The organism is Cecembia rubra (assembly GCF_003014575.1).
GTDB classification, from domain to species: Bacteria; Bacteroidota; Bacteroidia; order Cytophagales; family Cyclobacteriaceae; genus Cecembia_A; species Cecembia_A rubra.
On the sequence record NZ_PYGF01000010.1, the window covers coordinates 1 to 57671 of the forward strand.

37 protein-coding genes and 3 pseudogenes (1 of these 40 running past the window's edge) are annotated in these 57671 nt (G+C 38.4%); 20 read left to right on the top strand and 20 right to left on the bottom strand.

The window, feature by feature from the left end; all coding sequences use genetic code 11:
• Nucleotides 1–367: 367 nt before the first annotated feature.
• The 4 genes from CLV48_RS15700 to CLV48_RS15715 all read left to right on the top strand — a co-directional run bounded on the left by CLV48_RS15700 (nucleotide 368) and on the right by CLV48_RS15715 (nucleotide 7217).
• Nucleotides 368–2764, top strand: a complete 2397-nt coding sequence (locus CLV48_RS15700; protein WP_106568252.1) for a penicillin acylase family protein — start codon at nucleotides 368–370, stop codon at nucleotides 2762–2764.
• A gap of 230 nt (nucleotides 2765–2994) precedes the next feature.
• Nucleotides 2995–3363, top strand: a complete 369-nt coding sequence (locus tag CLV48_RS15705; RefSeq protein ID WP_106568355.1) for a four helix bundle protein — start codon at nucleotides 2995–2997, stop codon at nucleotides 3361–3363.
• Nucleotides 3364–3489: 126 nt separating this feature from the next.
• Nucleotides 3490–3909 (top strand): peptide-methionine (R)-S-oxide reductase MsrB, encoded by a 420-nt coding sequence (gene msrB, locus CLV48_RS15710; protein WP_106568253.1) that lies wholly within the window; start codon nucleotides 3490–3492, stop codon nucleotides 3907–3909.
• 74 nt (nucleotides 3910–3983) lie between these two features.
• Nucleotides 3984–7217 carry a S41 family peptidase gene (locus CLV48_RS15715; RefSeq protein WP_106568254.1) on the top strand — a complete coding sequence of 1078 codons (3234 nt, stop codon included), beginning with the start codon at nucleotides 3984–3986 and terminating at the stop codon, nucleotides 7215–7217.
• 395 nt (nucleotides 7218–7612) lie between these two features.
• Here the strand turns inward: CLV48_RS15715 and CLV48_RS15720 are convergent, their stop codons facing one another.
• A complete protein-coding gene (locus tag CLV48_RS15720; RefSeq protein WP_106568255.1) occupies nucleotides 7613–9091 on the bottom strand; it encodes a M20/M25/M40 family metallo-hydrolase in 1479 nt (492 codons plus the stop codon).
• Between the two features lie 483 nt (nucleotides 9092–9574).
• Here CLV48_RS15720 and CLV48_RS15725 point away from each other — a divergent pair, with 483 nt between their 5' ends.
• A complete protein-coding gene (locus CLV48_RS15725) occupies nucleotides 9575–11938 on the top strand; it encodes an ABC transporter permease (protein ID WP_170069038.1) in 2364 nt (787 codons plus the stop codon).
• Nucleotides 11939–12138: 200 nt separating this feature from the next.
• On the opposite strand, the gene CLV48_RS15730 is transcribed toward CLV48_RS15725, so the two are convergent.
• Nucleotides 12139–12348, bottom strand: a complete 210-nt coding sequence (locus tag CLV48_RS15730; protein ID WP_106568257.1) for a hypothetical protein — start codon at nucleotides 12346–12348, stop codon at nucleotides 12139–12141.
• 6 nt (nucleotides 12349–12354) lie between these two features.
• Nucleotides 12355–13329: a hypothetical protein gene (locus CLV48_RS15735; protein WP_170069039.1), complete on the bottom strand. Its 975-nt coding sequence runs from the start codon at nucleotides 13327–13329 to the stop codon at nucleotides 12355–12357.
• 2394 nt (nucleotides 13330–15723) lie between these two features.
• On the opposite strand from CLV48_RS15735, the gene CLV48_RS15740 reads away from it, so the two are divergent.
• A complete protein-coding gene (locus CLV48_RS15740; RefSeq protein ID WP_106568259.1) occupies nucleotides 15724–16146 on the top strand; it encodes a hypothetical protein in 423 nt (140 codons plus the stop codon).
• Nucleotides 16147–16416: 270 nt separating this feature from the next.
• Here CLV48_RS15740 and rhuM read toward each other — a convergent pair whose 3' ends face one another.
• Complete coding sequence (gene rhuM, locus CLV48_RS15745) at nucleotides 16417–17106, bottom strand: RhuM family protein (protein ID WP_211299955.1); 690 nt, start codon at nucleotides 17104–17106, stop codon at nucleotides 16417–16419.
• 9 nt (nucleotides 17107–17115) lie between these two features.
• The gene (locus tag CLV48_RS20660; RefSeq protein ID WP_211299956.1) at nucleotides 17116–17283 is read right to left on the bottom strand and encodes a virulence RhuM family protein; all 168 of its coding nucleotides are present in this window, start codon (nucleotides 17281–17283) and stop codon (nucleotides 17116–17118) included.
• A 149-nt stretch (nucleotides 17284–17432) separates the two neighbouring features.
• Here CLV48_RS20660 and CLV48_RS15750 point away from each other — a divergent pair, with 149 nt between their 5' ends.
• The 11 genes from CLV48_RS15750 (at nucleotide 17433) to CLV48_RS15800 (ending at nucleotide 38447) form a co-directional block, all read left to right on the top strand.
• A complete protein-coding gene (locus CLV48_RS15750; protein WP_106568260.1) occupies nucleotides 17433–17612 on the top strand; it encodes a hypothetical protein in 180 nt (59 codons plus the stop codon).
• A gap of 291 nt (nucleotides 17613–17903) precedes the next feature.
• Nucleotides 17904–23126 (top strand): DEAD/DEAH box helicase, encoded by a 5223-nt coding sequence (locus CLV48_RS15755; protein WP_106568261.1) that lies wholly within the window; start codon nucleotides 17904–17906, stop codon nucleotides 23124–23126.
• Complete coding sequence (locus tag CLV48_RS15760) at nucleotides 23123–25951, top strand: helicase-related protein (RefSeq protein WP_106568262.1); 2829 nt, start codon at nucleotides 23123–23125, stop codon at nucleotides 25949–25951. The genes CLV48_RS15755 and CLV48_RS15760 overlap by 4 nt, the downstream gene beginning before the upstream one ends.
• A gap of 1 nt (nucleotide 25952) precedes the next feature.
• The gene (locus tag CLV48_RS15765) at nucleotides 25953–27485 is read left to right on the top strand and encodes an RNA-binding domain-containing protein (RefSeq protein WP_106568263.1); all 1533 of its coding nucleotides are present in this window, start codon (nucleotides 25953–25955) and stop codon (nucleotides 27483–27485) included.
• A 251-nt stretch (nucleotides 27486–27736) separates the two neighbouring features.
• The gene (locus tag CLV48_RS15770) at nucleotides 27737–32335 is read left to right on the top strand and encodes an Eco57I restriction-modification methylase domain-containing protein (RefSeq protein WP_211299957.1); all 4599 of its coding nucleotides are present in this window, start codon (nucleotides 27737–27739) and stop codon (nucleotides 32333–32335) included.
• Nucleotides 32332–32733: a hypothetical protein gene (locus tag CLV48_RS15775; protein ID WP_106568264.1), complete on the top strand. Its 402-nt coding sequence runs from the start codon at nucleotides 32332–32334 to the stop codon at nucleotides 32731–32733. The genes CLV48_RS15770 and CLV48_RS15775 overlap by 4 nt, the downstream gene beginning before the upstream one ends.
• Before the next feature lie 12 nt (nucleotides 32734–32745).
• Nucleotides 32746–33711 carry a hypothetical protein gene (locus CLV48_RS15780; protein WP_106568265.1) on the top strand — a complete coding sequence of 322 codons (966 nt, stop codon included), beginning with the start codon at nucleotides 32746–32748 and terminating at the stop codon, nucleotides 33709–33711.
• A 4-nt stretch (nucleotides 33712–33715) separates the two neighbouring features.
• Complete coding sequence (locus CLV48_RS15785; protein ID WP_106568266.1) at nucleotides 33716–34447, top strand: hypothetical protein; 732 nt, start codon at nucleotides 33716–33718, stop codon at nucleotides 34445–34447.
• A 348-nt stretch (nucleotides 34448–34795) separates the two neighbouring features.
• On the top strand, nucleotides 34796–35191 hold the full coding sequence (locus CLV48_RS15790) for a hypothetical protein (RefSeq protein ID WP_170069040.1): 396 nt from the start codon (nucleotides 34796–34798) through the stop codon (nucleotides 35189–35191).
• Between the two features lie 5 nt (nucleotides 35192–35196).
• Nucleotides 35197–37110: an AAA family ATPase gene (locus CLV48_RS15795; protein WP_211299958.1), complete on the top strand. Its 1914-nt coding sequence runs from the start codon at nucleotides 35197–35199 to the stop codon at nucleotides 37108–37110.
• On the top strand, nucleotides 37110–38447 hold the full coding sequence (locus CLV48_RS15800) for a 5-methylcytosine restriction system specificity protein McrC (RefSeq protein WP_106568268.1): 1338 nt from the start codon (nucleotides 37110–37112) through the stop codon (nucleotides 38445–38447). The genes CLV48_RS15795 and CLV48_RS15800 overlap by 1 nt, the downstream gene beginning before the upstream one ends.
• A gap of 31 nt (nucleotides 38448–38478) precedes the next feature.
• On the opposite strand, the pseudogene CLV48_RS15805 reads toward CLV48_RS15800, so the two are convergent.
• The 3 genes and pseudogenes from CLV48_RS15805 to tnpA form a co-directional block, all read right to left on the bottom strand.
• Nucleotides 38479–38761 (bottom strand): annotated as a pseudogene (locus CLV48_RS15805) (IS66 family transposase); the annotation flags it as partial.
• Nucleotides 38762–38776: 15 nt separating this feature from the next.
• A pseudogene (gene tnpB / locus CLV48_RS20870) lies at nucleotides 38777–38923 on the bottom strand (IS66 family insertion sequence element accessory protein TnpB); the annotation flags it as partial.
• Nucleotides 38924–39024: 101 nt separating this feature from the next.
• Entirely contained in the window at nucleotides 39025–39216 is a 192-nt protein-coding gene (gene tnpA / locus CLV48_RS15810; RefSeq protein WP_106568269.1) for an IS66 family insertion sequence element accessory protein TnpA, read from the bottom strand.
• Between the two features lie 75 nt (nucleotides 39217–39291).
• Between tnpA and CLV48_RS20925 the strand changes: the two are divergent.
• Together CLV48_RS20925 and CLV48_RS20930 are read left to right on the top strand one after the other, a co-directional pair.
• Nucleotides 39292–39819 (top strand): annotated as a pseudogene (locus tag CLV48_RS20925) (IS1634 family transposase); the annotation flags it as partial.
• A gap of 142 nt (nucleotides 39820–39961) precedes the next feature.
• A complete protein-coding gene (locus tag CLV48_RS20930) occupies nucleotides 39962–40060 on the top strand; it encodes a JAB domain-containing protein (RefSeq protein WP_106568270.1) in 99 nt (32 codons plus the stop codon).
• 38 nt (nucleotides 40061–40098) lie between these two features.
• Here CLV48_RS20930 and CLV48_RS15820 read toward each other — a convergent pair whose 3' ends face one another.
• Together CLV48_RS15820 and CLV48_RS20935 are read right to left on the bottom strand one after the other, a co-directional pair.
• Complete coding sequence (locus CLV48_RS15820; RefSeq protein ID WP_106568271.1) at nucleotides 40099–40512, bottom strand: hypothetical protein; 414 nt, start codon at nucleotides 40510–40512, stop codon at nucleotides 40099–40101.
• Nucleotides 40513–40663: 151 nt separating this feature from the next.
• Nucleotides 40664–40780, bottom strand: a complete 117-nt coding sequence (locus CLV48_RS20935; RefSeq protein ID WP_106568272.1) for a T9SS type A sorting domain-containing protein — start codon at nucleotides 40778–40780, stop codon at nucleotides 40664–40666.
• Between the two features lie 133 nt (nucleotides 40781–40913).
• Between CLV48_RS20935 and CLV48_RS20670 the strand changes: the two genes are divergently transcribed.
• Nucleotides 40914–41204, top strand: coding sequence for a hypothetical protein (locus tag CLV48_RS20670; RefSeq protein WP_211299959.1), 291 nt, complete (start codon nucleotides 40914–40916; stop codon nucleotides 41202–41204).
• Between the two features lie 274 nt (nucleotides 41205–41478).
• Here the strand turns inward: CLV48_RS20670 and CLV48_RS15835 are convergent, their stop codons facing one another.
• From CLV48_RS15835 to CLV48_RS15880, 10 genes are all read right to left on the bottom strand, one after another.
• A complete protein-coding gene (locus CLV48_RS15835) occupies nucleotides 41479–42192 on the bottom strand; it encodes a hypothetical protein (protein WP_106568273.1) in 714 nt (237 codons plus the stop codon).
• Nucleotides 42182–42499 (bottom strand): hypothetical protein, encoded by a 318-nt coding sequence (locus CLV48_RS15840; protein WP_106568274.1) that lies wholly within the window; start codon nucleotides 42497–42499, stop codon nucleotides 42182–42184. Before CLV48_RS15840 ends, CLV48_RS15835 begins: the two co-directional genes overlap by 11 nt.
• 785 nt (nucleotides 42500–43284) lie before the next feature.
• Complete coding sequence (locus CLV48_RS15850; protein WP_106568276.1) at nucleotides 43285–44382, bottom strand: MBL fold metallo-hydrolase; 1098 nt, start codon at nucleotides 44380–44382, stop codon at nucleotides 43285–43287.
• Nucleotides 44369–49120: an AVAST type 2 anti-phage system protein Avs2 gene (gene avs2, locus CLV48_RS15855; protein ID WP_106568277.1), complete on the bottom strand. Its 4752-nt coding sequence runs from the start codon at nucleotides 49118–49120 to the stop codon at nucleotides 44369–44371. Before avs2 ends, CLV48_RS15850 begins: the two co-directional genes overlap by 14 nt.
• A gap of 22 nt (nucleotides 49121–49142) precedes the next feature.
• A complete protein-coding gene (locus CLV48_RS20580; protein WP_170069037.1) occupies nucleotides 49143–49586 on the bottom strand; it encodes a hypothetical protein in 444 nt (147 codons plus the stop codon).
• Nucleotides 49564–50664, bottom strand: a complete 1101-nt coding sequence (locus tag CLV48_RS15860; protein ID WP_106568278.1) for a Card1-like endonuclease domain-containing protein — start codon at nucleotides 50662–50664, stop codon at nucleotides 49564–49566. Before CLV48_RS15860 ends, CLV48_RS20580 begins: the two co-directional genes overlap by 23 nt.
• Nucleotides 50661–51239, bottom strand: coding sequence for a hypothetical protein (locus tag CLV48_RS15865; protein WP_106568279.1), 579 nt, complete (start codon nucleotides 51237–51239; stop codon nucleotides 50661–50663). Before CLV48_RS15865 ends, CLV48_RS15860 begins: the two co-directional genes overlap by 4 nt.
• Nucleotides 51236–52684 (bottom strand): phospholipase D-like domain-containing protein, encoded by a 1449-nt coding sequence (locus CLV48_RS15870; RefSeq protein WP_106568280.1) that lies wholly within the window; start codon nucleotides 52682–52684, stop codon nucleotides 51236–51238. The genes CLV48_RS15865 and CLV48_RS15870 overlap by 4 nt, the downstream gene beginning before the upstream one ends.
• On the bottom strand, nucleotides 52684–54057 hold the full coding sequence (locus CLV48_RS15875; protein ID WP_106568281.1) for a hypothetical protein: 1374 nt from the start codon (nucleotides 54055–54057) through the stop codon (nucleotides 52684–52686). The genes CLV48_RS15870 and CLV48_RS15875 overlap by 1 nt, the downstream gene beginning before the upstream one ends.
• Nucleotides 54058–57671, bottom strand: the 3' portion of a protein-coding gene (locus CLV48_RS15880) for an AAA domain-containing protein (protein WP_106568282.1). Its footprint extends 250 nt past the window's final position; 3614 of the gene's 3864 nt are visible here — the last part of the coding sequence; the start codon falls outside the window, past its right edge — the gene reads right to left on this strand; the stop codon is at nucleotides 54058–54060.

Sequence of the window (57671 nt, forward strand, 5' to 3'; positions counted from 1 at the left end):
CTTTTTTCATTTTTGCAATCTGTGTGTTAAAGGTAAGAAATTGTCTGCAAACAGATCGGGTATTCGCCTACCGCGGGTTCCTCAAATTCCCCGTGCGATTTCTTCTAAATCACACAGAGAATTTCGAGGTATAACTTTAACTTCGTAAGTAGTGAAACCAACTTACACAGTTTTTGTCATAGTCCCGGTTTACGAGTCATGTAAGGTAAGTCTATTGTCTTGCTTCTTGTGTCTTGTGTCTTGTGTCTTGTGTCTTGCTACTTGTGTCTTATGTCTAACCCTCTCGCTTCTCGTCTCCCCATACTTGCTACTCTCCCCACAATCCCCTAATTTTCAGCTTACATTTATATGACCCAAATACCAATCCATGAAAAAATTAATCCTTATCCTGATCATTCTCTTTTTTGCAGCAATTGCAGGTTATCAGATTGTTAAATACCAACATGCTCCAAATTACAATGGTACTATTGAAATGGCCGGCTTGGAATCAGAAGCTGAAGTTTATTTCGATGAATTTGGAGTTCCCCATATTTATGCAGCCAATGAAACAGATGCCTATATGGCCCTGGGATATATCCATGCACAGGATCGTCTTTTCCAAATGGAAATGATGCGCAGGGTGGGCACTGGCACGCTTGCCGAACTCCTGGGTGAAGACCTGTTAGAAGTGGACAAGTTTTTCAGAACACTCGGTATTCCCAAGCATGCAGATTGGAGTACTGTAGAATGGTTGGCAGAGGGTAAGACGCCCTGGAAAACAGCCACAGAGGCTTATATCAAAGGGGTAAATCATTTTATCCAATCCGGAAAACTCCCCATCGAATACACCATCCTTGGCCACAAACCTAGAGAATTCACTATCACAGACGTTCATGGTATCGTTGGCTATATGTCTTTCACTTTTGCTATGGCTATGAAAACAGACCCTTTGGTAACCAAAATGGCAAGAAATCTCCATCCGGATTACCTTAAGGTTCTTTCAGTCCATACACTCCCCGAACATCATATCATACCAAACAACTATCCAAAAAGGGACTCTGATACAAAAGAAATATTACTTGGAAGCAATATCCATGCTTTGCTTGAAAAATTACCTGCCCCGCTACTGGAAGGCAGCAATTCCTGGGTAATTGCACCCTCAAGAACTGCTTCAGGTGAAGTACTATTTCTTAATGATACGCACATTGGCTTTGCCCAACCTTCAGTTTGGTATGAAGCCCATATAGAATATCCTGGATTCTCCTATTATGGCAACCACCTTGCAGGAATGCCTTTTGGTCTTGTAGGACACAGCCGTAAGCACAGTATCGGCCTGACCATGTTCGAAAATGATGACCAGGATTTCTTTGAGGAGCAAATCAATCCCAATAACCCCAACCAGACAGTATATGGGGATGAATTTAGGCCAATGTATAAAAGGACCGAAAAAATTCCCGTCAAAGGGAAAGAGGCAATAGACTTTGAAATTGTGGAATCAATCCATGGCCCTATAATGAATGAAGTGCTCCCTGATATCGGTAAACTCACTTCCAATCCTGTCGCTTCCTGGTGGGTTTATGTACTTGAGCCTACCAAAGCACTTGAGGCTACGTGGAAAATGGCCCATGCCAGCAGCATCCAGGAAATAGAAGATGCTGTCCGTCTGATTCACGCCCCTGGCCTCAATGTGATGTATGGGGACAAAGAAGGAAATATCGCCTGGTGGGCTACTGCCAAACTACCCATACGGCCAGCTCATGTAAACAGCAAAATCTTCCTGGATGGAAGCAACCCTGCCGATGAACCTTTGGGATGGATTCCCTTTGAAGAAAACCCCATGAGCATCAATCCCCCTTCAGGTTTTGTTGCATCAGCAAATAATCAGCCCGATACCTTGGCCAACGGAATCTTCTTCCCAGGTTACTACTACCCTGGCGACCGCTGGAATAGGATTGCAAAAACAGTTACAGCCAGAAATGACTGGACTCAGCAAAATATAAAAGAACTACAACTTGAAGCCATCAATGAAAACCATCCTATCAATGCCCGCAGTATGATGATGGACATTGATCCGGGAATATTTAGAGGCTATGAACCAGTCAGGGCCGCCTTGGAAAAATGGGACGGAAACCATGACCTGAATTCTATTGCTCCAACCCTCTATTACAAATGGTTGTATCATACACTTCATGACATGATGGCTGATGAGTTGGGGGAAGATGATTTCGAGAATTTCATCAAAACTTTCCTTTATATACGTAGTGTTCCTAAACTGATCAGAACAAACGATTCTCCTTGGTGGGACAATGTGAACACTCCCCAAAAAGAAACCAAAAAAGATATTTTGGAAAAAGCTTTGAAAAAATCTCTGGAAGAACTTAAAGACCAAATGGGAAGGGACAGTCATAACTGGGAATGGCAAAAATGTATTGTTTTGGAACACCCCCACCCATTAGGTGCCAAAAAGCCTTTGGACAAAATCTTCAATGTAAAAGCTCCACCTGTTACTGCTAATGAAGAATCTGTCAACAAATTGCCATTTACATTGAATCCAAATGGTATTTACAGGGTAAATTCAGGACCTGCCATGCGCATCATCATCGACTTTGCCAATGTGGAAGCGGCAGAGTCTATATTGCCTACTGGTCAGAGCGGTAATCTATTCAGTTCTTGGTACTCCGATCAGGCTGAAATGTTTGCCAAAGGCCTTTACCGCCCCATGCTGATGAACGAATCCATGATCAAGAATGCAGCGAAGGGGAAGGTCGTCTTCATGAAAAAATAGAAGTCTAAGGAGATTTGTGGATTCAGTTTCTCTTTGAAGCTAAGAGTTGTAATTGTTGTAATTGTTGTAATTGTTATTTGATTAGTTGTTGATTAAATGAATGGAAAATGTTTTGGTAATTTGGAAAAACAGCAATAATTCAGGGCATTTGAGTCAGGAGCTATTTTGAAACTAAGAGTTAAAATAAGCGTATCGTTTTTTAACGTTTAACCTCATAAAATTTTATGATTATGAAAAGCTATAAAGACTTGGACATCTACAACATTTCCATCGAGCTGTTCTTCGAAACAAATGCTTTCAGTCTTAAACTCCCGACTTTCGAAACATATGAATTGGGCAGTCAGCTAAGAAGATCCTCAGACTCTATTAATTCCAATATTGTGGAAGGATATGGAAGAAAATCTTACAAACAGGACTTCATTAAGTTTATTACTTATGCCCATGCCAGTAATTTAGAATGCCATAACCATCTCTATAAAATATCCAGGCTTTACCCCGAATTGAAGGAAGAAGGAGAAAAGCTGATGGAAGAATATCACAAACTGGGAGTCAAAATCCACAACTTCTTAGACTATGTTAAATCCAGTTGGAAAACCTAAACAACCATTACAACCATTACAACAACTAAAAAAACTTCAACCTGACAACTACGACAACCCGACAACAATTTCAACCACTACAACCAATCTCAACTACTGAAACAACAATAGTCAAACCGACAAGTCATGAAAAAGAAACCAACTCCAACCTTCCCGGTCCAAAAACCTGAATCAGAATGGCAAAAGGAACTTGATCCTATCAGTTATCATGTACTGAGGGAAAAAGGAACGGAAAGGCCTTTTACAGGACAATATTACCTCAACAAGGACACCGGAATCTATGAATGCAAAGCCTGTGGCAACGAAATTTTTCACTCTTCTGCTAAATATGACAGCGGTTGCGGCTGGCCTTCCTTCACCGAACCTGTAAGCCCTGATGCCATCGTAGTACAGATGGACTATTCCCACTTTATGATCCGGGAAGAAATCCTCTGCGCCAAATGCGGTGGCCACCTGGGACACAGATTCCCCGATGGCCCCAAAGACCGTGGAGGTATCCGCTACTGTATCAATTCAGTCAGCTTGGATTTCAAAAAAGAGGAATAGGATTATACCAACGGCTAAAAATCCTTGGCCCAATACCTTAAATTGCATTTCTATCAATCAACCCTTTATAACGTATGAGAAAATTGCTTTTCTTAGGACTTAGCTTTTTACTTCTTGAAGGCCTCTTCGCCCAGGGAAGCATGTTGCTAAGAGAACCGACCATCAGCAAAGACTATATTGTCTTTGTCCATGCCAATGATCTCTGGAGAGTTTCCAAAAACGGAGGAGATGCCATCCGCCTCACATCCAATGAAGGCGCAGAAAATCTGCCTCACTTCTCCCCAGATGGTAAACACATCGCTTTCTCTGCCCAATATGATGGCAATACAGATGTATATGTCATTCCTGTGGATGGAGGAGAACCAAAGCGGCTGACATGGCATCCCGGTCCGGATATGGTAACAGGCTGGACACCTGATGGGAAATTTGTACTTTTCACTTCTGCAAGGGAAAATGTCCCTACCAAGGAATCTAAATTTTTCAAAATACCTTTGACTGGAGGTATGGAAGAGGTACTTCCCATCCCAAGAGCAGTAAATGGTAGAATGTCCACAGATGGCAAACACATCGCTTATCAGCAAATAGCTTTCTGGGATCCGGAATGGAGAAACTACCGGGGCGGACAGGCAAAACCTATCTGGGTGGTCAACATGGAAACCTTCGAACTGAAAATGACGCCACAAACAGATATGGAAAGACATACCCAACCCATCTGGCATGGAAATCGGGTGTTTTTTCTCTCTGAAAGGGATTTTGCCAATAACATCTGGTCTTATGATCCTGCAACTGGAAACCTAAAACAGGAAACCTTCCACAAGGATTTTGATGTGAAAAACCTTGACTCCAATGGCAGCGAGATCGTTTATGAACAGGGCGGTTACCTGCACTTGTTGAACCCTGCCATTGGTCAGACCCAACAATTGGAAATTAATATCAAAGGTGATTTCCACTGGGCCAGGGAAAGGTGGCATGAGGTCAACCAAAGAGGTTTACTCAATGCCAGCCTATCACCGACAGGACAAAGGGCCCTATTTGAATACCGAGGGGAAATCATCACTGTCCCCAAGGAAAAAGGTGATGCCAGAAACCTCACCAATACTTCCCGTGTGGCAGAAAGAGCGCCGGTTTGGTCTCCTGATGGGCAGCAGATCGCCTGGTTTTCTGATGCCAACGGAGAATACCAACTGATGATAGGAGACCAAGAAGGGCTAAAACCTGCCAAAACCATCACCTTGCCCAAAAGTACTTTCTTCTTCAAGCCAGATTGGTCTCCAGATGGAAAGCACATTGCCTTTACGGATACGGATTATAACCTTTGGATAGTGAATGTGGCCACCGGAGCCGCCAAGATAGCCGACACCGACCGCTTTGCCCATCCCAACAGAAGCCTCAACCCTATTTGGTCTCCGGATAGTAAATGGGTGGCCTATGCACGCCTTTTGGACAACCAGTTCAAAGCCATATTTACTTACAATGTGGAAACAGGAAAGAAAATCCAGATCACAGATGGAATGGCTGATGCCATTACTCCTGTTTGGGACCAAAATGGCGCATACCTGTATTTTCTGGCCTCCACCAATTTTGGACCTAATACAGGTTGGCTCGACATGAGCAGCTACGACAGACCGGTTACAAGAAGTCTATACCTGGCCGTACTCAGCAAAACCGGTAAGTCTCCTCTGCTACCGGAAAGCAATGAAGAGTTGCCCAAAACAGAAAATGGAGAGAAAAAGGACAATAACAAAAGTGTTAGTGTGACTATAGATGAGGAAGGATTGTCCCAGCGCATCGTTGCTGTGGATATTCCTGACAGGAATTATACAGGATTGATTGCTGGTCCGGATAACCATGTTTTTTATTTGGAAAGCATTCCCAATCAGACCGGGCAAACCTTACACCGATACAATTTTAAAGATAGAAAATCAGAGGCCTACCTTACTGGGGTCAATACAGCTACGGTGTCTTTTGACCGTAAATCCTTGCTTTATCAAGCCAACGGCAATTGGGGAATAGTGGAGACTACCGGAGGGCCAAAAAAACCTGGAGATGGTGCCTTGAAAGCACTTTCAGGTTTCAAAATCAAAGTCACTCCCAAAGAAGAATGGGAGCAGATTTACCGTGAGGGCTGGAGATATCAGCGTGATTTCCTTTATGTGGACAATGTACACGGCGCCCCTTGGGACGAAATCTACGAATGGTACAAGCCCTGGGTAGCCCATGTCAAGCACCGCTCTGATATGAATTATATCATTGACATCCTGGGTGGTGAAGTGGCTGTTGGCCATAGCTATACCTCTGGTGGAGATTTCCCAACAGTGAAAACAGTGGATATTGGCTTACTCGGTGCAGACTTTGCCATTGAAAATGGAAAGTACCGCATCAAAAAAATCTACAATGGAGAAAATTGGAACCCTACATTGCAGGCTCCATTATCCGTTCCAGGAATTGACGTCAAAGTAGGTGACTACATCCTAGAGGTAAATGGAAATCTACTGGACATTCAGGACAATTTCTTTAAGTACTTTGAAAATACCGCAGGCAAACAGATCAAAATCAAAGTCAGTGATCAGGCTTCCGGTGCCAATTCCCGTTTGATTACTGTGGTGCCAGTGACCAATGATAGCCAATTACGCATGATGGACTGGGTGGAAGGAAACCGACGTATGGTAGACCGACTTTCAGGAGGTAAACTGGCCTATGTTTATGTTCCTAATACAGGACAGGGCGGCTACACTTACTTCAACCGTTATTATTTTGCCCAGCAGGACAAAAAGGGAGCTGTGATCGATGAGAGGAATAATGGTGGTGGCTCAGCTGCAGACTATATGGTGGACATCATGGCCAGGGAACTCCATGGCTATTTCAACAGCCGCGCCAATGACAGGAGACCATTTACCACCCCTATGTCCGGAATATGGGGTCCTAAAGTGATGTTGATCAACGAAAGAGCAGGCTCGGGAGGAGACCTTCTCCCCTACCTGTTCAGTAAAATGAAAATCGGACCTTTGATCGGAACCCAGACTTGGGGAGGATTAGTAGGTACTTGGGATACCCCACCCTTTATTGATGGGGGCAGGATGGTGGCTCCAAGAGGGGGTTTCTTTGATGTGGATGGAGAATGGGCTGTTGAGGGTGTTGGAGTGAAGCCGGATATTCCTGTAGAACAGACGCCAAAAGATGTGATCGAGGGAAGGGATCCACAGTTGGAAAGGGCCGTTCAGGAAGCCTTGAAGCTGTTGGAAACCGAGGGTATAGAACTCAAACCCGAGCCCAAAGCCCCTATCCGCTACTTCAGACCTAAGGATTAAACCCGAAATATGCATTAGAACTTCTATTACGAGGCCAAAACACTTCATAATCAAACGCTTTGCTGCATTTAGCTCACTCACCATAGAGATGACTATGCTTCCTTCGCAAAATGCTTGATTCTTTTGTGTTTTGGCCTATCACTACGAAACCTAATGCATAATTCGGGTTAAACCATTGATTTTCCATTTCAAAAAAAGACCTTTGGGGTTTCCATACCCCAAAGGTCTTTTTTCTAATCCCGATTCTTCAAACGAATAATTGTTAAGCGTTAACTGTTAACCGTTAACCCTATTTTGTTCAAACGTTCAGATGTCCATGGTTTTACGAATCTTGTAAGGTAACCCTGAACTCCTGAACCTTTCCCTTTTCTCCTTTAACCTTTAACCTTAAATCCCTAAAACTCATAAGCAATCCCCACCCTAAAATTCCTGTTGTAATAATCCGTGTCACCTGGAAGCTTAAATGGCTGTGTCAATGCTGAGCGCCACTCTGTGGTCACCGTAATCTTCGAAACCTGAAAACCAAATTGAAGACTTATTCCCCATTCCTGATCCGGCAGTTCTAGCGATGTACCTAAAACCTCTTGTGCTCCTTCTGACAAACGCTGCCTCACATGCTGCCTGAAATATGGGCCAACACCGCTGAAAAACCTAAACAAACCATCTTCCGAGTAAAATGAATTTGCCCTGATAAGAGCTGGAACTGTGATGGAATGTCTTCTGAACCTTTCTCCTTCTACCAAACTGCCGTTAAGGTCATAAAGTGTACTCACGGCCAACTCAAAGGTGCGGCTTATCCTCCACCTGCTGTAAAAACCTGCTTCAACAGCCCCTAAGCCAAATTCTCGGTATGAAGAGGTCTCATTGATATTACGCGAACTCCCAATCCCAAATTGGGCACCAAACTTCAGAGCCTTACCATATATGGCCACAGTAGCATTGAAATTTCTGGCCGGCTCCAGAGTTTCTGCATTTGCCATTTCCAAGGTTAGCCCTGCCATAAATGTACTGATCTTGGCCATGCCCTCATAGTCCAGTAAATCTGCTTTATCTTCGGGCTTATGGTACGGAGATTTCAATCCTGTATTGACATAAATGGAAGGTATCCCAATACCTCCAAATGGCCAGGTATCTGTCCTCCTTTCGATCAATGGGGCTGTTCCTTTGATAGGAATAGGATTCCTTTCCTGCGCCAAAGCCAAGAGTTCTTCGGCACCCGCCAAAGTCCGCCATCCTTTCAATTCTAAGGATTTGACCGTACTCAACATCCCGATCATATCCAAACTGAACATGGCCTTGATGGCTTCATTGGGGAATGGTTTCTCCGAATTCACAAAATACTCTGCCCCTATAAGCCCACTTTCCTCCGCATCAAAAGCAATAAAGACCAGACTGCGTTTGGATTGCTTGCCGGATGCTGAAATCAATCTGGCCATTTCCAAAATGCCTGCTACGCCTGAAGCATTGTCGTCCGCACCCGGAAAAATAGTTTTGCTTCCATCTGCAGCCTTGTTATAACCTAAATGATCAAAATGGGCTCCAATGACGATATACTCTTCTTTAAGTTTGGGATCAGTCCCGGGAATCATGCCCACCACATTTGTACCTTGCAGATTGACCAAGCCCACTTTGAAATCAAAGTGATGGAAATAAGAGTCTCCCTGAAAAGGTTGTAGACCCATTTCCCTCATTTCATTTTCAATATAGCGGATGGCTTTTTCTCGGCCTTCTGTTCCAAGTCCCCTGCCCTCCAGGGAATCCGAGGCCAATATTTGGACATGATTTTCCAGCCTTTGCTGAAGGTTTTGCTGGGCTATAACATTATAAATGAACGTGAAAATGAAAAATGCAAATAATGTAATCCTTCTAACCATAACGAAGAGTAATGAAATTTATAGTGAACTAAAGTACAAATTACCAACGCCATTCAAAACATTAAGATTTCAGTTTTATGGAAAATTTGTGGTTTTTTTTATACTAAGCCCGCATTTGGATAAAATATTATTCACATTCGGTACGGGCAGTGCTATTGGTTTCATATTATTTAAGTCCTCTAATGAAACCAAGTATTGCGTTCAAATGGCTTCAGAAAAATCAGAAATAGAAACTTTGATCCATTAGAATCATAATGCTTTAATAACTACATGAGGTTAGCTCTCATCAATTCTATAGGTGAACAAAAATTTGTTCTCTACCGCACAATTTTGCTCGAATAAGAACACAGTTTAATCTAATATATGGCCAATTTCCCCATTTGTCCAGTTTTCTCATGGCACCTATTTTGAAGAATAAGAATGAGCACATGCTTAACGACCTTTCAAATGCTGAAAAATTACATTCTTGTTGCCTTGAGAAATATGAAAAGGCAAAAAATTTACTTCTTCATCAATACTTTCGGACTTTCCATTGGAATTGCCTTTTGTTTGCTAATTATACTTTTTATCAAGGATGAGTATAGTTATGACAAATTCCACCCTGAGCATGAAAAGATTTTTAGGATATCTATGGTGGAAAATTATCCGGATGGAAGGGAGTATTTCAATATTTCAACCGCGCAAATTCTTGGCCCTACAATGCAGGAAAATTTCCCTCAAATTAATGATATCATTAGGACTGGTGCCCAAAGTAGTATGGTTAAAAGCAAAGAAGAAAATTTTCAGGAAACCATCCTTACCGCTGACCCTGATTTTTTCAGCAAGTTCAATTTTCCTTTAGTCTCAGGCGAACCTTCCATGGTTTTGGATAAAATCAACAACCTGGTCATTACAGAAAACTATGCATTAAAGTATTTCGATAATCAAGACCCTATTGGAAAAAGCCTAACCTTGAAATTTGGAGATATTGAGGAAGATTTTGTCATATCAGGTGTGACCAAAGACCCTCCTACAAATTCAAGTATCCAATTTAATATGGTTATCCCTTTTGAAAATACAGTCAGAAACACGGCAGAAAAAGCAAGAACCAATTTTTTCTATGTCAATGTTTATACTTATGCTTTTTTGGATGAGCCTTCAAAATCACAACAAGTAGAGGCAGGTTTTAATGGTCTATTCAAAAAATTATTTCCTGATTTCCAAGGAGAAGTATCAGTAAAACTTCAGCCTATTGCTTCAATCAGATTGGACACGTCCTATCCACAAGCAGCCAGTGATCCCCTTTACTCTTATATTTTAAGTGGTCTGGCATTATTGGTTATTTTGATCGCCATTATCAATTTTGTCACCCTTTCGGTGGGTAAATCAATTGACAGAGCAAAGGAAGTTGGAATCAGAAAAGTGCTGGGAGCCATAAGAAAGCAATTGATTGGACAATTTTGGGGAGAAGCCATCATCATTAGCTTTTTTTCACTTTGCCTGGCATTGCTCATGGCTGAGCTGGCTTTACCGAAGTTCAATAACCTTTCAGGTAAATCCATCCCAAATGTACTTACAATAGACATAATGTATATTTCACTTTTCATTGCCACCCTGGTGGGCTTCTTGGCTGGTTTTTACCCTTCTGTTTTTCTATCCAAATTCAAACCTGTAGAGGTACTGAAAGGCAAGTTAAAAGTGGAAGACGCAGGACTGATGCGCAAGTCATTGGTTGTTTTTCAATTTGTGATTTCTGTCTCATTGATTGTTTGTGCCTTGGCCATGAACAAGCAAATGAAATTTATTCAGACAAAAAACCTTGGGTTTTATAAAGAACAAGTGATAGCAATCCCTACTGGATTGAATGAGGCCAACAGTTTGGCTCTGGCTGATAGGCTTAAAAATAAAATAGGCAATAGAAATGATGTAGTTGATGTAGGCACTTCATTTTTTGCCATCAGTCAAGAATGGGGCAATGGTTCCTTTATAGATGCTGACGGCATTTATAGATCCATGGCATTTAATGTGATTGATGCCGATTTCTTAAATACAATGGGAATTGGAATGGCATATGGCAGAAATTTCTACCAAAATAATGACAGCGATCTAAATCAAAGTCTAATTGTAAATGAAGCTTTAGTAAGGGATTTTGGTTGGGAAGATCCCATCGGTAAAAGCCTACCTGGAAAAGATTTTCCAGCACATCAAATTGTGGGTGTAGTCAAAGATTTCCATTATTCATCTCTGAAAGATGAAATCAAACCATTGATTTTGACAATGTCAGGAAGCCTGCTAAATGGTTTTGAGGATATCATGTTTTCCACTTCCCCTGCCAGGAAAATAACAGTAAGAGCCAAGTCAGAAGACTTGATGGAATTTATCGCATCACTTGAGGCTGCTTGGAAGGAAGTGGCTCCAGGTCAAGAATTCAGTTATTTCTTTTTAGACCAATCACTGGCCAATCAATATCAGTCAGAAACAAGGATCGGAAATATTATGGATTATTCTTCATTCTTTGCCCTGTTAATAGCTTGTCTTGGACTCTTTAGTCTGGCTACTTTGATTATCAAGAAGAGGGTAAAAGAAATTGGTATCAGAAAAGTTTTGGGCGCTTCAGAATTAACTATCGTACAAATGTTTTCTTTTGAGTTTTTAAAACTTATACTGGTTTCCATTCTTATCTCTGTTCCGCTTACGCTTTTTTTAATCGGAAAATGGATGCAGAGTTTTGCTTACAAAACTGAAATTGGCGCGGATATTTATTTAATAGCCGGAATTTCTTCAGTGATAATAGCGATGTTGACAGTTGGGTATCATGCAATAAAAGCATCATTGATGGATCCGGTAAACAGTCTAAGGAGTAATTAGCACAGGTTAAAATTGTTTACCAATTTTCCAAAATTCAAAAAAGGAAGGTACTATTCAATTGGAACGGAAATTTAGCACCCAAAGTAAGTGCAGTTGTGGACAAGGTCAGATTAAACTAACTGACATTTCTCACTTTTTTTTAAAAAAACAAATTGGACTTGCAAGGATTAGGTTTGCTTTTGAATAATGTGAACAGCAATTCATTCTTCAAATGTAAGACTCATTGTCTGTTCGGTTAAAATTCTAATGATATGTGTCTCATTTCCGGCTTTTTGCCGATGAACTCTTGCATCTTGATAAGCCTCTTCCAAGTGGCTACGCCAAGGGCCTTTAAATGAATCATCTTCACAAATTGCCCTATAGCGAATTGAAAATGAGGCCATTTTATTGGAAATCATGCTCTTTGCCATAATTAATTATTTTGTGTCCAAATTGAAGTTAATTGGAAATGTAAAACGCAACCCATAGGAACTTCTTGAAAGCAGATTGATTTCAGAATTTCTATTATCAGCTATATCGAACAAGTTTGCATATACTTCAGCATTGATTATATTTTTTAAATTCGATTGGTCTTTAAACGTAAGAAGGAACCCAAATCCTAAATTTGTAATTGGTTCAATTCCTTTAGCAATTCTCTGTTCAGGAAAAAAATGGATTGCTGCTTTGTTATCTTCAAACAAAAAGTAATAAAAGTCTCCGTTAATTGATGCTGTAAGCAAATTGCTCTGATAAAGACCCTGGAAAACATTGTATTTACTCGTTGACACTCTATCGTTTGGATTGATGCCGTAATTTCTTGAATCGCTTAACTCAATCCTTCTCAAACTAGGCAAATTATCATCTAATGAAATACCTGCACCAATTGAGATAAAGTAGGATTCATATGGAGCCGGCGTCAACCTAAAAATATTATAATTCAGTTTAAAAACATGACCAACAAAGTTGCTTCTTGTAACTTGACTTTCTAAGGGGAGTGAGGGATCGAAAAGTCTAAAACTATTATTTGATATTCCATATCCGATTGAGAACCACGCCAATTTGAATCCGTATATCTTTAGTTCTGATTCAGCATTTCTCAGCTCTTTTGCTCTCCAATTGTCTAATTCAAATAATTGAGCCTCTTTGGAAGGTAAATTTAAAAGTTGGTTTTTTTTATAATTTAATTCGGTTTCTTGTTTACTCAATTCCATCTGTATTTTCTTCCTTTGAAAATTTAGACTATCCCTATTTAGCCCCTCATTTGAATTGATGAGCTTGATAAGAACCTCCATTGAATTTTCTTTCTTTTTTATCTCACTTTCAATTCTGTTAATCTCAATATTCAGCTCATTTTCTAAGTTTCCATGCTCAATTTCAATTGCTTTTAAAGCATGATCCTGTGTGATTTTCAACTTTTTCTTTTGAAGCCTTGTAAAATCTTCATTAAAGTATTGGATAGACTTCTTTCTAAAATCCAGAAAATTGTATTGCAGGTCCAAACCAAATTTTGAATTGAGCTCCGAGTTTGAAAAAATGGGCAATAAACCATCCAAAACCCCACCTTTTGCTTTTAGACCAAGGATAGAGCCATTTTTAAACAGGATATTGCCTGCAAAATTTACTTCTGCTTCTTTAAGGTCAATTGAAGCAAAGTTCCCAATTATGGTGTTCGATTGTGGATTAACTAAATTCGCAAATTTTTGATTGATCAAACGCTTAACTTGTGTCCTTTCTAAGCCGACCTGAGTTGAATCTTGTCCAAAACTAAACTGAACAAGTAATAACAGAATTAGAATAGTGCTAAAATATTTCATAACCCTGAATTTTAAATTGCCTATCAAGGGCATATTCCCGCCTTTGGGGACAATTATTGAAATAAATTTCTCCTATTTTTTCTTGTTTATTCCATAATCATATGAAATTTAGTGATTTTAGCTGAGGTTCTTTTAAAAAAGCCATTGTTTATCTATATGTAACCTACAAGAAACAAATAAATCCCATCCAATATTTTCCGGTTTACATCTTTGCAAACAAATGAAGGAGACCCATTACTTCTTCACCATAATTTAAATCCGCAGAAGCTTATTTCAGAGGAAATCAGCTCAATCCGCCTTATCTTAGTTCTATCCAAAGTTTCCGTTTCATATCGACGGCGATTTCCCTTGCGTTTTTTCAGGCGATTCCAGCGCCGCCTCTGGGAACGTGGTGGGCACTTTTTACCCGGTGTGTCGTTCCTAACCTCAGGCTATTACATGTAAGGCTTTCAGCCTTGTTCTTTTACATAAAAGAAATCTCATTAAAAGAGGGCTAGAATATATGTATAGATCGGAATTCGTGAAAATCTGAAAGCTTAGCGCTAATTCTATTTATCATGTATGGTTTGATCTGGGAATGGCCTTCAAGCCCCCTACTCACAGTCAAAGTAGGAGATTTGTGAAAATCCGTGTAATTCCTACCTGCAGCAGGCAGGAGTGGACAGCCATTTGCTGATTGAAAATCCGTTTTATCGCTTCACGAAATTGCAAATTTCGAGAAGCTTTTTTCCGCAATGAAAGCAAGGAAAAAGAAGCAATTTGGTGGATGTAGCCATTATTAACTGCCTTTGCAGCCATTTATTTCTTAGCGAAACCTTTGCGCACATTGCGGTTTTTCCCAAAAGCGAAGCTTTTCATCAGTGTTTATCCTCATTTATCAGCGGTTTAATTTCTAAAAGCGCAGATTTCTATGTGTTCTACTGTGGCTATCCCGCATGCGGGACAAGTTATGGTTTTTAAAATTTTTTAAACCGCCAAGGACGCAAGGGAAAAAACGCAATTTGGTTGATAAAACCATTATTGGCTGCCTTTCCGGCCTTTTATTTCTTAGCGAAACCTTGGCGCCCATTGCGGTTTTTTTCCAAAAGCGACGCTTTTCATCAGTGTTTATCCTCATTTATCAGCGGTTTAATTTCTAAAAGCGCAGATTTCTTTGTGTTCTACTGTGGCTTTGTGGTTTTTAATAACAGAGACTTTTTATCCCAGCCTGCATCTGGCAGGCGTATTCATCCTCATTCATCAGTGGTTAATATCCCTATTTTGTGGATTGGAAATCCACTTTATCGCTTCACGAAATTGCAAATTTCGAGAAGCTTTTTATCCGCAATGACCGCAAAGCCCTCCGCAAAGAAAGCGCAAAGCCTTAGAATCCTTTCCTTCTAATTTTGCTATCCAAAAAGCGTAGCTTTTCATCAGTGTTTATCTATTTTCATCAGCGGTTTAATTTCTAAAAGCGCAGCTTTCTATGTGTTCTACTTTGGCTATCACGCATGCGGGACAAGTTATGGTTTTTAAAATTTTTTAAACCGCCAAGGACGCAAGGAAAAAGACGCAATTTGGTGGATATAGCCATTATTGGCTGCCTTTGCGGCCTTTTATTTCTTTGCGAAACCTTTGCGCCCATTGCGGTTTTTTCCAAAAGCGAAGCTTTCCTATGTGATCTTCTGTGGCTTTGTGGTTTATATTAACAGAAACTTTTCATCCCAGCCTGCATCTGGCAGGCGTATTCATCCTAATTCATCAGTGGTTAGTATCCCTATTTTGCGGATTGAAAATCCGCTTAATCGCTTCACGAAATTGCAAATTTCGAGAAGCTTTTTATCCGCAATGAACGCAAAGTCCTCCGCAAAGAAAGCGCAAAGCCTTAGAATCCTTTCCTTCTAATTTTGCTATCCAAAAAGCGAAGCTTTTCATCAGTGTTTATCTATTTTCATCAGCGGTTTAATTTCTAAAAGCGAAGCTTTTCTATGTGTTCTACAGTGGCTATCCCACATGCGGGAAAAGTTGTGGTTTATAAAATTTTTTAAACCGCCAAGGACGCAAGGGAAAAAACGCAATTTGGTTGATACAACCATTATTGGCTGCCTTTGCGGCCTTTTATTTCTCAGCGAAATCTTGGCGCCCATTGCGGTTTTTACCAAAAGCGACGCTTTTCATCAGTGTTTATCCTCATTTATCAGCGGTTTAATTTCTAAAAGCGCAGATTTCTATGTGTTCTACTGTGGCTTTGTGGTTTTTAATAACAGAGACTTTTTATCCCAGCCTGCATCTGGAAGGTATATTCATCCTCATTCATCAGTGGTTAATATCCCTATTTTGCGGATTGAAAATCCGCTTAATCGCTTCACGAAATTGCAAATTTCGAGAAGCTTTTTATCCGCCAAGGACGCAAGGGAAAAAACGCAATTTGGTTGATACAACCATTATTGGCTGCCTTTCCGGCCTTTTATTTCTCAGCGAAATCTTGGCGCCCATTGCGGTTTTTACCAAAAGCGAAGCATTCCTATGTGTTCTACTGTGGCTTTGTGGTTTATTTTAACAAAAGCTTTCTATCCCAGCCTACATCTGGCAGGCGTTTTTATAATCATTCATCAGTGGTTAATATCCCTATTTTGCGGATTGAAAATCCGCTTTATCGCTTCACGAAATTGCAAATTTCGAGAAGCACAGATGGGTCATTTTTACTCATATCGCCACCTCTTTTTTGATTTGTTTCAGCATCATTTCTAAGATATTCCCATCCAACTTCGAAAAAGCAAACCACCTCTTGCCTGAATCCTTCAATGAAGCCCCTATATGGTAAAGCTCTTTGCGATCGATAATCAGAAACCGGTCATGGCTTCTGCTTAGTTCTTTTATTTCAAAATCCCCAAACTGTTCATTGGCTTTTTTTACATCCAAAGCCAAGGTCTTGGGGATGCTTTTACTAAGGAGCAATACCTTAGCATTCTTCGATTTTTTGGATAAATGCGTAAGGGTGCTTTCATCAATATAATTATCAATCAATTTGATTTCGTTTTTTGCTTTCTTGATCAGATTTGAAATAAATACATAAGCATCAAAAATTTGCCCATCGAAGAAAATGCCTTGGTTGGGAAATTCCTGTGTTTTAAGTTGAAGGGAAATTTCCTTCACCTCTTTGCTAAGGGTTTCGTAGTTGTTTTCTATTCGGTCTATACGCTGATTCAGCGCGTAACCTTTCAATAAATAATCCCTAAACACATTAGTAGCCCATATTCGAAATTGTGTGCCTTGTTTGGATTTTACACGGTAGCCTACTGAAATGATGACATCGAGATTGTAGTATTCAATGCGCCTCTTTACTTTTCTATTGCCTTCCTGCTGAACTATCAAGTAATCCTTGACTGTTGCCAATTTAACTAATTAACCTTCTTTGAAACAGTTATTGATATGTAAGCTGACATTTTGTTTGGTTTGACCAAAAAGCATTGCCATCTGATTTTGATTCAGCCAAACCGTATCTTCATCAAGCCTAACCTCGATGTGTTCGGTCAGTTCTCCAGATTGATATAGTATGATTTCGTTCTTCATAGACCAAAGACATAAAATTAAGATGACCTATTAAGCTAATCATTAGTTTGATTAAAAACTTAACCCTGCTATCTAAAAATCTACTCCAAGACTCCGTCAGGAGTACAATACCGAAGGTCATTGGCCCCGAATTTCAAATCGGGGTGAAAATGATGGTATTAATTTCGGTCCGCCTAAACCGGCAGAAGTTCAATAAGCTTCAGGATTTTCTTGTACTTTTGAAGAAGAAGAACATTAGTGGAAATCTGCAAGCCTGCGCTATTCAAGTTTTCCATGATGCCGTTGATCTAATTTACCCATTTGAGATCCATGACAAGCATCAAACCTGAAAAATTTATGTAAATCCGTGTAATTCCTGCCCCAGGCTAAAGAAGTTTTTGGAAAAGAAATTAGACCAGAAGATCTGGTCATGGAGGATTGGGGTATTTATTTATATCTATTTTCTAGTTAAAGACAAGTTTATCTCTTAAATCCTTCCCTAAGTAGTAAGAAACAGGTTTTGCAACAGGAGAGATGACAGGAATTGCGAACTGTTTTTCCTTCTGTGGCATTTTTATAAACTAAGTATTTGAATATATTTATAAATCATTTTATAAAACCAGTTTTTTTAATCGATTACAATGCAGGCATTTGAAGTACATAATCAGATAGTTAAAGACTACAAAGATTATCTGAAAAGCTTTAATATCATTAGGGACACAAGGATCAACAAAGAGGTTGACAAGGCATTCAAAGAAAAAGAATACATTCCTGAACCTTTGATCCAATTCAACCCTTCTTTCAAAAAGGCAGCCACATTAGAAGGTCTTGTTGATGAAGGTGTATTGCATCCAGAAATGAACAGGGTTTTCAAGGGGTACAGACTTTTTACACATCAGGAACAAGCTATTCGCTTAGGTTCATCAGGATCTTCCTTCATTGTTACCTCTGGGACAGGATCAGGAAAATCGCTGACCTTTTTGGCCAATATATTTAACCATCTGTTCAATAATCCTGGCAAAACTGGCATCAAGGCAATATTGGTTTATCCTATGAATGCCCTGATCAATTCCCAGGAAGATGAGATCAAAAAATTCAAAGAAAATTACGGGGATGATTTCCCTATAACATTTAGAAAATACACCGGTCAGGAGTCTGATGAAAAAAGGAAAGAAGTAGAAGCCGAGATGCCGGATATCCTGATGACCAACTATATGATGTTGGAACTTCTTTTGACAAGAGGGAAAGAGAAAGCCATTAGGGATTCCATTTCAAAGAATCTCCAGTTTCTTGTATTTGATGAACTCCATACCTATCGTGGTAGACAAGGTGCTGATGTGGCCATGCTGATCAGAAGGTTAAAGGCGCTTTGTCAAAATAAACTGATAACCATCGGGACCTCCGCGACCATGGCCTCAGGAGGTGAAAAACTGGACGAAAAACAAGTCGTTGCTGATGTCGCCACTGAAGTTTTTGGAGAGGAATTTACTAAAGATCAGATTATCGGAGAAACGCTTGAGACAGTAACAAATCCTTCCTCAAAGCTTCCGGGGCATTTTGAGCTTCAGGAGGTGATGACCCAAAAGATCGATATTGATGGTTCAGAGGAAAGTTTCAGAAACCATCCCTTGGCCATTTGGCTGGAAAGGGAAATAGCTTTGACTACAGATCAAACTGGGAATATCAAAAGAGCAAAACCATTGGCTCTAAGTAAAATTGTAGAAAGGTTAAATTATGTTTCCAAGATAGATGATCCGGAAAAATGTGAGGAATATCTCATGCGTTTCTTTGAGTGGTCAGAAAAGTTAAACATTAAAAATGCTTCCAAAAGAGAATCGTTTCTCCCGTTCAAAATCCATCAATTTATTTCCCAGACAGGAAATGTATATGTGACTTTGGATGAAAGAAACAAGAGGAAGATTACCCTTGAGGACGGAAGGTACCTAAAAGAATCTGGGGAAGAACGCTTTATTTTCCCTGTTCTTTTCAGCAGGTATTCAGGCTACGATTTCATATGTGTCAAAAAGAATTTTAAGGATAGTAAGCTTGAGCCAAGGGAACCCGATGATCTACCTAACAAAATCACAAAAGATGAGCTGAAAGGCAGCAAAGAAGAAAACAGGAGTAAAAGAAAGCTTACTGATCAGGACTTTGAAGCCGGATACATACTTCTGGAAGAGGAAGGAGAAGAGCTCTGGAATGATGACATGATCGATTCACTTCCCGATACCTGGTGGAAAGAAAAAAAGGGAGAATTCGTCATTGATAACTTTTATGAGTTCAGAATCCCAAGAAAAATCTATTTCAACCAATTAGGGAAATTCTCGGATGAACCTCAGCCAGGCCTGAACCTTACTGGATGGTTTATTTCTGCCCCACTTTTCTATGATCCTACCTGTGGGGTCATCTACGACCCAAGAACTCGGGAAAGCACCAAACTCATGAAGGTGGGTAATGTAGGAAGGAGTACTGCCACAACCATTGCCACATTCAGTATTCTTAAAGCACAGTTTGACCAAAAAGTAAAGTACGCGGACCAAAAGGTCATGAGCTTTACGGATAACAGACAGGATGCAGCGCTTCAGACAGGACACTTCAATGATTTCCTGATGATCGGAAGACTGAGGTCTGCCATTTATAGGGCATTGAAGGCTGCTCCTGAAAAAAAACTTACCATTGAAAATATTTCAGATGAAGTGTTTAAGGCACTTTCACTGAAAGAGGCTGAATATGCAAAAAACCCAGGTGATCCAGATTGGCCAGATGAGGACAATGAGAAAGCCTTGAAAGACTATCTCAAAGTAATTATCCTTTATGACTTGAGAAGAGGCTGGAGATATAATACTCCAAACCTGGAGCAGTGTGCTCTTTTGGATATTGATTACAACCGCTTGGATGAGTTTGCAGCAAAGGACACCTTTTTTGAAAAGGATGAACTGCTGAGTAAGTTTGATATTGAAACAAGACAAAGGGTTTTGCTCCATATCCTGAATTATTTCAGGACTGCATTTGCCTTTGATTATTACCTGTTTGAAGAAGGTAACAAGACAAATCTGGAGGAAAGACTAAAACAGCGATTGGACCCAGATAAAGAATGGTCTCTTCAGTCTGATGAAAGATTGGACCATACTCCTTTCCTTGTATATGACCGACCAGGGAAAACAAAGAAGAGAATGTATCTTGAAAGTATTAGCGCCACAAGCAACCTTGGCAAATACATTAAGAGGTTATTCCTGAAATACAAACTTGACCCGATAAAGGGCAAGGCTCTAAATGAATACATAAGCGGGATTTGCTTATTGCTAAAGAAAGGAAATTTCCTGTCAGAGAAATCCATTGAAGGTGATAAAGCAGTTGTCAGTGGTTTTAGACTAAGAGTAGAAAAAGTCATCTGGAAACTGGGAGATGGTGAAAACATACTTCCTGATGAAGTTAGGATCAATACTACAACGGACGGACTTCAGATAAAGCCAAATGCCTATTTCAAAAGGTTCTATCAGCAGGACTTTACCGCTTTTGATAAATTCTTTATCGCAAGTGAGCATACAGGGCAGGTCCCATCAGCCCAAAGAATTGACCGGGAAATTGCTTTCAGAAAAGGGGACATTGCAGCACTTTATTGCTCTCCTACCATGGAGCTCGGTATCGATATTGCAAACCTGAATATCGTACACATGAGGAACGTACCTCCCAATCCTGCGAACTATGCCCAAAGAAGTGGCCGTGCAGGAAGAAGTGGTCAGACAGCATTGGTTTTCGCTTACTGCTCCAGTACATCTCCACACGATAGGCACTATTTCAGGAATTCCATTGATATGGTTGCAGGAGTAGTCAAGGCTCCCAAGATAGACCTTGTAAATGAAGAACTCATGGCCTCTCATTTCAATGCCTTCATCTTCATGAACCTTGGCTTGACCAGTATTCAAACATCAGTAAAGGAGTTTATAGATGTAGAAAATCTAAAAGACTTACCGCTATTCAAAAAACTAACCGATTTCATTGAGGACCAACAGAACAGTTACAAAACCTATTGGATAGAAGGGTTCAAAAAAGTAGTCATTGACAAATACTCATATCTAAAAGATTCTGACTGGTTCACTGAGGAATGGTTACAAGTGAAAGCCACCAACTTCCTGTATCATTTGGACAGAAGTTTTGACAGGTGGAGAACACTTTTCAGAAATGCCGCGAATTTGATTGAACGAGGTACCGCCATTATTAAGGACCCAACTTATGCTGCTGATAGCAGTCAGGCCAAAGAAGCCAAACGAATGGTCTCCATAGGTCAACGACAAAGAGACCTGTTGTTAAACGCGTCAAAAAGAGACGGTACTAACGAGTCCGAGTTTTATGTCTACAGGTATCTTGCTGCCGAAGGCTTCCTTCCGGGCTATAACTTCACGCGACTTCCGGTAAGGGCATTTATCGGAAAAAGAAGTCAGGACGAAGGCACTTTTATTTCAAGGCCAAGATTTATTGCACTCAGGGAATTTGGCCCTGGCAATCTGATTTACCATAGTGGCGGTAAATTCAGGATCACAAGGATGCAGCTTTCGGATGCTGATGCCAAAACAGAATCGATCAAAATCTCCCAGAAAACTGGGTATGCCTGGCTTGGGGATGATGGTAAAGCAGCCAATAATGATCCAATCACACAGGAAGCTCTAAAGGGTCAATCCAATGCCATGGTTTACAAGAATATCATGGAGTTGGTGGAATCGGATACCTGGCCTCAGGAAAGGATTTCTTCCGAGGAAGAAGAACGCATGTCTTCCGGATATGAGGTAGAGCAATATTTCAACTATCCCAAAGGAATAGACTTTACCAAAAAAGCAATCATTAAAGCTTCCGGGCATCCGCTGATGAACCTGATCTTTTGTCCTGCCACAAGACTGATACAGGTCAATAAAAAGTGGAGATCATCTAAAGGAGACGATGCAGGTTTCATTATTGGGAAAGTTTCAGGAAAATGGTTAAAGCAGGCTGAAAAGGATAATCAGGACCGTGAAAATGACCCCGCCATGACCGTTCACCTGTACACAACTGATACGGCTGACAGCCTTTACTTACAGCCCGTCAAAGCCTTGGAGCTGGATGAAGACGGGGTTGTTTCGCTGACTTACGCACTGAAAAGGGCCATAGAACAGGTTTTCCAGATTGAGGAGTCAGAAGTAGGTGTTTGGTTCATGGGACCGGAGGAGTCAAGGAATATTCTCATTTATGAGTCTGCAGAAGGTAGCCTGGGAATTCTTTCCCAATTAGTAAAAAATCCTGATAGACTCAGGGATGTTTTTGAAGAAGCCTATAGACTGATGCACTTCGACCCTTTGACACAGGAAGATCTTTCTCCTGATAAACCAAAGGCAAGTTATGATGACCTGCTTTCCTATTACAATCAGAGGTATCATGATAAGCTGGACCGGTTCAAGATCAAAAAAGCACTTGAGCTACTGATGATATGTGATGTAGATATAACCGCATCAGGAAATAGTGGTCATTCAGACAGGTTCAGTCATTATCAGGAGCTGCTCAAAAACTATGATGAGAATTCAGTCATGGAAAAAAAACTGATTGACTATTGCTATAATCAGGGTCTGGTTCTTCCTGACAGGACACAGGTCAACCTAAGCAAGATGGTAGGCTTCTATGTCAGTGCCGATTTTGTATTCCTGAATGAAGACAAGTCCATCAAGGCTGTGATTTTCTGTGACGGATCTGTCCATGACAAAAAAGAGGTAAGAGAGGATGATTCACACAAGCGGGGCATTCTTAGAGCAAACGGCATGGATGTGATAGAGTGGTATTATAAAGAGTCTATAGAAGAATTGGTTAATAGAAGAAAAGATATTTTTAGAAAAGCATGATAACCAAAGAAAAACCATCTCCGGGCAAACTGATTTCCCTGAGGGGAAGAGAATGGGTAGTACTGCCCTCTGATGATGTAGATATATTGAAAGTGAAACCCTTGGGTGGTTCGGATGATGAAGCCACAGGCATTTATCTGCCCTTGCAGATCAAGGAAGATGAATGGAAGGAAGCCAAGTTTCCTGAACCCAAAAGAAATGATCTGGGGGATTTCGAAACAGCTAAGCTTCTTTTCGAGGCTTCACGTCTTTCTTTTAGGAATGCATCTGGTCCCTTTAGGGCTATGGGTAAGCTGTCGTTTAGACCTCGATCCTATCAGATTGTCCCGTTAGTAATGGCCCTGAAGCAAGATGTTGTACGGCTCTTGATAGCGGATGATGTTGGGATTGGTAAAACTGTGGAAGCTTTGATCATTTTAAGGGAAATGATCGAACGGGCAGAAGTTAAACGATTTGCTGTGATTTGCCAGCCTCACCTTTGTGAACAGTGGCAAAAAGAACTCAAGGACAAACTGGATATCGATGCAGAAATCATTCGAAGCAGTACAGTTTCTTCCTTGGAAAGAAAGATAACTGGCTCTGAGAGTATCTTCAAAGCCTTTCCTTACCAGGTCATATCCATCGACTATATCAAAAACGACCGTAGGAAACCCATCTTTCTCAACGACTGCCCCGAATTTGTCATCGTAGATGAAGCGCATACGGCAACGATGCCAGCTGGTGCAAGTTCCCCCTCCCAACAGCAACGTTATCACCTTCTACATGATCTTTCCAAAGTGGAAAGCAGACATTTGTTGTTATTGACAGCTACACCACACAGCGGAAAAGACGAGGAATTTCAATCCTTGCTTGGTTTACTCAAACCTGAATTCGGAAAGCTGAATATGGAATCCTTGGATCAAAAAAACAGGGAGGCCATGGCCAAGCATTTTATCCAAAGAAAGCGGGAGAATATTCGAAAGTGGTTATCAGAAGAAACACTTTTTCCAGAAAGGGATACCAAAGAAGTTGCTTACAAACTTTCAACAGATTACCGTGAACTTTTCACCGATGCACAGGCATTTGCCAGAGGATTGACACAGGGAGCGGAGCAGCATAAAGGTCTCAAAGGAAAATATTGGGCAGCATTGGCCTTGCTCAGGGGAATCATGTCCTCTCCTGCTGCTGGTCTTGAAATGCTGAAAGGAAGGATCCAGCGAACCCAGGAAGAAACCGAAGCTGTTGCATACGAAGAGAATCCTGTCATCGAGCGGATTGAAGAAGATACAGATTCCACACAAATGGAATTATTGGATCAAGCAGGGCTGGAAGATTCCGAATTGAGCGCTTTATTTATGCTGGCTGAAAAATTAGAAGATCTTTCAGGAATCAAGCAAGATTACAAAGCCAACGAAGCAGCTAAAATCATCAAACAATGGTTAAAGGAAGGCTATCAGCCCATCATCTTTTGTAAATACATCGCTACAGCCAAATACCTTGCTGACATCCTTCGGGAAGAATTGCCAAAATCAATCGAAGTACAGGCCATTACTTCGGAACTCCCTGATGAACAGCGAAAAGAGAAGATTGATCTTATGGGGCATTCGGAAAGAAGAGTGCTTGTAGCCACAGATTGCTTGAGTGAGGGGATCAATTTACAGGATCATTTTAACGCCGTGTTGCATTATGACTTGCCTTGGAATCCCAATAGACTTGAACAACGGGAAGGACGTGTAGACCGCTATGGTCAGCGAAGTGAAACTGTGAAGACCTGGTTGCTTTGGGGTGAAGATAATCCGATCGATGCCATTGTATTGAAAGTTCTTATCCGAAAAGTTCGGGATATTCAAAAGTCTACAGGCGTCAGCATCAGTTTGGGTGAAGACAACCGATCCATCATGGATGCAGTCTTGAATGAAGTGCTTTTAGATCCCAAGAAAGCCTTGCAGGCCAGTCAGACTTCCATTGACTTTGGAAGTGATTACCATCAAGCTATCATAACCAAGGAACTGGAGAGAGCAAAGGAGAAGGCAAAAAACCTGAGAAGTATTTTTGCGCACATGGCCGTTCCTCAGGAAGAAATAGAAAATGACCTGAAAGCAGTAGATGAAGCTATTGGTGACATCAAATCAGTGGAAACATTGGTGCTCAATGGAATTGTACATTTAAAGGGTTCCTACGAGAAACAGGAAAAAGGCTACAAACTATTTATCCAAAACCTTCCTGCCCATATACGAGAGACCTTAGGAACCAAAACAAGCTATTCCATCAGTTTCCATTCCCCTACTCCTGAAGGATTTATCTACATAGGCAGGAACCATAAATTCACAGAACAGCTCTGTCAGTTCCTGCTTTCTCTGGCCTTCGAGTCCAAAGCGGATTTTGACCAGGTCGCAAGAGCATCTGTAATCATGACGGATCAAGTGACAATTCAAACGACTATTATCCAATTCAGGGTCAGGAATGTAATCAAGGAGGTTCAAAGCAAAGTCGAAAATATCTCAGAGGAAATGTACCTCTGGGGATTTGAGGGCAATGCCATTGACGGGAAAACCTTGGATTATCAAACCTGCAAAACCCTATTTTTTGAAGCAGAAAGTAGCCAAAATCTTAGTGGGGAACGACAACAGGATGTCTTCGAAAACCAAATGGTCTTGTTCCAGAATAAAATCAATCAGTTTACCGACCTGGCAGAGGAGCGCGCAGTGAAACTGGTAGAAGCCCATGGACGCTTCAAAGCCTTGGTCGGTGGCAAACGCTACGAAGCTGTACATCCCATTCTTCCTCCGGATATTCTTGGGGTATATGTATTTCTTCCCCAACCAAAAGCATTTGTATTAGACTGATATGGCGCTCCCTATCAACATATTGGACCTGATCAAAGGGCGAGCGGTAGAATCCGAGCGTATTGAGTACAAGAAAGGCTGGAATCCCGGCCCAATCTATCGCTCTATCTGCGCTTTTGCCAATGACTTCGATGACATCGGAGGAGGCTATATCATTGTGGGGATAGCCGAAGAAAATGGCCGGCCTGTCTTACCTCCCTTGGGGCTCAATGACGATGAGATCGATGCGATACTTAAGGAAATGGTTTCCTTCAACAACCTGATCAATCCTGCTTATCATCCCAAAATCAGTATCGAAGAAATAGAAGGCAAAAAAATCCTGGTGATATGGGTATTTGCAGGTGACAACAGACCTTATGAAGTTCCTGACGAAATCAAAGCCAAGGAAAAGAAATACCAATACTACATCCGCTATGGTTCCAGTTCGATCAAGGTCAACAAAAGTCAAAAGGAAGAACTGATTGCCCTTAGTGGAAAGACTCCTTTTGATGATCGACCCAATACACAGGTAAGCTTTGATGAGATATCGCTGACCTTACTGCGGGATTACTTGAGAAAGGTCGAAAGCAAGCTTTTGGACTCCATGGAATCCTTAACCAAGGAACAACTGCTTTCCCAAATGCAGCTTTTGTATGGCCCACCGGAAAGACGGCATCCAAGGAATGTAGCCTTGATGATGTTTACCGACAATCCGGAGAAATACTTCCCTTATTCCCGAGTAGAAATTGTCCATTTCCCGAACGGTGAAGCCGCTGATGACTTTATTGAAGTTCCCAATATTTCAGGTCCCGTAGATCAAATGATCAACCGTACCTTAGAATATTTGAGAATTAATGTCCTTCGTCAAAAGACGACCAAAGTAAAGGAACAGGCGGAATCCTTGAAAGTTTGGAATTACCCTTATCAAGCAATGGAAGAGATCATCGCCAATGCGCTATACCATCGGGATTATCAAACCCGTGAACCTGTGGAGATTCGGATATATCCAGATCAAATAATGGTGATTAACTATGGAGGACCTGATCGGAGTATTCGTCTTTCGGAGTTTAAGAAGGGTGCAGTATTTCCCAGAAGATATAGGAATAGACGTTTGGGGGATTTTCTAAAGGAATTGGATCTTACCGAAGGTAAAGCCACCGGTATTCCTACTATCACGAAGGCTTTGGAAGAAAATGGTTCTCCTCAAGCTGTGTTCGATACAGATGAAGACCGTTCTTACTTTCATGTGACGGTTCCGATTCATCCTGAATTCCGGGTATCAACTAAAGTTCATAAATCATCAACTAAAGTTCGCAAGAAATCAGTTTTGAGTTCGCAAGAAATCATAGATAAGTTCGGTGAAAATGCGCTTAAGATCCTTCTTCTATTGAGAGAAGACGGGAAAATCACTGCGGCCGAACTGGCTCAAAAAATTCATCTTTCCAGTAGGGCGGTTCAGAAAAACATCCATAAAATGCGTTCAGAGAGTATTTTGGATCGGGAAGGGCCTACCAAATCAGGTAAATGGATCATCTTGGTGGACATTGATGAATAAGCTCAGCCGTACTTTGAGCACATTAAAAGAGCGTGATTACGAGTTCGTAAGAAAAGAGATGCAGTTCGTAAGAAACCTATTTTGAGTTCGTAAGAAATGTAAATCAGTTCGTAATAAAAATTCAATTTGAGTTCGGAAGAAACTGGTTTTCGGTTCGGAAGAAATAGTCAAAAAGTTCGGAAAAAACCGAAATGAGTTCGGAGTAAAGTTCGGAGAAAAAATTTTAACAAGAAGTAAAGCAAAAGGAATATATGACTTTCCCAAGCATAACCATACAAGGAAATATTGTTTCAGGTGAGATACTGGACAAGCTCGCCACAGAGGATATCAAATACCAGAATCCGGCTGATTTTGGGCTCGGCAAAAACGTTAAGGTACGGGACGAGATCGGCTTGGCCTGGGCTTCGGCACGGGGATACTGGCAGGCATTTAAGATGCGGAGAGAACGAATAGCCGAAGAGGAAAGTGGTACTTCTGAAACCCGTAACTTCTGGATGCTTCCTTTCCTGATGACCTTGGGTTATGAGGTAGATAAATCTAATGCAGAAGTCCTCGATGGCAAGACATACGCCATCAGCCATCGGGCTTCCAATCTTTCGGGATTTCCTGTGCATATCATGGGTATCAACGACAGCTTGGACAAGCGTAGGGAAACAGGTGGTCCAAGACTTTCTCCCCACGCCTTGGTGCAGGAATACCTGAACAAAACCGATAATTTCCTCTATGCCATAGTCACAAATGGCAAGCACCTAAGGTTGCTCCGCGATGCCACTCGATTGGTAAGGTTGACCTATCTGGAATTTGATCTGGAAAAGATGATGGAGGAAGAGCTCTTTTCGGATTTTGCAGTGCTTTATCGTATCCTTCATGCCTCCCGTATGCCCAAAGACAAAGGGGAAGGGGAAACATCCTTTATGGAGTATTACCATCAGGAGTCCTTGGCATCAGGAACCCGTATCCGTGAAAAGCTCTCTGAAGCAGTGGAAAGCTCCATCAAACGGTTGGGCAACGGCTTCTTAAAACATCCCGATAACCATGAATTACGGGCCATGGTGCAGTCCGGGGAACTGACGGGTAAACAATATTACCTCTACCTGCTGCGCCTGATCTACCGATTCCTGTTTCTGCTCGTGACGGAAGACCGCAGTCTGGTCTATCCGGAAAAGCGGGATGCCGAACTCACCCGACTGCGCAAGATCTATTATGACTTCTACAGCATGGATCGGGTTCGCAAGCTCGCCATTCGCAAGATCTTTGTGGAAGGAGCCAAGCATGACCTCTGGGAAAATATCAAGATAACCTTCCGCCTCTTTGAAGCAGCGAAGTATGGAGAAAAGCTGGGCATCAAACCGCTTGGATCGGGGATTTTTCATCCCTCGGCCTTGGGTGCTTTGGGAGATAGCAAACTGAAAAATGAAGACCTGCTTTTCGTCATCCATAGGCTTTGCTACTTTATGGACGAAGAGCGCAAACAATTGGTAAAAGTCAACTTCGGTGACTTAGACGTGGAAGAATTTGGTTCAGTGTATCAGGGACTCCTGGAGTTCGAGCCGATATTTTCCGAACTGGAAACCTCCCCGAGCTTTGGCTTTGTGGCAGGTACAGAACGTTCTTCCTCTGGTTCCCACTATACACCCGAGGAACTTGTTCGTCCGCTGATCCAGCATTCTTTGGAATATATCATTCAGGACTGTCTGGAAAAACCCGAGGAAAGGCTAAAGCTTCCCGCCCCAAACACACCCAAATCTATCCTTCAGGAACGTGCCCTGTTAGCCATCAAAGTCTGTGATATCTCCTGCGGGAGTGGTCATATCCTCCTTTCTGCAGCCCGAAGGATAGGCACGGAACTGGCGAAGGTCCGCACCGGTGAGGATCAGCCCACTCCCACAGCCATGCGTCAGGCCGTGCGGGATGTGATACGGGAGTGTATCTATGGCGTGGATAAGAATCCACTGGCTGTAGAACTCTGTAAAGTAGCGTTATGGCTGGAAGCACATAACCCTGGAGAACCACTGAACTTCCTCGATCATAAAATCAAATGTGGAGATGCCATCGTAGGACTGGCCCATAAAGAAGAACTGGAGCGAGGTATCGCAGATGATGCCTTCAAAGCCCTGCCAGGAGATGACAAGACGATTGCTACTCAGTTCAGGAAAAGGAATAAAGAAGAGCGAGAGCGTAAAGACCAGCTCACCATGGACTATTCTATGGATGTGAATGAAGCAGTCAATAAGGCCATCGAGCAGTTTCAACTCTTTAAAAACCTTCCTGAGCGCACACCTGAGGAGATCGAAGCCAAGCAGAAGAAGTTTATGGAACTGAACAAGGGGACGACTTATGCCCGACTGAAAAGTCTGGCAGATATGCAGGTAGCACAGTTCTTTATCCCCAAAACAACTGATCAAAAAAGCTATATCTGTACCGATGCCACCTATCGCAAATACCTTCGGGAAAGGACTATACCAACAGGAATGCCACCTGCCAAAGCTGAGGGCTTAGCTCAGGAAAAAGGCTTTTTCCATTACTTCCTGGAGTTTCCGGAAGTTTTTGCTGAAAGCAAAAATCCTGAGGGTACCGAAGGATCACAAGGAGGGTTTGATTGTATTCTGGGGAATCCGCCTTACTTAGGGGGAAAAAAAATATCAGGATTTTATGGAGATCAATATTTGAATTTTATTCATTTTTCCCATCCATTGATTCGTGGTCAGGCTGACCTTGTAACTTACTTTTTAAAAAACATTTTTAAACTGATATATAAAAATGGTTTTTTGTCAATAATCACAACTAACTCCATCTCAGATGGAGATACAAGAATAGGTGGCTTATTTTCATTAATTAATGAAGGGGCTACTATAAATAGCGCACTTACTTCTAAACCATGGCCAGGTGAGGCTAAGCTAATTATTTCCATTTTTTCAGTTGTAAAAAATAGCCAATTCAATAACATTTTTTTAAATAATTCAAGAGTTAATGGGATAACATCCTTTTTAACAGAAGGAATAGAAGATATGGGAAAGTTTGTTTTGGCATCCAATTCAAATATTATGTTCAGGGGTGTAGATTTTGGAGGAGATGGTTTTATTATTTCTGAAGAAGAAAAAAATGATTTTATAAACAGAGACTCGAAGAATCGAAGTGTTTTATTTGGGCTAATGAATAGCCAAGATTTCAATAATTCATTTGATCATAGTCCATCACGTACAATAATTGGTTTCGGGAGTATGAGTATTGATGAGGCAAAAGAATATAAAGAACCTTTTGAGCACGTCCGATTAAATGTAAAGCCTTATAGAGACAATGTTAAAGATAAGTCTGCAAAAGAATATTGGTGGCTTTACAATCGAAATAGACCTGAACTATACTTAAGGCTTAAGGATCTTAAACTTTGTTTGGTGACAGGATTTACCTCTAAGTATATGAATTTTTCATTTTGTAAGACAGGGATTATTTTTAGTAATGCACTTAATATAACTACATATGATTCTTTCTGTGATTTTTCAATACTCCAATCTTCAATGCACGAAGCATGGGTTCAAAAATATGCTTCAAGACTGAAAAATGACTTACGATATACTCCCTCAGATTGTTTTGAAACCTTCCCATTTCCAAAATTAAAACCTGAATTTTTAGATGATAAAGGATTTGAGTATTATGAATTAAGAGCCTCTATCATGAAAAACCTCCAATTGGGGCTGACAAAACTTTACAACCTTTTTCATATGCAGTTTTTAACAAGCGTTGATATTGAGGTGAGAAGCAAGCAAGAACAACAAGTTTGTATAGATGCCTATCATGATATTATAAGGTTAAGGGAACTCCACAAACAAATGGATCAAGCCGTTTTGGAAGCTTACGGCTGGACTGATATTCAACTTCGCCATGATTTTTATGAAGTAGATTACCTTCCTGAAAATGACCGGATGCGTTATACCATCCATCCTGATGCCCGTAAGGAAATCCTAAAGCGCTTGCTTGACCTGAACCATCAGTACTTTGAGGAAGAAGCCAAGCAAGGTCTGCACAAGCAGAAAGACGTGGAAGCCTTCTACGAACAGAAAGGAAAGCCTGTGCCGGAGGAAGTAGCGAAGTGGTTTCAAAAGGGGAAGACCACGGCCAAAACCAATCAAAAGAAACCAGTTGCATCAAGACCACAAGTAACCTTAGATTTATTTAACCAACCTCAAAGTGAGAATATTATGAAAGAATTTGGACTTAATGAAGGGATCTACTCAATTTCAGATGCTTCTGAAATTACAGGACTCTCAAAATCTAAGGTAAAAAAATGGGTTGAAGAACTTGCGAAAGAAAAATATGAAGGAGTTTCTGGATTCGATTCGAAAGACGAAAACAAATCCAGAATTAGTTTTCATGGGTTGATTGAATTGGTTGTTATTAGCACGTTAAGAGAATATTGTAACCTTAAAGATATTTTAATTGCAAGAAAGGATTACGGTCAAAGGACTGGTAAAAAATATCCTTTTGCTAATAACAATGTAGATAATGACATAAGAGCTGCAGGAAAATCAATAGTATTTGAACTTCAAAACGGAGATATAATAACTTTAAATGGAACAGGACAGTACAACCTCGATATTATTAGGTATTTCTTTGCTGACATCAAATTTAACAAAGATGGGATTGCTGAAAAACTTGTTCCTTCCAAAGGCAATGGTACCATAATTATTGATCCTAAGCTTGCAGGTGGACTTCCCTATGTAAAAGGAACGAAGGGAATAACTGCCAAAATGATAAAATCATTTTATAGAGGCCCTGAGTCTTTAAAAATGATTTCAAAAATGTACGGCATTTCAATAGATCAAATTAATGATGTTTTAGAATATAGCGTATGAAAGCTTTAAAGATTTTGATTGATCCATGTTATCCAGAACCTTTGGTGAATTCATTGATGACTATTCATGAACTTCAGGAAGAAAAAAGGTTTGAAATCTTTTCATGGTATGATGGAATAGAGCATAACTTCCCATTAGCTGAGACCATTTTTCTAGCTGTCGATCATTCCAAAAAAGGATTGACGGAAGTTAATATTAAACAGATAGAGGAAGGCTATCGACTATTTGTAATGAAGGTTGATGGAGTTCTTGATTTCTTTGAATTTGCAATGACAGTCTTTAGAGTCTGGCCATTCATTATTGAGAAATCACGGGAAAACAAGAATAAGAAGTTCTGTTACACTTTTAAGTATGGAGGTAGAAAATTGAATCGTATGAAAGGAATTCCTATTTATTAAAATATTCTAACTATGAAACAGATATTTCATGCAGAAGTCTGCCCACTAACTGGAAAGAAATCAAGCAAGAAAGACCACGGTTTTATGGACTTCGATCTTGAGTATTCAGGAGAAGCTTCTTATTGGTATTTTACCGACCTTGAAGACAAGCTTTTGATAGTTTCAAAGGAGCTATATAATGATAAGCCATATTGGACAAAAAATAGAAGAGAAATAGAATATCTTTTATACAATGAAATCTGGCCAAAAAAAAACACTGTTGTTTATCAAAGTGTATTAGAAGCGTTGATTACTTCTTCTAATATTCCAGTAACCCCATTAGAAAAGATTGACGAAATTCTTTATTATCTCAAGAAACATTCAAATTACTTAGGTGAATATTTTTTAATCAGAGAGGATTGGGATTATTCTTACAAAATCATGAAAAAGACTGGAATAGCCAATAATCAAGAATTTACAACTCTTATTAAAGAAGCATTGGAGAAAAATTGGATTATTGAAGAAGATGAAAATTCAGCCGATGTAAAGATTGCACTAACCCTTGATGGATGGGAACGTGCTTCAAATATTGGGAAGATATCAGATTCAGATATTTGTTTTATAGCTATGTCCTTTGATTCTGAAATGTTTCAAGTATATAATGATTGGATTGAACCAGCCATTTCAGAATCAAAGTTCAAACCTTACATTGTCACTGATCAGCATACAAATAGTGATGTCACCATTAACGATGCGATCCTTGCAGGAATCAAAAAAGCGAAGTTCACTATTGCAGATTTTACACATCACAAGGCAGGAGTTTATTTCGAAGCCGGATATGCCTTAGGGAGGGGGCAAAAAGTTATTTATACTTGTAGAGAAGATCATATTGGAACAGCCCATTTTGACACAAGGAACTATCAGCACATCGTATGGAAGGATGGTGCTGATTTGAAGAAGAAATTGATGGATAAGATTGAGGTTTTTATAAAAGGTTAACGAGATGAAATTTATTTCAAACAATTGGAAAGTGGTTTTCACTGTTGTCTGTCTTATAATTATACTACCATTAATTTTCTATTGGGTGAATTTCGGCTCAGCAACTCTTTCTTCTGATTTCAAAAGTTGGGTTGATTTTTCAAATTTTTGGTCGCCTTTCTTAGTAACTGCTCTTACTATAATTTTGGCTTATATTTCTTGGCAAAGTTTAGAAATTGTTAAGCTTAAGGAAAAACCTATTGTCATTGTAGAAAAGAGGTCTAAAAAAGAAGGTGGAAAAGAATTCCTTACAATAAGAAACGTTGGTAACGGACCAGCACTTGAAATCAAGCTTTTTATTGGTGTGAAAAAAGATGAATTAATTGATTTTAATACCTTCCTGATAAATCATGGAATTAGTGGTTACCTTGAAGATATTCATATTAGGTGCAGTTTCCATTATTTGGTTCCAGAATTTGGTCTTAGCAATTCAGAACTTGTTTATATAGATTGGCAAGATAACATTGAAAAAATTGCTGTTGTATACACGGACATTTATGGAACTACAAAAACAGTTACATGGAATCAACAAGAAACACGATTTTATGATCAAGATTTGTTTGGAATTGATATGAATGGATTTAAGAAAAAAGAAAATATTTATCAAAAAAATAAGTCTGGAGACCGTGACTACAAACAGGTTTTTTCTTTACCAGAGGTTGGAGAGAAAAAAGAAAATAGTTGGGTTTTGACATAACTAACACCAATAGTTCATAGATAAAGACAAAAACCTTAAAAGGGTAGATGAGTGGAACGGTCTTTATTAGAGCAAACACCATTCTCGCATAGGGTTTTGACATTTATTTACAAAAATACAATAGTTAAAAGATGTAAGAATGATCTTAATCAGTGGGAAAATTAAAGAGATGGTCTGATTTCTTAGTCTAAGAAAAAGCAAACTGGACTTTTTGATCATTACAAACATTGGCAAGCACACCGAGAAGCTATTAGGGATTGTTTGTATTGAGGATATAGCGGAGTATTTAATGGATTGATAATGTTTACATGGGATAAAGCAAGAAGTGAACTAACACGGATGTTGTATATGCTCCTATTTAAGAAGGGATTGAAAAAGAAGCAGGTAAAGGCCATATCCTATTTCATCTGGTCCCTTGATTACTTTGGAGTTGTAAATAATGATGGGGAAATCAGAATTGGCATTGAACAAAACCTCGGTGAGGGTAGCAGAGAACTTGTTTTAAGAATCAATGAGGATGTTTTATGGCTTGGGATTGAAGGAAGTTACAAGTCTGATTTTGGCTCCGATGGTTATGAAATTGCATATTTCATCGGATACCCAGATGGTTCAGTTGAGGAAACCTTGGAAGATTCTTCAAATGATGAACGCCTGGAACAATTCCTGAGATCTCTGGAGGAGTCCATTGATGAGGAAACCATCAATTTGGAAATTGAGTATTGGGGGGAGTATAAAACAGTATAAGAAATATGAGAAACTTTTGGCATATACAAATGAATCGTGGACTTGTCAACGGGTCAACACTTTCCCAAGATCAAGTATTGAATATGGTTAAAAATAAGAAAATCATAGGCACAGGTGAATGGAAAGACAAAAAACAAGACCAATGTAAGCAGTTTAAAGAAAATCTGAATATAGGTGATATTGTAATGGTCAGGAATGGCATTCAACCTTTGGCATTAGTAAAAGTTTTAGGGGATTCATTTCCCAACAAAACATATGAAAATGAAAGAGCAATTGAACCATTAAGTTTTTTTGACTTTAAATTGGAAAAGAAATTAGGAAAGTATGAAGGCCAAGCCCAAGGGACTCTAACAATTATAAACAACAGAAGTTCACCTACGGCAAAATTTATTTTAGGATGGTATGAACTTATAATGAAAGAAATAGAAATGGAAAAAATAATTGAGTTGCTAAAATATAAAAAGCAAATCATACTCCAAGGCCCTCCTGGAACTGGGAAGACAAGAGTAGCCAAAGAAATTTCCAGAAAAATCATTTCGAATGATTGGATATCAGATGAAGATATTTCTGAAGCAATTTATCCCAATCTTAATTTTCAAAGCCCGACTGGAGATAATTCTTATAAAATTACGTCAGTGATTGACGATACTATTAGGGTCTATCTAAACAATACTGGCAAGGAATATCCTGTTTATTTTAGAGAAATCCGGGATCGCATATATAAAGAAAGTTGGAAGGATATTGAGGGGAATTTAAAGGATGACTATATGTCACTAATTGCTTTACATGTTTTTAACCTCTTTCATGAAAAACAAGTCAAGTTATTGCAGTTTCATCCAGCCTATTCCTATGAGGATTTCGTAAGGGGAATAGTTTCAGATACAACAAGTGGTTCAATGTCCTACAGATCTATTGATAAAGTATTCGGTGAATGGTCGGAAAGAGCATTGAAAAACTACAATGATTCCAGGAAGACACCAGAGCAACTTTCGGAAGAACAGAAAGTGGATCAATTCCTGGAGGAATTTAGAGAGTATCTGGAAGAGCAAATAGAAAAAAACGATGGAAAGCTGTTTTTAGAAGATACGATAATTTATCTTTTTCAGGTAGAAGAGGATGCTGTCAGATACACAGGGGATAATTGGAAACAAGTGACAGGTCAAAGACTTTTGTTCTCAGACATCAAGAAGCTCTACTTGTCCGGTGTCAACACCAGACAGGAAATTAAATCTAACCCAACCGTATCCGGTTTGGCAAAACACCATGCAAGTTACTTTTTGAGAGTATTGAACCTTTTTAAAGAGTTCGTAAAAGGGAAACCTGTTTCTGTATCTGAAAGCAATTCTGTCACCGAAAAAAATTATGTCTTAATCGTTGATGAAATTAATCGAGCTAATCTGCCCTCAGTATTAGGGGAATTAATTTATGGATTGGAGTATCGCGGTGAACCAGTGGAATCAATCTATGAAGTTGATGGATCACGGTCTATAACCATTCCGCCAAACCTTTATATCATCGGTACCATGAATACAGCAGACCGCAGTGTTGGCCATATTGATTATGCCATTAGAAGGAGGTTTGCTTTTGTGGATGTTCTGCCAAGGTTAGAGCCAGTACATAGCGATGCGAGAGAAAGTTTTAAGTTGGTATCCTCTCTTTTTGTGAAGAACCCAGAAGATGCTCTGAACACTGATTCAAATCCGGAAAGGTCGGATTGCCTGTCACTTGATTTCAGACCGGAAGATGTCTGGATTGGACATAGTTACTTTCTGACTGATAAAAAGGATGAGGAAGCTAAACAGGAGCTTAAAATCAAGATGAAATATGAGGTGGTTCCTTTGCTCAAAGAATATTTGAAAGATGGAATTCTAATAGATGAGGCAAAGGTCAAAGAGATCATCCATATGATTTCACAATAATGCATACGCTACCAGAGCATAGCAGCCTTGAAATTGAATTTCCTGAAGCCAAGGAAAGTATTGATTCTATCGTATTCCGAAAAAGGAGGACAGACGGACTTTGTGCAGCCTTTACCAAAACAGGAGAAAATCTTACAATTTCAAGCACCTATTATGTGGGAGCTGATTGGATACCCGGAAGTGATTCAAAGCATCCGTTTTTTGTTGAACCCAAACTTAATCCCAAATTTGACTATGTATCAGGTGAGCCAAAAGGACTAACTACCGAAGAGGCAGCTAAGCTAAAACGGATCGATGTAAGCAAAATGCTCTTTGAAGCGCTATCACATCCTGGTATATACGAGCATACTCAAGAACTATTTGAAATCAAGTTTGACAGCCCACACATACCCTTACCTAAGCAAGATGATTTACTGTCCCCTTTATTGATTATTCGCTTTCTGACAGTAGTAAAAGAAATTGTCAGGAAAGGACTCAAGAAAAGCTATTATCAAGTAGATCGAAATCTCTATGGCAAAGTGAAAGGCAAAGTGTTAGTCGGGCAAACAGTCAAACAAAATCTGGTTAAGAATAAAGACCTTCATACCTATTGCAGATTTGAAGAGTTTGGAGATAATGGAATAGAAAATCGTTTGATAAAAAAGACGCTGCTATTTGTACAGCGATACCTCTATACATTCAAGGGCCTAATGGGCCAGAAGTTTTTCCAACAGACCTTAGATTATATTCAACCTGCATTCGGCAATGTCAGTGCCGAAGTTGAGCTATATCAAATCAAGCAAGTCAAGTTCAATGCCTTCTACAAGGATTACAACGAGGCAGTCCGGTTGGCCCAAACCATTCTGAAAAGATTTGGTTACAACATCCAAGCCATTCAAAATCTACCTACCATCGACACTCCACCCTATTGGATCGACATGAGTAAGCTGTTTGAATTGTATGTGTTGGGGAAGTTGAAAGATAGATTCAAATCAACAGCCAGATTGGAATATCAATTCGGTGACCGAGCAAATCATCTTGACTTCCTTTTGGATTCAGGATCCCATAAAATGGTCATAGATGCAAAGTATAAAACAAGGTACATTGATCATTTTAAAACAGAAGATATTAGACAAGTCAGTGGGTATGCCAGGTTAAAGAAGGTTCATAAATTCTTTGATCTGGACCATGGAACCTTGATTGATTGTGTGATAGTTTATCCTGACATTGAAAACGGGGAGGAAGATATTCCTGAAAAATTGGATAAAAACCCCATAAATGACTATTTTGGAATGTATAAATTAGGTTTGAAGATTCCATTAATCGTAAGCACCCGAGCAACTACATGTCAGGTTTGAAGTTTTGCGGGTACGGGGAAATGATACCTCTTTAATTGTTGGACATGATATTCTGTAAGGTATGCTTCAGCCATTCATAGGGATTCACTCCGTGTTTTTTGCAGATGGCAAAGAATGAATAGATCATGGCTCCTCTTTTGGCAGCGCTGTGGGAACCGGCAAACAGGTAGTTTTTTTCTGCCCAAAGCAACCGGTCTGATGGCATTTTCCACCAGGTTATTGTCTATTTCCAGTCTGCCGTCATAGAGGTAATTGGACAGTTCGGCCCATCTTTCGGCACTGTACCGTAGTGCCTTCCCGATGGCACTGCCGGGCATTACGTTCCCTTTACTGTTGAGAAAAACATATACTTCACCTGAAGAAGGCTCTCTGTCCAGTTCATTCCGAACAAGACCGCACAGACCGTCAAACCCTTTGCGCATATCCACAGGACTGCCGTAAAGGTAATAGCTGTGCGAAGAACCCAGACTGAACATCAGTAAAACCCGATCAGACGGGAAACCAGCGAAAGATCCCCGGCATTCAGCTTCAGCTTCACCCCGTTGGGAAAAATGAGCTCCAGATTACTCCCAGAAGATCAAACAGTTCCCACATCGACTCTGAAAAATCCCTGTAGCTGATCTCCGCCCGTCTGCTCTATGTTTAACATCCTGTACCAACAATTGAATTTGTGGAAACCCATGCCTTTGGATGCACTGAAGTCCCGCTGGGTCATCCTGCTGACCTCAAACTCTTCCACCAGCTTCAACATTTCTTGTCTCTTGTCCATATCATTGATCTTTGGACAAAGCTACTTCGTCTTTGATCTCAAAAAAACAAGCACTTGGACAGGTGCTAACTTTACAAACCCATTGTTTTTGCTGATGCAGGTTTGCTGTCACAGGCCTATATAAATGCACTCGTTAGCAATGGGTATATATTTGTTCTGGTTGGCTAAATCAAAGATGAAAGCTTCGAGATCAAAGATAAAATCCAGAAACTGAAGGTGACTGATGATAAACCAAAGAAAATAAAAAAGGGAGGGGTATGGAGACTCGTTGTGAGCTTTTCAATAAAGTGCGGAAAAAGGTTCTACATAAGTGTGAAAGGGCCTCAAAAAGTTTGAAAAAGAGTTTAATAACGGTAAACTCGATAAGAACAGCATCAATACCACAGAATATAATAAATACTTCAAATTGAAATTGGATATAAAAGTATCAATTAATTACTCTAAGTATGAAATGGATGCCAAATTGGACGGTTTGATGGGTATCTGACAAAAAACATGTTTCAAATAAAAATATTCTTGCCAGAATCAAAAACTTATATGACTATACCACCAAAACCAAACGAGGAACAACAGCAGCTTATATCCTTAATCATGAAAATTTAGTGTTGGTGTCCCATAGCACTAAACAGTAAAGTTGGTACTGGTCATTGGCATGAAGTGGAACGCATCAGAAATCACCGTCATCCTCAACCACCCGATAGGAAACACGGTTCCTTGCAAAATCAACAAAAAACTGACTTAGCAATTGGAGCAGGCGTGCGACCTGCCTGAAATCAAGTTGCTGGACCACATCATCGTGTCGGTGGACAGCTATTTCTCGTTATCGGATGAGGAGCATTTGTAGGTTCTTTTTTTACCAAAGGAATTGTATGAGAAAATTACCTAATCGGGGTCAGAAACCCTGATATCGAATTTATAGGTTTTTCCTGCCAGGAAATGTTCGCAGTTATTAGGAGAACAATCCATAAGTGAGATATCAAAAGGTACGGTTTCAGGCCCGTTGTCTGGTAATATCTGGACAGAGAAATTCTTCAATCCCTCCTGGTATGGCACAACCAACCGAAAGCCACCATCCTGATCTACGGGAACCGTGAAATTTATGATTGGGTATCTGTAGATGCTGGCAATTCTATAACCTGTTATATACACAAATACATCTGTTAACTGAATCCCGTTATCGCGACTGCGGACCTTACCCTCGAAAACCGTCTGTCTCGGTTCCTGTTCACAGGCAAGGACAGAGAGGCAAGTGGCTATCAACAATGCGGCAAAAAACTTTCTTGATTGATTTTCCATATCATGACCGGATTAAAGTACTTTCTATTGCTACGTACACGATAGCTTACAAGAATTGTTTCAGTCCAGTAGCAATTGGCATCGAGAAGTTAAGGTAATACTATTGATCTAATAATCAAGCGTTTACAAATTCATGAATTATATCTGATTTTTAACGAATAATTACTCGTTTTCTAACCACCTGCAAATCCGTTTGGATTTCGATGATATATAATCCAGGCTTTAGGTGACTTACATCATAGGTACCATCTTCAAATTCCCCAGACATGCTCCCCTCTTTCAAGACCGTCAGCCTCAGACTGTAAAAAAAGCCTCTCCTGTTTTTTAGTTGGTTATTCCACAATCTCCTTAAATTTAGTAAATTTAGTTGAGGTTATTTTTAACAATCCTATTTTATCTCTATGTACTATATCCAGGGAACTGACCGATTCCAATTGACATTTTCCAGCTTGGATGACGTTGTGGATAATGTCAATCCCGTCAGGATCATTGAAGATTTCATCAACAAACTCGATAAAGACTTCCTCAGATTTGTACACATCCTACGCCAAAAGGATCAGCAAAATCAGAAGAGGACTGTTGAACCGGTCCTCGGAACCCTGATCAACTTTCTCAACATGCGCAAAATCAACAGCAGGGGAATGGAACAGGCAAACAAATCCCGCAAATGCGGGAGCGGCTCTAACTTATAACCTTAAAAAGTACCTGAAATTTGAACGCAGAACAGTATTAAGAGCCGCAGCAACAATGAAAATCGACTTATCTAACCTTAAAAACACCATTCTTCGTTCATTTCGGCCTGTTTTCGGGCTTTCCCCGAAACCCCGGCTCGTTTAACCCAAAAACCTCCAACCTTCTTTTTAATCCAATCCAAAAATGGGAAATCCACCAAATGACAGCAAACCCTATATTATCTTGATTCAAAATGAAGTTGTGCAACGGTTACGCCTGTTAGCAGCTGGGCTTTCATTTTTTAAGTTTTTTCTCAGTCTCAAAGTTCTTCTTATCAATTAAGCTTTTTAAAAGTATCAAAGTTCTTTCATAGAGTTTTGCCAAGTTCATGACTCCAAATACACCAACCCGTTCTGTAACTCCCTTTTCAATCAAATCATCAATTGCGAAGTTAAATTCAAATTCAATTTCAAATGATCTTATATCGAGGCACAACTCACTAATATTAGATATTGTGTTTTCATCTATGTGCAATGAATGTACTTCAATTAATCTTTCTAATTTTTCTCTGAAAACTGAAATTCTATTTTTTTCTCTTGTCAAGAGGTCAAAGCCTTCATTAATTGATAAATTCTTAAAATGTTCAGCGACAACCAGTTGTACTTTAGGGAAAACAATTGGGTTGAAAACGTTAATATTTAGAAGTCCTACAAATCTATGATTCTTTAAATCTTTCTTAGATGTAAAAATGGCAACCTGATGTTTATGTAATTCCTCGTCTTTAAACGGCATCAAACTCAAGTATTCGCAGATCTCTTGGATTACATACGATGTCTTTCTCAGAATATATTTCTTGTTTTTATTCCGAAGTTGTCTGATTGTAAAATATGGTATAACTTTAATTGCTACAGGAATACTTAAAATAAAGAAAATCAGTCCGACAAGAAAATTTAGCCAAAAGGAATCCCAATCAAGATGTTTTAAGAAATCAATCACATCATTTTTCATTTTGATACACTTGAGTCCACGAATAGTTGCCACCACAATCCGTGACCATTTTTCCACCATCGAGCCAATCAGCCTGAAGAGTTACAAGTCTCGGCCCCATTATTTTACCTTCTCTTGGATGTCCTGGTGGGTTTTTAAATCCACCAAAATACGGAGGGCTTCCTTTAATCATTTTGCCGTCTTCAACCCATTGAATCTCTACAACTTTTGCATATCTGTCCGAGCGCCAAGAGTCTCTTCTTACATAAAACCCTAATCTGCAATTGTTCTTAACGTACATCTGATAAATATTTATTCTTTCTGACATATCAATTAAAGAATTTTGTTGTCTGTTAGTCTAGTTAGCCTTGCTGCCAATTGGATCAGGCAAGGGAATTTCACCCCTACCTTCCCACAGAACCGTGCGTGAAAGTCTCCCTTCACACAGCCTGCCCCGCTGCATAGCGGGGGCTCTTCATACCAATAACCACTAAAGGTAATGCCCTGATACTAATTTATCAGTGATGGTCTTGTTCCCTTTTCATAAATCCTCCCATGATTACACATGGTTGTAAACAAATTGGAAACATGATATGCTCCCAGCCCACACACCTCGCTCAAATGTCCTCCCCGGACATTTGCCGTGCTCCACTCCCATTACAGGAGCTTCAACACTACTACGAATGAGTCTGCCCCCTACATCTCTTCCACAACTTGTCCCGATTTTTCCATCTGGATTCCCTGAAAAGTCTGCACCCTCACCCGATTTTACAGTACTCACCTACAGGGATCAAAGTCCCCGTTTTTTCCTTACCGCTCACCACAAATTGGTTTCCCAAATATGCAGCGTAAGGCAGTGTGATGGCTGGTTTCCCGAAGTTTCAGGACCACCGGAGGGCCTCTCTATTAATCACCCAATAGTCCTCCATCCATTTCAAAGCATTCGACCTGCTTTTAAGGTCGATTCAAGTCACACCGTTTCTCAGCTATACGCAGGCAGGGATTTTTACCACTGAATTTCCTACGAAGAACTGAACTTTAAATTTACCACTTTCCTGTCCTACGAAGCACGAAACCCCTGCTTGCGTATAGGTGATGTTGTGGAGCGTTTTTTTAATATTTAAATCTTAAAAATTTTGATTCCTCTGAAAATACAATTGAAAAGTTTAATTCATCATATATTGATTCATTTTCATTGGCAAAAATATTTCGAAGAACTTTGTTGTCATGCGTAAAATAAAGATTGTAGTGTTTGTCCATTTTTCTATGTTCATTTCTTAAAATTCTCGCAATAGATTCCTTGGTCGGGAGCTTATGTTTGTTCTTACCATCCGCACTAAAAAGGAAGTTTTCGCAGTCAATCAAACTATACATATCATTACTGTTGTTTGCTTTGCTACCATGATGAGTGACTTTGACCCAGTCACAGGCTAATTTATTGCTACTGTTATACCCCATTGAATTAAGTGATGTGACAATATCACTTGGATGGGCATCAGCGAGCCATAAAGTTCTTATACCATTATAATCGGTCAATACACTAATACTACTGCCGTTTTCGATTGAGTCGTCTTCATCCCAAACGGATAGATCGAAATTATTTAGCTGTATGTGGTAATCATCTTTAATGGCTCTTTTAGCCCCACTAACTGTTTCTCCCTCTTGTTTTTCCAGTGGGAGTTTAGGGTCACTCTCATACTTAATTCTCAATTTGTGAAGTTTGTCTAAGGAAGGGGCAAGAACAAAAATTTTCAGGCCAAACAGATCAATCGGTTCTTCACTTGAAACAATATCCTGTTGAGGAATCTTATCAATGCTCTCAAGATATTCAGCTAGAATATCGCCTTGCCTGATGCTTTTAGGTGCGCTCACAAGGTTTTTATTCTGAGTTGATTGATTTGTTCTTCTTGGACGATTATAAAGCCACTTGTTTATTTTATCATTCGACTCCCCAGTTTTTACTTGCTTTATAAACTGCTCTATTCCTCCAATATGGTCATCGTGGATATGAGATACAATCCACAGGTCTATTGACTCACCATTTGTCTGAATTTCATTCATATGAGGAGAAATGATATTCTTATATGTTCTTCCATATCCTGCGTCAATAAAAACATTATGGTAATTGCCGTCGCTCCCTAAATACCTTATTCTTGAGGCATCACCACATTCAGCTTGGTAGAAGAAGAGTTCTTTTTTAATCTCTTTCATAGTGATTTAATTGTCCTTTAAATTCTCCATTTTCAAGATGAAACCCTCCACAAGGAACTCCAAAGTAGCTTTGTTCTCCATGAGAGATGAATGCCATTTTTTCTCCAAGAAGAGTCCAGATTATATCCAAGTCATTCTTTTCCAGATAGTCTAACAGGATTTCTTTATTAATCATAAGTCCTCCTGATCTTGGGATATTCTGAACCACCAATTCTCCTTGTGGATTAACAAAATCACCATCATTTGGAGCATAAATCAATTCAAGGTCATTAAAAAGTTGCTCACATGGAATGTTGTATGATGATTCTGCCCCAGATTTGTCTTCACTAATATGTGATTTTGCGTCCTGTATAGCAGACATGACGACTAAACCAGTTGATTTATGATTGTAGTAAATTTCCTCCCATGCCTCCTCTCTCTCCATACTGTGATATGCTGGAGACCAATATTTTTCACGGTTCAATAGTTGGTTCGATTCATCTCTTGGTTCTGGCATCCATCTTCCCCAGAAGTTCTTGTCTTGTAAAAATTCTACAATCCGCGATTTGTGTTCTTTTTTTACTATGTACCCTTGAATCATGTACCAGACCTCTTTTCTAAACATTGAGTACTTATCTACACCTATAGGTTTTGGCATTTTCCAAGTAACATACTTGTTTAAAAAGAGCCAGTCGATCCCTTTATCATCTTTTTTTGAAATGATATGTTTTACCTTCGGTAAGTCATCAATATTTCTTGCCCATTCCTGATTTTCTTGATTCCAAAAAGAATAATCTGGGTCGTGCCACCATTTATGCTCTTTTTCTAAAATCATCATATCGTCTTCAGGTAGTCCTTCGGGGTTTTTGGTTGTGTATACAGGGTCAATGTCTCTTGCGTAAAATTGCCACGCTCCTTGGTAGAATTGATAGTTCTTGTCTGAATGCCACTCACTGATTTTATGGTTATCAGCGAGGATACTAAGTATTTCGTGAAAAGCGATCCATTGATATTTTTTGCCAATACGCTCCACGTCAGGTCTACTACCACCATATTCTCTGCTTTCATCGTATCTACCATGTAGTTTGGCATCATAACCTAATTCATGAGCTCTTTTCACAATCCACCTTTTCACAGGTCTTACATCAAAGAGTTTTCGATTATAGCTTGAGGAATTTAATCTTTCGACGTTTTGCAAGTATGGAATGATATAATTAATTACATATTCTGACTGCTCATTAAACATAGACTTGACAAGTTTAAAACCTTGTTCAACCACTTGTCTATATTCTTTTAATAAACTATCGTACTTCTCTTGCCCTCCTAACTTTTCTACTTCATACCTGCTACTTTTACTTTCAAGTTGTTCCTTGGAGTAAATCATTTCAACTAAAGACGACAGAAGCTCTTGCTGTTCCTCAGAGAGTTCTTCGGTAATGAATTTTTTGTATTCATCCTCGGTGGTAAAACTGACAGGACAAAACTTCTCAATGTTTGGTTCTACAATTTTCCGTCCGAAGTCCCACGACATAACTGAAAAATGTATCTTGTTATGTGCCCTGATAAAATCTTTGTCATAATCAGGGCTTTTATGGTCTATATCATAGATGCTTATTTCGTCTTCAGTTGGATAGGTTGGTAATTCGCTTTTATATGGTGGGCGGATTTTTTCAGCATCTATTTTTTCTCCTAGCCCTCTATAAATCATGTATTCAACCGTGTTTCGGGCGTAATCTCGGAGCAATACATGCTCAGGTGGGTTTCTTTGATTAAAGATTTGATTATAAACGTAATTCCCTATCAGTTGTATAGAATCTTTCTGTTCAGTTCTTAATATACATCCATAAGCAATCGCATACAGCCTTTCTTGGATGTACATATCATCGACCTCTTGAAACTTTGCAAGTAGATCAATCAGAGTCTTAGGCTGCTGCTCAAGAAGATTGACAATTGCTTTAGTTACTTCATCTCTTAGTTTTCGATTAGTTGATGAGAGTACCCATGCTAACGTTTGAGCCGCAAGAAATGCGGTTTCTCCGTCAACCGAATTAGAAATTGAGGGAGACCAAGCCCAATCAATCAATCGACGAAGTGGAAAACCGATTTCATTATCATCATAACCTGAGAACCAACGAACATGACTTTGCCAGAAGCTATCTCTTTCTGGCATAGGTGTTTTTATAAGGATTTGGTATAATCTTTCCGAATTAAATGGATGGTTTTTAATCGTTGCAAGTTGCTCAATAGTAAGCAAATAAGTATCATAGTCAACGTAAAAGAAATCTCCCCTAAACCACTCAATTAGCTTTTCATCATTAATACTTTTGATACTTCGCCATTTCAAGCTATCTAATAAAAATCCGTTTTGCCATTCAATAGTGTTTTTAAGTGCATAATCGTCTTTTTTCACATCCAGATAAAGCCAGCTATACACCTCAAACAATTCTAACCCATGCTTCTCTGGTAGTAAGATGGCGAGAGATTCCAAAATACCCCTGTGCTTCCAATGGTGTTCTTCCATCAGTTTGCCAAGTTTCTCTTCTTTACTGAATGCCCTAAGTACTTCTTCTTGATCTTTAAAGTCTTTAATAAGCTCATTAGCAATGAAATGATCACCAAATCGCTCATAGGCGAAATAAATAACCTCTTCTTTTTCCCCTGTCCTGTAGTTGTCCCGACAATTTCTAATGAATACGCTTTCCTGTATCATATCGGTTAAAAGAAAAGGATACTGAGGGAAACTTGTATTGAAAAATTTCTGAGCTTCTTCGAGACGAAGTATGCTATCGTTCATACAAAAACACTCCAACGAAAACTTCTGTATTGCACTCGAAATCAAGTTGGGGGCAATAAGATATTCTTCACGCAGTTTTTGAAACTGGATTTCCAGTGCTTTAATATAGTAGTTAAATATCGTTCCAATACCTTGAAAACCTTGAGGAAATTCTTTTGTTGGAGAGTTTTGTACTCCTTTGCAAATCAAAATTAAAAAGAGGGGCTTGGTAAATTCGGGAGCCAATATTGGGAAATCTGGTTGTTTAAGCCCATAATGTTCACAGAATAGTTTTAAAGCTGCATATTCATTGCCAGCAAACCCTTCGTGGTTTATAGTAGAAATTTGTGAAGGAATACCCTCGGGAAAAATTAGATTGAAATAGGTAGTTCGGATGCTCAGGACAACGCCTAAATAGGGGTACTTGGTGATCCCATTTATTAACCCAAAAACTTCATCCCTCCACAGACCGACTCCACCACCTTCGTTCAATGCATCAATTAGGATAGGTATTCTTTCATTTAATTGCTCACCTATCTTATTAAGTGACTTCAGGAAGTCATCCATATTTATATCCAGCCCTAATAGGGCTAGAATGTTCTTTTCTACGCTCCCAATCCCAGATTTGAAATGTTGTCCCAAAAGAAAAACTGTAGGTCTTCCTCTTTTCATTCTGTTTTGTGCTATATCTCCCAAAAGGTGAGATTTTCCACTCCCTGCTTCTCCCTTAACAATCAACACTGGATGATTTGTAAGCCCAACATTTACTTTATTTTGTAAGTCATCCTCTAAACGTCTGTTCTTTGATTGCAATTCACGTAAGGAACTCAGTTCTGATTCATATGGAGTTGTGTAATTGTAAGGCTTCTTCTTATCCTTATCAGCTTTGATTTTCTCTGTTTGAAGTTCATACAACTGTGACTGCTTTTTTTGAATCAGGTCAGAAATTCGTTCTACATTATCAGAAATCCACTTATAATCAATGATATTGGGAATGTTAATAGCGCATGACTGTATCCATTCTAAGACAGCGTTTTTAAAGTTGAATTGTTCAGTCTCAATATCAAATAGTTCACTTCCTTCCTTAGGGCTTAAGTGCCTACTTTCATTTATCCAGTTATCTATTGTTTGAAGAAATCGGTGCTCAAAATCTTTATCACGAACAAGGTCATTGAACAGTTTGGAAATAGGTAATTCCAAATTCAATTCTTTATTATAACGTTGACCTAAATTATGAATAGCCTTTTCTACATTATTTTTAAAGAAGCTGTGATTAAGGTTATTGTCACCTAAGTAGTCAAACTTCACAGAAGGTAGGAAGTTCTTTGATAGTAATTCATTAACTAATTCAATGTGTTGACCATAAATAACTTTGCCTCTATCTTCTGAACGAAATCTTGTGAATATGCCAAATAAGTAGACAAATTCATTATCGTTTAAAAAAATGCCACTTCCAGAAAAACCTTCAGTCGAATAGTCGTTGTAATCCTCGTTTAATTGCAATTGAAACTTTCGTGCTGCTGTTAATTTCTGTTTCCAAGTTGGATAGATTACATCAAGTTCTTTACCCATGGTGGCATTTGGGAATCCTTTAACGATGAAATGAATTTTGTTTTGTCGAGTAGATACAACTCTTACCTTTGGAATATCCCCTATCATACTTTCCACTTCCGATTTACTAAGAGGGAGAACAGCTATATCACTGTCAGAATCTTGAAACAGAAGATTTTTATTGATGTGATTGACTTTGATTGAAACGTAATTGTCTTGTAATGGATTGTACATATCAACAATTACTGAGGAGAGTAGTTCTTGAAAAGAATCTCCATCTTTATGTAAGCAGTGCGAAGCAGTTATTATATAAACATTATCTCTAAGGTCATCTGAATAATAAATCAATCCAGTTCCAATTGTCGCTTCTGACGAATCCTCTCGAAGTCTTACGGTTAATCGAGAAATGAGTGAGTCTTGTTCTGAGTTGATCATTTATTTAGTTATCCTAAAATAGTTATTTAAAATCTGTGGGGGATATTTTTACTAACGTTGAATTAAATGCTCCACAACGTTTTGCGGCTTTGCGAAGGTGGCGATTTTCACCACTAAACTTCATACGAAGCACTAAATTTTGATTAACCACTTCACTGTCATACGAAGCACTGCACCGCCACTTTTGCAAAACCGCTGTTGGCAGCTGGTGTTCTGTCGTCCGTCCTTGTAAACCATTGTCAGTGTTGGTTTTGAGTGTCATTGTCTGTTTACTTTTTTCTCTGTTTGTGTTGGGTTGTGCGTTGCGTTTTTTATTTTTTTGAAGGGTTGGGAAATTTTTTAAAAACAATTTTTCTTGCGTTGGCTTTGCAAGCTCTTTGACAAAGCTTCGGACTGTGCTTGGGCTTGTGCGGCTTTGGCAATGTGCTTGCAAAACGTTTGGCTCATATTGATGTTTTTTTCTCAAGCTTGTCTAATATTTTACAAATGTCCTTTAGTGGATTAACCATTCTCTGAAATGCGTATACATAAAAAACCTCGATATCTAGTTCTTTACACTTCTCCATTATTGATTGTGAAGGCATATATCGACTTACTAATAGTGATTTAGATATTAGACCACCATAAGTTTGCTTGATAACCTTCATTTTGTTTATGTCTTCTTGTTTTATATTGCCGGATTTACACTCAACAAAAATCAGTTTGTTACCTGTATTGATTAGGATGTCAATCTCATTTTTCAAGGCTTTATTATCAGTCTTAAAAGGTAGCTCGCAATGAAGAATTATTTCTTTTGCTTTAGCCCATTTACCAATTTCTGATGCTACAATTAGTTCCCACCAATTTGCATTAAAGAAAAGGTCACGAACGTTATTGCCTTTAAAACAAGCAATAGGTTTGTTGTTACTATGGATTTCTACGATGTTAGCATCCCAATTGATGACTGCATTACCTGTCGTTGTCTCTTTCCCTTTTTCTGGTAAGACTCTATATTTCTTTCTTAGGAAATCTGTAACCTTAGAATATATTTTATTTGACGCAGCAAAAGATTCTATCTGTCTGGAAACCCTTAAATCATTCTCTGTAAAGTCGCTTAGCGTTTTTGCTGAAAATATTTTATGACCACTTAACCCAAAAAAATCTTTAATTGATAATTCCGAAGTTATTTGTTTTTTATCATATGAAGGGACTTCTATTAAACTATAGTCTTGATTTACGTAAAAACCATTGAGATTACTTTCAGAAATAATCGATTGTGCTGCAAGAAGCATTATTTTAGTGCCACCAGTTAAATTAATCAATACATCGTCTTGTGCATCTAATTTTTCAATGATACTTCGAATTCGTTTTTTGATGGAATAAAAATCAAAAGGGTCACAAATAAATTCACTAACTATAATATCTGGAAAAATGTCTTTCAATATTTTAATTCCTTCTTTTGATTCATCCGAAGCAATAAAATGAATTTTGGCGGGCATAAACTCTTTTATTCCGATGTATATCGGAAGTAATTGACCACCAAGAAAACTAATTTGATGCTTCATTTTAAAAATATTTCTGGTTGATTCTTGAATGGATTGTATACAACATTAAGTATTTCTGAACCAGGCATAGGCTTTCGTAAATCTTTGATGTAATCCGAAAAGTCAACGTAAACTATTCTACATCCATAATCTTTTCCAAAAATGGATGCCGATGCAACCATTGACTTTTTACCTCCAGTTATATCAACTGTAATTTGTGGGTCAGGATTTAATACTAATTGTTCTTTCATTGCTTTATACATTGATTCAAAGCTTTCATCATTTAGGTATATAATTTCATAATTAGAATCAAGAAAATTTTCTAAATAGCGATTATCTACTTTTTGATTATTTGTCGTGAAAATAATGTGAGTTTCGGGCTGAATTGCTTTTGCAGTTAGAATTATTGGTTCGGGCGAAAAACCTAAAACTGAGAACAATGTGCCACCTGATGGTAATGTGTTACTATATTCATTACAGAAATTATTTATAACTGCCTCAAAAAGTTTTTCAAAATATAACTCTTGAGCACGTTCAAATTTGCCTGAACTGGCTAAATCAAGCCACTCTTGCAGGTATGGTATTTTATTTTTCATTGATTATTGCTGATTTTAAGTTCAAAAAATTTAAGAACATATTTTTCAAGATCAAATCTTGGTTTTACTGATTCTATAATTTGAATGACGTTGTCCTTTATTCTACACTTTAAGTATGAATTTCCGATAACTAGGAACTCGCTGTCTTTCGATTTTCCATAAAAGATTATGTTGCTTTTTAACTCTTCTAAATTTACATTATGAGATTTATTAAATGAAAGGATCAAGTTCTGGGGAAATACCGGTGCATTTAGGCCCTTAATCATTTCATATGCAATATATGTTTGAAATAATTCATTTCTTGTGGGCTTGCTGTCATAAACGTAGAATGATGTTTCAATTAGTTTCTTGTGAAAATCCAGAAATTCAATGCGTTGATTTTCATTAAGAATATATCCAACCTCAAAGCCATTGGTTAATCCGTGATTCCCGTCAATATTCGCTGTGAATATTAAACCCGTTTTTTCATTTATAACACCTTTTGAATGGTTGTAAACATCAGCATATACTTTGCACCCAATCTCAACAAGCTCAGAAACACCGCTTAGGTGATCATTCCTATAATTCATCCCTCTACAAAATAATGAAACAGGTACATTTCTCCCTATTGCATTTTTTAATGACTGAATTAAATTTGGTAGAGAGTTTAAACCAACAACACTGTATGCAGACAAATAAATGTAATCACTCGCTTCGTCAATTACTTTTATAATCTCATTAAGCAGGTTGTTTTCATAAGATTCGCAGGTATATCTCAATTTTGATTGACATGGTACTGGAAGCAAATCACTATTTATTGTGGCTTCAGTTTGCACTACAAGCATTTTGCCTTTTTTTCTAGTGCCTAAAAATTGTTTGAAGGTTGTACCTTGAAGAAAAATAACATCAAAAAGCCTATCTAACTGTTTACTACTGTTTTCATCGAGATACACACCTGATTCAGTATTAAAAGTTAATGATGGTGTTGTAAAGTTAGCACTAGTAATAAATCCATTAGTTCTGTCTGACACGATAAATTTAGAATGTGCGGAAAGAGAAGCTCTTACGTGAATACCATTATCATAAAGTTTCCGTATAAATTTAATGTGAATTTGTGCGGGATTTTCTTTTATCTCTTCTTCTGTAATGAAATCAATTAAAGATAAATCGTTTTTTAATTTATCTTGATCTAGTTGAGTTAAAACGAAAATAGCAATTTGACTTTCTTTTGATTTGTTTAAAATCGCATTGAATATTTCTTTATCTGTAATGATAAAAGAACATATTTTAAGAACAGAAGTTGCTTCATTAATTATGCGTAGTATTTCATTTTTTAAGGATGAATTTCCTTCTTGCGTAAGAAACAACGCATTGTAGTGGTTTAACGGATGAAAGTCTTTCCTGTCATTATTAATAACAAAAACTCCAGTATTTAAAAAATCGGTATTTCGAATTATTGTTTCCATCACATTAAATCAATCATATGGTTTTCAATATCATATTTCTCCAGTAAGTCAAATTCACCTGCTAATAAGAGAAAGCGTCTAATGTTGTTTGCGAATTTTGGATGACTTTCAATAAAGCGGGAAAATGGGAATCGCTGATATTCTCTAATTAATTCAATAAACTCAATTAAATCTTTAACTACTGGGTCATCTGTACTATAATTGATGAAAAATAAGAACACATTTCTTTCAAGGCTATTGTTGAAAATCTTATAGTCACGCTTTCTAATTAAGTCACTAAGCAGTTTCTGTCTGTTTATACTTTTTAAAAGATGATTCACCCTTATATTAATCATTAGGTTGTCCTCATCGTTTATAATATTCGTAGCTTCTATTTCCTTGATGCCAAAGCCAAATGGCATATCCGCTTTTAAGAAATTGATTAAGTCCTCACTGCTAAAATTATAACACTTATTGGTTGAGTCTTTGTATCTATCTATCTCAGGCCAATTTGTTGTTAAATAAGGAAAAGTTTTTTCATTACTATCTTTCTTCTGAAAGGGAACCATTAATTTGAATTCTATATTTTGAATTCTATCGTTTAATTGTTGCTCAAAGAAAATTACATTTTCTCTAAGTGTTTGATAGTAAGATAACTCATCTCGTAAAGAAAAGATAGCGTAACCATCTATAAGCTCTTTAATTAATTCTTTATTTGATTTACTTACTGAAACAAGTACTTGAAAGCTCATTTTGGTAAACGAGATTTCGTCAATGCCTTGTAATCCGATAGGAATTCCAAATGCTTCTCGCTCCTCTCTTTCTACAGCAAAAATCTGATCTGCTATTAAACTTTTTTCAGGTGGGGTATGAACGATGTCTGGAGCAAAAGGGCGTGCTATTTTAGTTTCACCTCTTTGGTTCGTATAGAGGTAGGAATAATTCTCACTTATGAGTTTGCTTTTATAGTAGTTATAAAAAATACGTGGTAATGGCTTTAATGTAATACCATCGATGAAGAAATCATATGATTGTTTGTGAAGTCTTACTTGTGTTTTTGTTTCAAACACAGAAATTCCATATTCTGTTAGTTGATGATTATTTCCTTGTTTAGTTAACAAATCATCACTTATGAGTTTTTCAATTCTTAGTTCTATTAAGCTTTTGGAAGTGCCTATGATACTGCCAATTTGGAACGAATTAAAATCAGGTTTTACTTTAATAAAATCAACAATTACTTTATCTAGGTTGTCAAGAGGGTCTGGTGTCGAATCTGAAATCTCAGAATGAATACAAAAAATTGGATATTGAAGACAAAAGATACCTTTTAGCTGTCTTCCCATTCCTGACAATTCTTCGTAAAATTTTTCTATGTCAATACTGAAATTGCTCATTTAATATGAAAATGCTATTTGTTTTTTTTCTAAATCAATTTTAATAATTCTGACTTCCATAGGTTCATTAACTTCCGGCACTTTTCCTCTACCTATATTATTTTTGTGAAGTAAACCTTCAAAGCCAGTATCAATTTTAAGGAAGTATCCAAAGTTTACTTCTTTGGTAATAATTCCTTTTACTTTGTCTCCTTTCTTGTACTTTCTTATAGTGTTTTCCCAACACTTATTTTTATTTTTTGCAGTGCCTTTCTTTCTATTGTTTAAGTTCAAAGTAATCCGTTTGTTTTCAACATCAATCGAATAGATTGAAACATCCATTTCAGTCCCTGCTTGTAAGTTTTCAGCACTTTCTTTGAGATCCTTGGACATCATAGAATACGGTATTAGACCATCAACACCATCGACAGTAACGAATAACCCAAAAATTCCCTTTGGAGATTTCCCAATGGATTTAAATTTTCCAACTGCATTATCTCCCTGTTTGTATTTCTCTAAGAACAACTCAAAGGGAGATTTGAAATCATATAAATCAGCGACATTAACAAAATTCCCAATATCTTCTTTGTTGCTAAGTTTAACAAGAGTTCTAAAAAGGTTAGTATAGTTAAATATTTTATCAAAGTGAGACCTAGAATCAGTCAAGGTTTTAGAATTTCCGATAAGAATTAGCTTTTTCTTGGCACGGCTAAATGCAACATTTAACCTTCTTGCATCATCAAGAAATCCAACTTTACTATATTTTCGTTTCCCATTTTCAAAAGGAGCGTTATTGTGGTCGGATGAACGTGTAAAACTGAAAACGATTATATCATATTCCTTTCCTTGAAAAGAGTCAAGGGTTGAAACATCAATGTTTTTGAATTTACAGGATTCAGATTTGTTTATTTGATTTTTAATATTTGCTACTTGAGATTTATAAGGGGCTATTATGGCAATACTGGATTGATTAATGTTGCTTTCAAATAATTTTGGCAATATTATTTCTGAAATTGTTTCTGATTCTGTATTGTTTTTTGCAGAGAAACCATCATTCTGTTCAAAAGGATTTTTTGAATTTGAGGTGTCAAAAAATACAACCTCCTTATTAAACGGACTTGGCATTTCAATTCTGTTCAAATGGGTTCTAATACCCATTTTTACCTTACCATCATAAAAAGATTCAGAAACAAACTGCCCAATATTGGGATGCATTCTATGTTGATAGTTTAACATTTCCATATTGTCTTTTGGAAATTGTTCAGCATTTATGCGGTTAACAATAAATTCAAAAAAAGATGATTTAAGAGCGTGTAAAATTTCTTCTTCTAAAAATTCTGAACCATAAACAGAATTAGGAAAGCTTTGATTATCTGCTTTATCAATCAAGGAGCTATCCATATAAGGCGGAAGTTGCTTTTGGTCACCAACCAATATAACTTTTTGTCCAAGTTCGATGGCTACTAAAGATTCTGCAATGTTTGCCTTTCCAGCTTCATCAATAATGACAGTATCAAACTTAAAATTCTTTTCTTTAAATACCTCATCTGATTTAATACCTATGCAAGTTGCAAAAACGACATCAATAGAATTATATATGAGTGGCTTTAATAAAATTTCATACTCATTGTTAGATTCGTCAAACCATTTTCTTAGTAGTTCTGTTGTTTCATTTAACTCCGTTTTGGATAAGCCTGTGAGTCCGTCAAGAAGTATAAAATGGCGTTGCTTGTACACATCTTTCATTACTCCATATTGATTTACAAGTGAATTAATGAATTGATTTAATTGGGTTCTAAACTCATTTTTATCATAACCTAGTTCTTTACATCTAGTATATTCTTCAGTTATTGAAAGCTGATTTAAAATAAATTTTTTGAAATCAATTTTGTAATCCTCTACTAGATTTTCAATTGTATATTTTAATAACTGCTTATCAATCCTGTCAGGGTTTCCAACTCTTAAGAGATTTAGCTTCGGAAATTGCGAAAGTTTCTCCAACACGTTATCTACTGCTACGTGGTTTTGACCTGATACCAGAATCTTTTCACCCTTCTCAACTAACTGTTGGATAATCTCAGCTATTACTGTTGTTTTACCCGTACCTGGAGGACCTTGTATTAAAAAAATGTTTTGATTACCTACTGCTTTTTTGACTGCATTGACTTGATTATTTGTGGGGTCTTCTTTTTCCGTCCTTGATAAATCTTCATTTTTAAACTGAATAGGTTTTAAAATTGGAGTTTTCACCCTATCTGGTTTTACGAGTAGGGCTTCTATGTGGTCAATTTTAATTTTCTTGTCAAGGAAATCTTGAATAATTTCTCTTTGTATTTGGAATTGCTTTTTAGAAATCTTTTTGTCTATATAGAATCCCTTGTCTAGTAGTTCAAGCTTTATGGGTTTGTGAAAAGTAATAGTGTAAACATCATTAAAATAAGAAAGTATACCGTCTGAGAGCTTTATTAGTTTATCATCTTCTTTTAATCTGATATTTACAACAGTATCTTCATCAGTTTCAAGACTATCTCCGATGCTTCTTGAAATCTTAATTGCTACACCCTGATTAGCTGCTGGTACTCTGTCATATTTTTCTACAAAAACAGCATTTTCTTTTTCTTTATCAATTAAACTAATTTGATACTCTAGAAATTTATCAATGATTGATAGCGTTCTCCCTTCCTGTCTTAGAATTTCACCTGCTTCTGTTTTTAAATGATTTACCGTTTCAAAGCATTGAGTTTTAAGTAAAGCATAGTCGAGAAATAATTGTTGTGAATTAACAAAAGGAAGTGTACCGTAAGGTGAGATTATTTTTAATTTGTTACTAAACAGAAATGATCCATACTTTGAATTTCTTTTTTTGGCTTCACTTGAGGTATACTGGGAATGACCAAAAGAGAAATTCTTTATGATAAATTTGATTTCTTTCTTATCCTTACCGATAATTACATCACCAAAGAAATTTACATCCTCATTATAAAGTGAAAAATCTATTTTGTCGCTGTTTCCTCTTGCATTGATTTTAAACCAATAGTGCTGTTGATTTGAAAGTAGCTCTAAAAGTTTATTTTCATTTTCTAATGAAACTACGGTGTCATTAAGAAAATAGGGGATAGCATTTTGTTTAAAAGTAGTTTCATAGCTCGCATTACCTAATTCAAATTGGATGTAAAGTGGGAAATTGGTTTTAAATTCCTTCGAAAATATTCTATCATCTTGTTCAAACCCCTTTTTAATTATTGATAATTGTTCATTTGTGGCATAGACACCCAGAATCGAATTTTTAAAATTGTAGAAGGAGAGTAGTTCATTATCAATAAAGTTGATTTCTGGGTCAACATATTCATCTGCTTGGTCAATTTCAACATCTAAGGAAGCGGGAACAAAAGAGAATAAATCACTGTAGTCAAGTTTTGAATTTACTTTTACTCTAATTCTATCCGAGGAGCCATTAATGAAGTTGTTACTTATAATACCATATAAATTTTCTTTGGTCTTTACTAAAGTGGTATTGTTATAAGATTCAACAACCTCAACATTAAATTCATCCCCTCTTTCTATTCTTTCCCAAGTTAATGTATCGCTTATTGGTTTTGTAAGATGTTTTTGGCTGAGAATTACCTGTCTGTTTT

Bases quoted from the DNA above. Each gene is read 5' to 3' on its own strand.
- CLV48_RS15700 (WP_106568252.1), top strand. From the start codon at position 368: ATGAAAAAATTAATCCTTATCCTGATCATTCTCTTTTTTGCAGCAATT.
- CLV48_RS15705 (WP_106568355.1), top strand. From the start codon at position 2,995: ATGAAAAGCTATAAAGACTTGGACATCTACAACATTTCCATCGAGCTG.
- msrB (WP_106568253.1), top strand. From the start codon at position 3,490: ATGAAAAAGAAACCAACTCCAACCTTCCCGGTCCAAAAACCTGAATCA.
- CLV48_RS15715 (WP_106568254.1), top strand. From the start codon at position 3,984: ATGAGAAAATTGCTTTTCTTAGGACTTAGCTTTTTACTTCTTGAAGGC.
- CLV48_RS15720 (WP_106568255.1), bottom strand. From the start codon at position 9,091: ATGGTTAGAAGGATTACATTATTTGCATTTTTCATTTTCACGTTCATT.
- CLV48_RS15725 (WP_170069038.1), top strand. From the start codon at position 9,575: ATGAAAAGGCAAAAAATTTACTTCTTCATCAATACTTTCGGACTTTCC.
- CLV48_RS15730 (WP_106568257.1), bottom strand. From the start codon at position 12,348: ATGGCAAAGAGCATGATTTCCAATAAAATGGCCTCATTTTCAATTCGC.
- CLV48_RS15740 (WP_106568259.1), top strand. From the start codon at position 15,724: ATGCGGGAAAAGTTGTGGTTTATAAAATTTTTTAAACCGCCAAGGACG.
- CLV48_RS20660 (WP_211299956.1), bottom strand. From the start codon at position 17,283: ATGAAGAACGAAATCATACTATATCAATCTGGAGAACTGACCGAACAC.
- CLV48_RS15750 (WP_106568260.1), top strand. From the start codon at position 17,433: ATGATGGTATTAATTTCGGTCCGCCTAAACCGGCAGAAGTTCAATAAG.
- CLV48_RS15755 (WP_106568261.1), top strand. From the start codon at position 17,904: ATGCAGGCATTTGAAGTACATAATCAGATAGTTAAAGACTACAAAGAT.
- CLV48_RS15760 (WP_106568262.1), top strand. From the start codon at position 23,123: ATGATAACCAAAGAAAAACCATCTCCGGGCAAACTGATTTCCCTGAGG.
- CLV48_RS15765 (WP_106568263.1), top strand. From the start codon at position 25,953: ATGGCGCTCCCTATCAACATATTGGACCTGATCAAAGGGCGAGCGGTA.
- CLV48_RS15770 (WP_211299957.1), top strand. From the start codon at position 27,737: ATGACTTTCCCAAGCATAACCATACAAGGAAATATTGTTTCAGGTGAG.
- CLV48_RS15775 (WP_106568264.1), top strand. From the start codon at position 32,332: ATGAAAGCTTTAAAGATTTTGATTGATCCATGTTATCCAGAACCTTTG.
- CLV48_RS15780 (WP_106568265.1), top strand. From the start codon at position 32,746: ATGAAACAGATATTTCATGCAGAAGTCTGCCCACTAACTGGAAAGAAA.
- CLV48_RS15785 (WP_106568266.1), top strand. From the start codon at position 33,716: ATGAAATTTATTTCAAACAATTGGAAAGTGGTTTTCACTGTTGTCTGT.
- CLV48_RS15790 (WP_170069040.1), top strand. From the start codon at position 34,796: ATGCTCCTATTTAAGAAGGGATTGAAAAAGAAGCAGGTAAAGGCCATA.
- CLV48_RS15795 (WP_211299958.1), top strand. From the start codon at position 35,197: ATGAGAAACTTTTGGCATATACAAATGAATCGTGGACTTGTCAACGGG.
- CLV48_RS15800 (WP_106568268.1), top strand. From the start codon at position 37,110: ATGCATACGCTACCAGAGCATAGCAGCCTTGAAATTGAATTTCCTGAA.
- tnpA (WP_106568269.1), bottom strand. From the start codon at position 39,216: ATGGACAAGAGACAAGAAATGTTGAAGCTGGTGGAAGAGTTTGAGGTC.
- CLV48_RS15820 (WP_106568271.1), bottom strand. From the start codon at position 40,512: ATGGAAAATCAATCAAGAAAGTTTTTTGCCGCATTGTTGATAGCCACT.
- CLV48_RS20935 (WP_106568272.1), bottom strand. From the start codon at position 40,780: ATGTCTGGGGAATTTGAAGATGGTACCTATGATGTAAGTCACCTAAAG.
- CLV48_RS20670 (WP_211299959.1), top strand. From the start codon at position 40,914: ATGTACTATATCCAGGGAACTGACCGATTCCAATTGACATTTTCCAGC.
- CLV48_RS15835 (WP_106568273.1), bottom strand. From the start codon at position 42,192: ATGAAAAATGATGTGATTGATTTCTTAAAACATCTTGATTGGGATTCC.
- CLV48_RS15840 (WP_106568274.1), bottom strand. From the start codon at position 42,499: ATGTCAGAAAGAATAAATATTTATCAGATGTACGTTAAGAACAATTGC.
- CLV48_RS15850 (WP_106568276.1), bottom strand. From the start codon at position 44,382: ATGAAAGAGATTAAAAAAGAACTCTTCTTCTACCAAGCTGAATGTGGT.
- avs2 (WP_106568277.1), bottom strand. From the start codon at position 49,120: ATGATCAACTCAGAACAAGACTCACTCATTTCTCGATTAACCGTAAGA.
- CLV48_RS15860 (WP_106568278.1), bottom strand. From the start codon at position 50,664: ATGAAGCATCAAATTAGTTTTCTTGGTGGTCAATTACTTCCGATATAC.
- CLV48_RS15865 (WP_106568279.1), bottom strand. From the start codon at position 51,239: ATGAAAAATAAAATACCATACCTGCAAGAGTGGCTTGATTTAGCCAGT.
- CLV48_RS15870 (WP_106568280.1), bottom strand. From the start codon at position 52,684: ATGGAAACAATAATTCGAAATACCGATTTTTTAAATACTGGAGTTTTT.
- CLV48_RS15875 (WP_106568281.1), bottom strand. From the start codon at position 54,057: ATGAGCAATTTCAGTATTGACATAGAAAAATTTTACGAAGAATTGTCA.